This is a genomic window from Kitasatospora sp. NPDC001309 (assembly GCF_042896295.1).
Classification (GTDB): domain Bacteria; phylum Actinomycetota; class Actinomycetes; order Streptomycetales; family Streptomycetaceae; genus Kitasatospora.
Map to the genome: position 1 here is coordinate 1 of NZ_JBIAXC010000060.1, position 55,173 is coordinate 55,173.

The window sequence follows — 55,173 nt, forward strand, 5'->3', positions numbered from 1 at the left end:
CGATGGTACTGCAGGGGGGACCCTGTGGGAGAGTAGGACGCCGCCGAACAATCATTCAGAAAAGGCCCACCCGGGTGACCGGGTGGGCCTTTTCGTATTTCCGGGGAAGATGTCAGAGCTGCCGCTTGAATCCGAGGTGCGAGGCCGTGAAGCCGAGTCGCTCGTAGAACCGGTGCGCGTCCGTGCGGGTCGCGTCCGAGGTGAGTTGGACGAGGTCGGCGCCGAGTTCGCGGGAGCGCTCGACGGCCCACTCGATCAACTCGGTGCCGAGTCCGCTGCCGCGTTCGTCGGCGTGGATGCGGACGCCCTCGATGATCGTGCGGGTGGTGCCGGCCCGGGAGAGGCCCGGGATCACCGTGAGCTGGAGGGTGCCGACGACGCGGCCGGCGCGTTCGGCGACGACCAGGTGCTGGTGCGGGTCGCGGTCGATGCGGGTGTAGGCGGTGCGGTAGGGGGTGAGGTCGTCGGGGCTCTCGCGGGTGGCGCCCAGCGGGTCGTCCGCGAGCATGGCCACGATCGCCGGCAGATCGCCTTCGCCGGCCCGTCGGATCGTCAGAACAGCCGTTTCAGTCATGATCAGAGGATAAGGAGGGCCGAGGGGGTCGGCGGACTCTGTCTACGCCCGTAGCGTGCCTCCAGGGCCCGCTGTGGCCCACCACGGTCCGATGCCGGGTCACTCCCCGGGCCCGGCGCTGGTGATGACGGCGAAGACGGCTCCGTGCCGGTCCAGCAGCTGGGCGAGCCGGCCGACCCCGTGGAGGTCCGTCGCCGGGATCCGGACCTTCGCGCCGAGCCGGTCGGCGATGGCGAGGCAGGCGTCCACGTTGGGGACCTCGAAGTAGGGGAGCCAGTGCGAGCGGGTGCCGCGGGCGGTGTGCTCGGGGCTGAGCTGGAGGATGCCGCCGTGGGCGTCGTCGGTGCCGCCGCCGGACGGGGTGAGCACGGTGTAGAACGCCTCGCCGAGCGGGACGTCCTGTTCCTGCCAGTCGAAGACCGTGCGGTAGAAGGCCTTGGCCCGTTCCGCGTCGACGCTGTAGCACTCGGCCCAGCAGAGGCTGACCTGGTCGTTGACGACGTCCAGGCCGCGGGTGTCGTGCGGCTGCCAGACCGCGAAGTCGGCGCCGGTCGGGTCGGTGTAGCCGGCCATCCGGCCCGCGGTGAAGACGTCGAAGGGGGTGAACCGGATGCGGCCGCCCGCCTGTTCGACCAGGTCGGTGGTGCGGTCGGCGTCCTCGGTGGTGAAGTAGAGGGTCCAGCCGGGGAGCGCGCCCTCCTCGGCGAGCGGGCCGAGGGCGGCGACGGTGCGGCCGTCGAGCTGGAAGAAGCCGTAGCCGCCGGCTTCGGGGCCGGCCGAGTCGAAGGTCCAGCCGAACAGCGCGGAGTAGAAGTCGACGGAGGCCCGGGTGTCGGGGCTGCTCAGGTCGAGCCAGTTCGGGGAGCCGGGGCGGAAGTCGGTGTTGAGCATGGCGGCACTGCTCCTCGGACGGGTCCCGTGCGGGCGCGGGCGCGGTCGACGACCCCCTGGACCCTTTCAGCCTGGCACCTCGGTCGGGGCGGTGCACGGCAGGCCCGGCGGGCGGTCCGGCGGGCGGTCCGGACCTGTCCGCGCCGGGCGGTACGGTGCGTAACGGAATGGTCCACCCGTACCGGTCGAAGGGGGCTCCGGTGGGCAAGCAGGTGCAGTCGGGGCAGGAGGTGCCCCGCCAGCTCGCGCAGGTCGAGGGCGTGCTGGAGCGGATCACCTACGCCAATGAGGAGACCGGCTACACGGTGGCCCGGGTGGACACCGGCCGGGGCGGGAACGACCTGCTGACGGTGGTGGGCGCGCTGCTGGGGGCGCAGGTCGGGGAGTCGTTGCGGCTGCACGGGCGGTGGGGCTCGCACCCGCAGTACGGGCGGCAGTTCACGGTGGAGAACTACACCACGGTGCTGCCCGCGACCGTCCAGGGCATCCAGCGGTACCTGGGCTCGGGGCTGATCAAGGGGATCGGGCCGCGGTTCGCCGAGCGGATCGTCGAGCGCTTCGGGGTGGAGACCCTGGAGGTGATCGAGAACGAGCCGGGCCGGCTGATCGAGGTGCCGGGGCTGGGGCCCAAGCGCACCAAGAAGATCGCCGCGGCCTGGGAGGAGCAGAAGGCCATCAAGGAGGTGATGGTCTTCCTCCAGGGGGTCGGGGTGTCGACCTCGCTGGCGGTGCGGATCTACAAGCAGTACGGGGACGCCTCGATCGGGGTGGTGCGCAACGAGCCGTACAAGCTGGCCTCGGACGTCTGGGGCATCGGCTTCCTGACGGCGGACCGGATCGCCCAGGCGGTGGGCATTCCGCACGACAGTCCGGAGCGGGTGAAGGCGGGCCTGCAGTACGCGCTGTCGCAGAGCACCGACCAGGGGCACTGCTACCTGCCGGAGGAGCGGCTGATCGCGGACGGCGTGAAGCTGTTGCAGGTGGACGTGGGGCTGGTGATCGACTGCCTGGCGGAGCTGGTCGCGGCGGAGGGGGTGGTGCGCGAGGCGGTGCCGGGGGAGGCGGGCGAGCCGATCACCGCGGTGTACCTGGTGCCGTTCCACCGGGCGGAGATCTCGCTGGCCAACCAGCTGCTGCGGCTGCTGCGTTCGGACTCCGACCGGATGCCGTGGTCGGCGGAGGTGGACTGGCCGGTGGCGCTGGAGTGGCTGGCCCGGCGGACCGGGGCGGCGCTGGCGCCGGAGCAGGAGCAGTCGGTGCGGCTGGCGCTGACCGAGAAGGTCGCGGTGCTGACGGGTGGTCCGGGCTGCGGCAAGTCGTTCACGGTGAAGTCGATCGTGACGATGGCGCTGGCCAAGCGGGCGAAGGTGGTGCTGGCGGCGCCGACCGGGCGGGCGGCCAAGCGGCTGGCGGAGCTGACCGGGGCGGAGGCCTCGACGGTGCACCGGCTGCTGGAGCTCAAGCCGGGCGGTGACGCCGCGTACGACCGGGACCGGCCGCTGGACGCCGACCTGGTGGTGGTGGACGAGGCCTCGATGCTGGACCTGATCCTGGCGAACAAGCTGGTCAAGGCGGTGCCGCCGGGCGCCCACCTGCTGTTCGTGGGGGACGTGGACCAGCTGCCCTCGGTGGGGGCCGGTGAGGTGCTGCGGGATCTGCTGGCCGAGGACGGGCCGATCCCCTCGGTGCGGCTGACCCGGATCTTCCGGCAGGCGCAGCAGTCGGGCGTGGTGACCAACGCGCACCGGATCAACGAGGGGAAGCCGCCGTTGACGGAGGGTCTGGCGGACTTCTTCCTGTTCGTGGAGGACGACACCGAGCGGGCGGCCGGTCTGACGGTGGACGTGGTGGCCCGCCGGATCCCGCAGAAGTTCGGCTACGACCCGCGCCGGGACGTCCAGGTGCTGGCGCCGATGCACCGGGGCCCGGCGGGGGCGGGGAACCTGAACACCCTGTTGCAGGGGGCGGTGACGCCGGCCCGGGAGGGTCTGGCGGAGCGGCGTTTCGGCGGGCGGACCTTCCGGGTGGGGGACAAGGTCACCCAGATCCGCAACAACTACGACAAGGGGCGGAACGGGGTCTTCAACGGCACAGTGGGAGTGGTGACCGCCCTCAGCGTGGACGACCAGCGGTTGACGGTGCTCACCGACGAGGACGAGGAGGTGCCGTACGACTTCGACGAGCTGGACGAGCTGGCCCACGCCTACGCGGTGACGATCCACCGCTCGCAGGGAAGTGAATACCCGGTGGTGGTGATTCCGGTCACCATGTCCGCTTGGACGATGCTCCAGCGAAACCTGCTCTACACGGCTGTGACCAGGGCGAGGAAACTCGTCGTGCTGGTCGGGTCACGGAAGGCGATCGCGCAGGCTGTGAGGGCCGTCAGTGCAGGTCGGCGGCACGCCGCGCTGGATCATCGACTTGCTTCTGGATGATTATCCAACAGGATGGTTGCCTCTAATGTTCTCTTGACGTGAAGAGATTTACGGCAGAGCCTAGGGTGGTGCCGATCTTGTCCGGTTCGTACCGGCAGGGGCAGCAGGTTTTGTAGGGGCGGGCCCTTCCGGGCCACCCCGGGTGCGCGACTGTCCTCCGGATGGGGGATCGTGGAGTCAGTCAGGGCACCTTGGAAGAGGATTCATTTCGTCGGTGAGGAAGACGTGAGCGACAACTCGGTAGTACTGCGGTACCAGGACGGCGAGTACGAGTACCCCGTCGTCGAGAGCACTGCGGGCAACTCCGGCTTCGACATCTCGAAGCTGCTCCCGCAGACCGGCCTGGTCACCCTGGACAACGGCTTCGGTAACACCGCCGCGTACAAGTCCGCGATCACCTTCGTGGACGGCGACAACGGCATCCTGCGGTACCGCGGCTACCCGATCGAGCAGCTCGCCTCGCAGGGCGGCTTCATCGAGACCGCGTACCTCCTGATCAACGGTGAGCTGCCCAACGCGGCCCAGCTGGCGGAGTTCAACCGCGAGATCACCCAGCACACGCTGCTGCACGAGGACGTCAAGCGCTTCTTCCAGGGCTTCCCGCGGGACGCCCACCCGATGGCCATGCTGTCCTCGGTGGTCGGCGCGCTCTCCACGTTCTACCCGGAGAGCCACAACCCGTTCGACGCGGCCCAGCGCCACCTGTCGACCGTCCGCCTGCTGGCCAAGCTGCCGACGATCGCCGCGTACGCGTACAAGAAGGCGATGGGCCAGCCCTTCGTCTACCCGCGCAACGACCTGAGCTACGTCGAGAACCTCCTGCGGATGACCTTCGCCGTCCCCGCCGAGGACTACGAGCTCAACCCGGTCATCGTCAACGCCCTGGACAAGCTGCTCATCCTGCACGCGGACCACGAGCAGAACTGCTCCACCTCCACCGTGCGCCTGGTCGGCTCCAGTCACGCCAACCTGTTCGCCTCGATCTCGGCGGGCATCTCGGCGCTGTGGGGCCCGCTGCACGGCGGTGCCAACCAGGCCGTCCTGGAGATGCTGGAGAGCATCCAGAAGGACGGCGGCGACGTCGACGCGTTCATCACGAAGGTGAAGAACAAGGAAGCCGGCGTCAAGCTGATGGGCTTCGGCCACCGCGTCTACAAGGCCTTCGACCCGCGCGCCGCGCAGGTCAAGCTGCTGGCGCACGAGGTCCTCGGCCAGCTCGGCAAGAGCGACGAGCTGCTGGAGATCGCGCTCAAGCTGGAGGAGCACGCCCTCAAGGACGACTTCTTCATCTCGCGCAAGCTGTACCCGAACGTGGACTTCTACACGGGTCTGATCTACCGCGCCATGGGCTTCCCGACCAGCATGTTCACCGTGCTGTTCGCCCTCGGCCGGCTGCCGGGCTGGATCGCCCACTGGCACGAGATGATCAACGACCCGACCAGCCGGATCGGCCGCCCGCGCCAGATCTACACCGGCACCGCGATCCGCGACTACGTCGAGCTCGAACAGCGCTGACGTCGCACCGCACCGAAAGGGGCCCGGCCGCTGCTGAGCGGCCGGGCCCCTTCGCGTCCCCGCCCGCGGACCCGGAAGGCCCGCGGACGGGGACGGAACCGTACGGCGCACGACTCCGGGGCCGGCCGCGACCGGGGACGGCCGCTCAAAGCGTCCCTGGCCCGCCACAACCCCGGCGCCGTGCGCGAAGGCCGTCGAGGATTCGACGACCGTTCCCGGGGCCCGCCGGAGCCCCGTCGGCGACAGCCCGCCGGAAGTGCGGGGACACATTGCCGTTGATCGTGCCCCGCCCAGCGGAAAAACTGCCGCACTACCAACCTAAGACGTATCAGGGTGCGAGAAGTTACGCCCGGGGGGTGTGAGCTGCCTCTCGCCACGCTCCGTAGGCACCTCGTACCGCGCCCATATCACACCTTCCCTCGCGCACGACGTCACCCTCCCCGCAGTCACGGCAACCGAGCGTGATAGGAATCGTGGCATTCCGGTACGGACCGTCGCGCCCCCTCGTCGCGCGACGGCGGAACTGGGGAGGGAGTGCGCAGATGGCCAGGAACGTCGTCGTCACCGGCGGTGGCACGGGAATCGGGTACGAAGTCGCGCGGCGGTTCGCCGAGGCGGGTGAGCACGTGGTGATCGTCGGTCGGCGCCGGGCCGTCCTGGAGAAGGCCGCGATCGACCTCGGGCCGAACGTCACCCCGCTGGTGTGCGACCTCGCCGACCCGGACGCCGTGGAGGCCGCGCTGGCGGAACTGCCCGAGCGGATCGACGTGCTGGTGAACAACGCCGGCAGCCGGGAGACCGTGGTCGGCGGCGGGCCGCACGCCCTGCTGGCCCGCTGGCGCGGCGACTTCGAGCGCAACGTGCTGACCGTGGTGCTGCTCACCGAGTCGATCCGGGACCGGCTCACCCCGGGCTCCGGCCGGGTCGTCACCATCAGCTCCATCGCCGCCCTGCGCGGGGCCGGCTCCTACGGTGCGGCGAAGGCCTCCCTGCACGCCTGGAACCACTTCCTGGCCGCGCAGTTGGGCACCTCGGGGATCACCGCCAACATCGTCGCGCCGGGCACGGTGGCCGGCACCGAGTTCTTCGGGCCGCGGCTGGATGAGCCCGAGGTGGCCCGCCGGGCGGCGCGCACGCTGCTCGGCCGGATCGGCGAGACCGGGGAGGTCGCGGCGGCGGTCACCTTCCTCGCCTCGCCCGAGGCCGGGTTCATCACCGGCGAGATCCTGCACTGCAACGGCGGGGAACTGCTGGGGCGTTGAGGCGTCGAGGCGCTGCGGCGTCGGTGCGTGACGAGGGGCCCGGACCGGGGACGGTCCGGGCCCCTCGGGCCGTCCGGCCGGGCTCAGGCGGCCCGGAAGCGGCGCAGCCGGAGGCTGTTGCCGACCACGAAGAGCGAGGAGAAGGCCATCGCGGCCCCGGCGATCATCGGGTTCAGCAGTCCGGCGGCGGCCAGCGGGATCGCCGCGACGTTGTAGCCGAAGGCCCAGCAGAGGTTTCCCCGGATGGTGGCGAGGGTCCGGCGGCCGAGCCGGACGGCGTCGGCGGCGGCGCGCAGGTCGCCGCCGACCAGGGTGAGGTCGCCGGCCTCGATCGCGGCGTCGGTGCCGGTGCCCATCGCCAGGCCCAGGTCGGCCTGGGCGAGCGCGGCCGCGTCGTTGACGCCGTCGCCGACCATCGCCACGACCCGGCCCTCGGCCTGGAGGCGGCGGACCGTCGCCACCTTGTCCTCGGGCAGCACCTCGGCGATGACGTCCCGCGGTGCGACGCCGAGCTCGGCGGCCACCGCCTCGGCCACCGTGCGGTTGTCGCCGGTCAGCAGCACCGGGGTCAGGCCCAGGGCGCGCAGCCGGGCGACGGCCTCGACACTGGTCGGCCGGAGCGCGTCCGCCACCTCCAGGACGGCCCGGGCCCCGCCGTCCCAGCCGACCGCGACCGCGGTGCGGCCGGCCGCCTCGGCGGCGGTCACGGCGCGGGCCAGGACGGGCGGCAGGGGCTGGGCGTGGTCGGCCAGCAGGGCCGCCCGCCCGGCCGTGACCGTACGGCCGTCCACGACGCCCTGCACGCCCCGGCCGGGCAGGTTGCGGAAGTCCCGGACCGGCGGCAGTGCGCCGAGGCGGTCGGCGGCGGTGGTGGCGATGGCCCGGGCGATCGGGTGCTCGGAGGCGTGCTCCAGGGCGCCGGCCAGGCGCAGCGCCTCGGCCTCGGTGACCTCCTCGGCGGTGTGCACGGCGAGCAGGGTCATCCGGCCGGTGGTGACGGTGCCGGTCTTGTCCAGGACGACGGTGTCGACCCTGCGGGTGGTCTCCAGTACCTCGGGGCCCTTGATCAGGATGCCGAGCTGGGCGCCGCGGCCGGTGCCGACCAGCAGGGCGGTCGGGGTGGCCAGGCCCAGGGCGCACGGGCAGGCGATGATCAGCACGGCCACCGCGGAGGTGAACGCCGCGGTGGGGCTGTCGGTGGCCAGCAGCCGGCCGACCAGGGTGGCAAGGGCGATCAGGATGACCACCGGGACGAAGACCGCGGAGATCCGGTCGGCCAGGCGCTGGGCGGCGGCCTTGCCGTTCTGGGCCTCCTCGACCAGCTTGGCCATCCGGGCCAGCCGGGTGTCCGCGCCGACCCTGGTGGCCTCGACCACCAGCCGGCCGCCCGCGTTGACGGTGGCGCCCGTCACGGTGTCCCCGACGGCGACCTCGACCGGGACGGACTCGCCGGTCAGCATCGAGGCGTCCACCGCGGAACTGCCCTCGACCACCGTGCCGTCGGTGGCGACCTTCTCGCCGGGGCGGACCACGAAGCGGGTGCCGACGGTCAGCCGGTCCACCGGTAGCCGGACCTCGCGCCCGCCCCGGAGCACGGTCACGTCCTGGGCGCCGAGGTCCAGCAGGGCGTGCAGGGCCGCGCCGGCCCGGCGCTTGGCGCGGGCCTCCAGGTGGCGGCCCAGCAGGATCAGCACGGTGACGGCGGCCGCGGTCTCCAGGTAGAGGCTGGCGGCGGGGTCGGTGTCGCCGACCGTGAGCGAGAACTCGTGGTGCATGCCGGGCAGGCCGGCGTGACCCAGGAAGAGGGACCAGCAGGACCAGCCGAAGGCGGCCAGGGTGCCGAGCGAGACCAGGGTGTCCATGGTCGCGGCGCCGTGCTTGAGGTTGGTCCAGGCGGCGCGGTGGAAGGGCAGGCCGCCGTAGAGGACGACCGGGCCGGTCAGGGCGAAGGCCAGCCACTGCCAGTCGGTGAACTGCAGGGCGGGGACCATCGAGAGCAGCACCACGGGGACGCCGAGCAGGGCGCTGATCAGCAGGCGCTCGCGCAGCGGGTCGGTGGCGGGGCGCCCGGCCGGGCCGGGGCGGCCGCCGTGCGCCGGGTGCTCGCCGTGCCCGGGGTGGTCGCCGAGCGCGGGGTCGGAGCCGGGCTCGGGGTCGGAGCCGGGCTCGGGAGCGGCGGGGGCCGGGGGCGGGGGGAGTTCGGCGGTGTAGCCGGTCCGCTCGACGGTCCCGATCAGCTCCTCGACCGTGACGCCGGGGCCGAAGTCGACCCGGGCCTTCTCGGTGGCGTAGTTGACCGTGGCCTCGACGCCGTCCATCCGGTTGAGCTTCTTCTCGATCCGGGCGGCGCACGAGGCGCAGGTCATCCCGCCGATCGACAGCTCGACCCGGTCCCGTGCCCCGACGCCGGGGGCGGAGGTGGTCATGCGGAGGGCTCCTAGGGAGTGGTGGCGGGGGCCCGGGCGGGCCCCCGCCGTACCGGGGTGGCTCAGACCGCGGGGCCGACCAGCTCGTAGCCGGCCTCGTCGATCGCGGTGCGGACCTGCTCCTCCGCCAGCGGGGCGGTGGAGGAGACCGTCACGGTACCGGCCTGGGCGTCGGCGGCGACCTCGGTGACACCGGCCAGCGCGGACAGCTCCTCGCTGATCGCCTTCTCGCAGTGGCCGCAGCTCATGCCGGACACGGTGTAGGTGATGGTGCTGGACATCGGGGCCTCCTGGAGGTCGGTGCTGGTGCTGGATCTCCTGCTTCTCCAGCTCTTCGAACACCATACCCCTCTGGGGTATTTCTCGGAGGGGCGGGCGACGGTCAGGCCGGTACGGAGGGCTGCTGTGCCGGGATCGGCGCGGTGGGCTCGCTGCGCACCAGCAGCCTCAGCCAGAGCAGCCCTCCCAAGGAGACCACGAGCAGTCCCGCCGTGTCGTACACGGTGTACAGGTGGACCTGCTCGCTCGACGGGTTCGGCATGTAGCCCAGGTCGAACAGGGCGCGCTGGAAGTCGCTCGTGGTGGTCCGGGCGACCAGCCAGACGGCGATGCCGCTCGTGCTGTCCCACAGCGCGTGCAGCAGTGAGACGCCCAGGTAGGTGAGCAGCAGCGGGGTGGTGAGGCGGAAGCGCCCGCCGCGCCGCTCCCGGAACAGCACCCCGCCGATGATCGCCGTCCACAGGATGTGGCCGACCGGGGCGAGCACCCCGCGCAGGATCTCCGTCTCCACCAGGTCGTCCAGCGACAGCCCCTGGATGCTCAGCACCGCGTTGAACGCGTACCCGGCGCTCTCGAACGCGGCGAACCCGGCGCCGACGGTCGCGCCCAGCACCAGCCCGTGGCGCAGCCCGCTGACCCGCAGCCGGCGGCTGACCAGCACCAGCGCGGCCAGCTTGACCGCCTCCTCGATCAGGCCGACTCCCGCGTACATCCACACCGAGGGGGAGAGCAGGTACGTCTCCAGGACCGAGGCGCCCAGGACGCCGATCACCCCGCCGATGCCGAAGCAGGTGAAGATCCGGTCCGGGCCGAGGTCGGCCGCGTAGCGCTCGTACGCCCAGATCACCACCGTGGCCGGGACGAGGAAGCTGCCCAGCAGCACGATGGTCGGGACCAGGTTGCTGTTGTCGGTGAAGAAGGTGACCAGGACGGTGCAGGCCCAGAGCAGCAGGCCGGTCAGGAAGAACTTGAGCCAGTGGTGCGGCCGGGTGGCCGTCCGGGCGGGGGGTGCGGTGATGCGCGGCGTGGGTCGGTATCCGGACACCGGGCAGGGCCTCCTCTGAGTAGCCGCTTCGGTCGAACTTTATGACAAATCGGGCAATAGGGACTTATGGGGGTGGGGCGAGCGAGGTGGGCGGGGTAGGCGGGGCGAGCGAGGTGGGCGGGGTAGGCGGGGCGAGCGAGGTGGGCGGGGTAGGCGGGGCGAGCGAGGTGGGCGGGGCGGGCAGGGTGGGTGGGGTGGTTCGGGGTCGTGATCGTCCCTTATGTTCGGTATGTGTTCCCGATCCGCCGTGCCCAGTCGCCCTCGGCCCCCACCGCCGCCGGGCTGCCACCGGACCGGCGGCGCGGCGCCCTGAGGGTCGTCGACCTCCAGGACGTGCCGCTCCGGTGGCGGGCCGCCCCGGCGCTGCTCGCCGTCCTGCTGGTCGCACTCGCGGACCTCCTCTCCGGCAAGGACCGGTACCTCGCACCGCTGATGACCGTCGTCCCGGCCGTCGCCGCGCTCACCCTCAAGCCCGGCGAACTGCTCGCCGTCTGCGCGGTCGGGCTGGTCGCCGTCTTCGGACTCAGCCACTACGACCAGGTCGACAACATCAACGACGCCCGCTTCCTCTACGGTGCGATGGTCAGCTATCTGGTTCTGACGCTGTTCTCGGCCTGGGTCGCCAAGATCCGGATGCGGCGGGCGGCCGCCTTCGCGGCGGTCAGCTCCGTCGCCGAGGCCGCCCAGCGGGCCCTGCTGCGGCTGCCCGGGCCGGCCGTGGGGCCGCTGCGGCTCGCCGTGCGGTACGTGTCCGCGGCGGACGCCTCACGGATCGGCGGGGACCTCTACTCGGTGCTGGAGACGCCGCACGGCACCCGGGTCGCGGTCGGGGACGTCCGGGGCAAGGGGCTGGCGGCCGTCCAGACCGCGGCGGTGGTGCTCGGCGCGTTCCGCGAAGCCGCGTACGACGAAGCCGGACTACGGGGCGTCGCCTCGCGGATCGAGGCCAGCGTCGAGCGGCACGTGCCGGACGGGGAGTTCACCACGGCGCTGTTCGCCGAGTTCCGCCGGCCCGGCGAGATGGAACTGCTCCAGTACGGGCACGTCGCGCCGATCCGGGTGGACGGTGAAGGGCGGGCCCACGTACTGGACGCGCCCGACCCGTGGGTGCCGCTCGGCCTCGGGCGGCTCGCGACCGGCGAACCGGCCACCTGGGGGCAGCCGTTCGGGACGGAGGACGTCCTGGTGCTGTACACGGACGGGGTGATCGAGGCGCGGCACCGCAGGAGCGGGGAGTTCTATCCGTTGGCGGAGCGGGTCGGGCCGCTGGTGCGGGGAGCTGCGCGCTCGGCGGGGGAGTTGGAGGCGGCGGTGGGGCGGGTGTATGCGGATCTGCTGGCGCACACGGGTGGGGCGTTGCGGGATGACGCGTTGTTGTTGCTGATTACGCGGACGGACTGAGGGGGGCGCTGCGCGGGGCTTGGGTGTGGGGGTGGGCTTTCGGGAGGGTGGGTGACGCCGGGGGCGGTTCCGGGGGTGGGTGCTCCGGCGGCTGGGTGATTTTCCGACTGCCGACTCTGTGGGTGGGGTGTGCAGACCGTTGGCAGTCTGAAAATCACCCGTTACGCCGCTCTCCGCACCCACCCCCTCCACCGCCCCCTCCCGCAGCGCGTCCCTCTCGCCTTGGGCGGGTGGGGGAGGTGGGGGGTGAGGGGGTGGGAGGGGGTGATGGGGAGGCGGGTGGGGAGGCGGGTGGGGGTGGTGCGGGTCAGGACTGGGTGGGGGTGGGGAGGGGGGTGGGGATGCCGGGGAAGGGGGTGTCGGGGGCGCCCCAGCGGTGGGCGCGGAGGGTGCAGTCGCGGAGGGCGGTGGCTGCGGTGGGGCGGTGGGGGGCGGGGAGGTCGGCGACCAGGTCGGCGTAGACGGTGGTGAGGCTGGTTTCCAGGTGGGCGGCGAGGTTGGTGGCGGTGGTGGGGTCGGTGACGGGGAAGGGGAGGCGGTAGCCGGCGGCGGCGGGGGTGGGGGTGGCGCCGAGGGTGGTGACGAGGCGTTGCCAGGCGTCGCGCTGGGACTGGTGGGCGGCGTAGGCGGTGCGGGCGTCGGTGCGTTGCTGGTCGTCGGGGAGGTGGGCGCCGACGACTCCGTAGCCGTAGACGGCGGCGTGTTCGGCGCTCAGGGCCTTCTGGAGGGCGGGGAGGGGCGTTCCGGGGGTGGTTGTTCCGGGGGTGGGGCTCGGGGTGGGTTGTTCGACGGGGGCGCCCAGGGCTGTGGCGTGCAGGGTGTTGGCGGCGGACACCGAGGCGAGCAGGCGGGCGAGGGGCGGGCGGGCGGCGGAGAGGTCGGCGAGGTGGGACTGGGCGGTTCGGTGTTCCAGGGCGGCCAGGGTGGCCGGGGTGGTGGTGCTGCTGGGGGTGGGGGTGGGCGGGGGTGTGGAGGTGGTCGGCAGGCCTTGGGCGAGGGCGGCGCGGTGTTGGACGGTCTCGGCGCGGAGGGTCTGCAGCAGGGGGGTGCGGTCGCCGGGGGTGGTGAGGAGGGTGTCGTAGGCGGCCAGCAGGGTGTCGGTGGCGGCGACGGCGCGGAGGCGGACGGGGTGGTCGGTGTCCGGGCCGGAGGCCTTGGGGTCGGGGGGTGTGGCTCCGTCGGTGCCGGTGGTGCAGGCGGCGGTCAGGGTGATCAGTCCGAGGGCCAGGAAGGTCCGTCGGCTGGGCGGCTGCATCGGGGTCACTCCGGAGCGGGTACGGGAGGGCGGCCTCCCCTGCCTGCCCTCGTTGGGCTGAATCTTCGCAGAACCCCCACGATTGCGGGTGGTGTCGGGGGGTTCGGTGCGGTGGGCGGGGTGGTGTGAGCTTGCTCGCAGTGGGTGGCGTGCGACCGGTCGGGGAGGTCCGGAATCGGTGGTTCGCGGCTTCACCGGCTAGGCTTTGGGCCGAGCTGCCGTGACCCGGTGCGCGTCCCGCGGGGCGCGGAGGGCACGGGGCGACCTCTGACAACAGCAGACGCGGCCGAGGAGTCCACCCGGATGAGCACCACCCACACCGACCGGCTGCGCGCGTTGCTGGAGCCGCTGGCCGTCCAGGCCGGACTGGACCTGGAGGACGTCAAGGTCACCAAGGCGGGCAGCCGTCGGCAGGTGCAGATCGACGTCGACACCGACGGCGGCGTGGACATGGACGCGATCGCCGAGTTCAGCCGGGTGGTCGGCGAGGCCCTGGACGCCTCGGACGTCATAGGGGACGAGCCCTACCTGCTGGAGGTCGGTTCGCCGGGCGCGGAGCGCCCGCTCGAACTGCCCCGGCACTGGCAGCGTGCGGAGGGGCGGCTCGCCAAGGTCCACCTGGTCGACGGCGGGGAACTGGTCGCCCGGGTGCTGGAGGCGGACGAGGACGGCGCGCTGGTGGAGGTGCAGCCGGTGAAGGGGCGCGGCCGTCCGAAGGAGCGCCGGCTGGAGTACGTCGAGGTGGCGCGGGCCCGGGTCCAGGTCGAGTTCAACCGCAAGGACGACGAGCAGCTCCTGGACGAGGCCGCCGACTTCGACGAGGGGGACGACGGCGCCGAGTGATCCGGCCGCCGTACGACCATCATGAACGTGACGAAAGACGAGGAGGCGTAGCCGTGGACATCGACATGAGTGCCCTGCGCACGCTGGTCAACGAGAAGAACATCCCCTTCGACCTGCTGGTCGAGTCCATCGAGTCAGCCCTCCTCACCGCGTACCACCGCACCGAGGGCTCGCGCCGTCGCGCCCGGGTGAACCTGGACCGCAAGAGCGGCCACGTCACCGTGTGGGCCATGGAGGACCCGGCGGAGCTGGACGAGGGCGTCGAGCCGAAGGAGTTCGACGACACCCCGAACGGCTTCGGCCGGATCGCGTCCAGCATCGGCATCCAGGTGATGATGCAGCGCCTGCGCGACGCCGCCGACGACCAGACCTTCGGTGAGTACGCGGGCAAGGAGGGCGACATCGTCACCGGTGTCGTCCAGCAGGGCAACGACCCGAAGAGCGTGCTGGTCGACATCGGCAAGCTGGAGGCCATCCTGCCGCCGCAGGAGCAGGTCCCGGGCGAGGACTACCGGCACGGCACCCGGCTCAAGTGCTACGTCGTCGCGGTGCGCCGCGGTGTCCGCGGGCCGTCGGTGACGCTGTCGCGCACCCACCCCAGCCTGGTGAAGAAGCTGTTCGCGCTGGAGGTCCCGGAGATCGCGGACGGCAGCGTGGAGATCGCGGCGATCGCCCGTGAGGCCGGCCACCGCACCAAGATCGCGGTCTGGTCGCGCCGGGCCGGGCTGAACGCCAAGGGCGCCTGCATCGGTCCGATGGGCTCCCGGGTGCGCGCCGTGATGGGCGAGCTGCACGGCGAGAAGATCGACATCGTCGACTGGTCCGAGGACCCGCGCGAGATGGTCGCCTCCGCGCTGTCCCCCGCACGGGTGACCAGTGTGGAGATCGTGGACCTCGCCCAGCGCTCCGCCCGGGTGGTCGTGCCGGACTACCAGCTGTCCCTGGCGATCGGCAAGGAGGGGCAGAACGCCCGTCTGGCCGCCCGTCTCACGGGCTGGCGGATCGACATCCGGCCGGACACCGAGGGCCAGGCCGAGGAATCGGCGGACCGGTAGTCAGCGTTGTCCCCGGCGTCCCCGCCGGTCCTCCGGGATCTATGGGGCGGCGCCATGTCGCTTCGGAGGGGTAGACTTGCCTTCGTCTGGCCGGACGCACGTCCGAGCACGCCCGGAACGCACCTGCGTGGGCTGCCGCAAGCGAGCGGCCAAGCACCAGCTGTTGCGTGTCACGGCGGTCGAGGGCGTCTGCGTCCCTGACCCCCGTGGCGCACTGCCGGGCCGGGGCGCTCACCTGCACCTCGATCCGGCCTGCCTCGACCTCGCGGTCCGCCGTCGGGCGTTCCCCCGGGCCTTCCGCCTCCAGGGAACGCTCGACACGGAGCGGCTCCGCGGGTTCATCGAGGAGCGGGCGGGCGGAGCCTCCTGAGGCGGGCCGCCCCCCGTGACGACCGCCGCTCATCGCGGCGGAGAACCACCGCAACAAGCACAGCGCTCGGGCAGCCGCGCGCTGTGCCACCAGTCAGGTACCTCGCGATGTGGAAGTAGGTCGAGATTGCGATGAGCACTCGATGAGTACGCGATGAGTACGCGATGGGTACGCCCATGAAGTAGCGACAGTCCGGCGGACGAGACCCCCGGACTCATAGACAGGAGTGAAGTGGCTAAGGTCCGGGTTTATGAACTCGCCAAGGAGCTTGGCTTGGAGAGCAAGGCCGTCATGGCCAAGCTCACCGAGCTCGGTGAGTTCGTCCGTTCGGCGTCCTCGACGATCGAGGCGCCGGTCGTGCGCAAGCTGACTGACGCGCTTGGTGTGGCCCCCACTGGTGGTGGCGCTGCCAAGCCTGGCCCGCGGAAGCCCGCGGCGCCCCAGCCCGCGGCAGGTGCCGCGGGTGCACCCAAGCCGGGTGCCCCGACCCCGGGTCCGCGGCCTGCCGCGACCCCTGGTCCCCGTCCGACCCCGGCCGCTGCGGCTCCCGCCGCGCCGGCCGCCCCCGCGGCTCCGGCCGCCCCGGCCGCCTCGCGTCCGGGTGCGCCGACTCCGGGCCCGCGCCCGGCCGCGCGTCCCGCCGCTCCGGCGGCCCCGGCCGCGCCCGCGGCCGAGTTCTCCTCGCCGGCTCCGGCCGGTGCCGACGCCCCGCGTCCGGCCACCCAGGCCCCGCGGCCGAGCGGCCAGGGCCAGGCCTCCGGCGGTGCCCGTCCGGGCCCGCGTCCGGCCGGCCCGCGTCCGGGCAACAACCCGTTCACCTCGGGCAGCGCGACCGGCATGGCGCGCCCCGGCGACCGCCGTCCGGGCGCGCCGGGTGCCCGTCCGGGTGCTCCGGGTGCGCAGGGCGGCGACCGTCCGCGTCCCGGTGGCGACCGTCCGCGTCCGGCCGGTGCTCCCGGTGCCGACCGTGGCGCCCCGCGTCCCGGTGGCGACCGTCCGCGTCCGGCCGGTGCTCCCGGTGCCGACCGTGGCGCCCCGCGTCCCGGTGGCGACCGTCCGCGTCCCGCCGGTGCCCCGGGTGCCGGTGCGCCGCGTCCCGGTGGCGCTCCGCGCCCCGACGGCATGCCGCGTCCGGCCGGTCCGCGCCCCGGCGCCCCGTCCCCGTCCGGCATGCCGCGTCCGAACCCGGGCATGATGCCGCAGCGTCCGGCTCCGGGCCCGCGTCCGGGCCCCGGCGGCCGTGGCCCCGGTGGCCCCGGCGGCCGTCCGGGTGGTCCGGGTGGCGCCGGTGGCGCCCGTCCGGGCTTCCAGGGTCGTCCGGCCGGTCCGGGCTCGCGTCCGGCCGGTGGCGGCGGCTTCGGCGGTCCGCGTCCGGGTGGCGGCGCCCCCGGTGGTGGCGGCGGCTTCGGCCCCCGTCCCGGCGGCTTCGGCGGTCGTCCCGGTGGCCCGGGTGCCCGTGGTGGCACGCAGGGTGCCTTCGGTCGTGGCCCGGGCGGTCGCCCGGCTCGCGGTCGCAAGTCGAAGCGGGCGAAGCGCCAGGAGTACGAGGCCATGCAGGCCCCGTCCGTCGGCGGTGTGATGCTGCCTCGCGGCAACGGCCAGACCGTTCGCCTGTCGAGCGGCGCCTCGCTGATGGACTTCGCGGAGAAGATCAACGCCAACCCGGCCGCGCTCGTCTCCGTCATGTTCAACCTCGGTGAGATGGTCACCGCGACCCAGTCGGTCTCCGACGCGACCCTCGAGCTGCTGGCCGGCGAGATGGGCTTCCAGCTGGAGATCGTCAGCCGGGACGACGAGGACCGCGAGCTGCTGGAGTCGTTCGACATCGACTTCGGTGCGAACGAGGGCGACGAGGACCAGCTGGCCCCGCGCCCGCCGGTCGTCACCGTCATGGGTCACGTCGACCACGGTAAGACCCGACTGCTGGACGCGATCCGCAAGTCCAACGTGGTGGCCGGCGAGGCCGGTGGCATCACCCAGCACATCGGTGCCTACCAGGTGGCGACGATCGTGAACGGCGAAGAGCGCCCGATCACCTTCCTCGACACCCCGGGTCACGAGGCGTTCTCCGCCATGCGTGCCCGTGGTGCCAAGTCCACCGACATCGCGATCCTGGTGGTCGCGGCCAACGACGGTGTCATGCCGCAGACGGTCGAGGCGCTCAACCACGCCAAGGCCGCCGGTGTGCCGATCGTGGTCGCGGTCAACAAGATCGACGTCGAGGGCGCCGACCCGACCAAGGTCCGCGGCCAGCTGACCGAGTTCGGTCTGGTGGCGGAGGAGTACGGCGGCGACACCATGTTCGTCGACATCTCCGCGCGCCAGGGTCTGAACATCGACCAGCTGCTGGAGGCCGTGGTCCTGACCGCGGACGCCTCGCTCGACCTGCGGGCCAACCCGGAGCAGGACGCGCAGGGTATTGCGATCGAAGCCCACCTGGACAAGGGCCGCGGCGCCATGGCGACCGTCCTGGTCCAGCGCGGTACCCTCCGCGTCGGTGACTCGATCGTCGTGGGCGACGCCTACGGCCGCGTCCGCGCCATGCTGGACGAGAACGGCAACAACCTCGCCGAGGCCGGCCCGTCCCGCCCGGTGCTGCTGCTCGGTCTGACCTCGGTGCCCCGCGCCGGCGACAGCTTCATCGTCGTCGACGAGGACCGCACCGCCCGCCAGATCGCCGAGAAGCGCTCGGCCCGCGACCGCAACGCCGCCTTCGCGCAGCGTCGGGTCCGGGTGTCCCTGGAGGACCTGGACAAGGCCATCGCCGCCGGCTCCATCGAGCAGCTCAACCTCATCATCAAGGGTGACGTCTCCGGTTCGGTCGAGGCCCTCGAGGACGCCCTCGTCAAGCTGGACGTGGGCGAGGAGGTCGAGCTCCGGGTGCTGCACCGCGGCGTCGGTGCGATCACCGAGTCCGACGTCGACCTGGCGATGGGCTCGGACGCCATCATCATCGGCTTCAACGTGCGCGCCGAAGGCCGTGCGCGCACCGCAGCCGACAAGGAAGGCGTGGACGTCCGGTACTACTCGGTCATCTACCAGGCGATCGAGGAGATCGAGAACGCCCTCAAGGGCAAGCTCAAGCCGGAGTACGAGGAGGTGCGCCTCGGCGCCGCGGAGATCCGCGAGGTCTTCCGCTCCTCCAAGTTCGGCAACATCGCCGGTGTCCTGGTCCGCGACGGCATCATCCGCCGCAACACCAAGGCCCGCCTGCTGCGCGACGGCAAGGTCGTGGCGGAGAGCCTCACCATCGAGGGTCTGCGCCGCTTCAAGGACGACGCGACCGAGGTCCGCGAGGGCTTCGAGGCCGGTGTCACCCTGGGGTCGTTCAACGACATCAAGGTCGACGACATCATCGAGACCTACGAGATGCGCGAGAAGCCGCGCGGCTAGTCGGTGTCAACCGGGGTCGGTCGACGGGTGGTATTTCCGTCGACCGGCCCCGGTCTCGCTGTGTAGGGTCCTGGGGTGTCGGCCGGTTCCGCGCCGACATCCCGAGGCCTTCCAGGTCGGCGAGACCTGTCATACATGTTCGTGGGAACACTCACCTTCGACCTGCTGCTGGGCGACGTCCACTCGCTCAAGGAGAAGCGTTCGATCGTGCGGCCGATCGTGGCCGAACTGCAGCGCAAGTACAGCGTGTGCGCTGCCGAGACCGGGAACCAGGACCTGCACCGCCGGGCCGAGATCGGCCTCGCGGTGGTCGCCGGCGAAGCCGGGTACGTCACCGAGGTCCTGGACAGCTGTGAGCGGTTGGTCGCCGGCCGCCCCGAGGTGCAGCTCCTCTCCGCGAGGAGGCGCTACCACAACGACGACGACGAATGAGGACCGTGGAGCCGGTCGGCGGAAGTCGCCGTTCTCACACGGATCAGGACCGAGAGCGCCCGCAAGGCCGGGCGCGGGCCGGTACTTTGGGGCGTGGGCCCCGACGGGTGCGCAGTTCTCCCGGGTACCGGGCCCATTGCACGAGGAGGCAACGTGACCGACACCGCTAGGGCGCGCAAGCTCGCCGACCGCATCCAGGTGGTCGTCGCCCAGACCCTGGAGCGGCGGGTCAAGGACCCGCGACTGGGGTTCGTGACCATCACCGACACCCGGGTGACCGGCGACCTGCGCGAGGCCACCGTCTTCTACACCGTCTTCGGTGACGACGCCGACCGCGAGGCCACCGCGGCCGCGCTGGAGAGCGCCAAGGGCGTGATCCGCTCCGAGGTCGGCAAGATCGGGGTGCGCTTCACCCCGACGCTGACCTTCGTCGCGGACGCGCTGCCGGAGAACGCCCGGAACATCGACGACCTGCTCGACCGGGCCAAGGCCATCGACGCGGCGGTGCGCACCACCGCCGCGGGCGCGACCTACGCCGGCGACGCGGACCCGTACAAGGTCCCGGCGGCCGAGCGTGACGACGAGGACGAGTAGACATGGCGGGTGAGCCGGCGCAGGCCGCCTCGCGAGCCGGATCGACCACGGGGGCGTCCTCCACCAGCACGGTGGAGGGTGCCCTCGCGGCGCTCCCCGGCCCGCGTGCCGAGGAGAGCGGCTTCGAGCTGGTCTGGCAGCAGGTGGTGGCGGAGATCGGGCGGGCCCGCTCGATCGACCTGATCTGCCACATCTGCCCGGACGGCGACGCGCTGGGCTCCTCGCTGGCGGCGGCCCTGGCGCTGCGCGCGCTCGGCAAGCGGGTGCGGGTCTCCTTCGGCGACGACCCGCAGGTCGTGCCCGAGTCGCTGGCCTTCCTGCCCGGCCAGGAGCTGATCGTGCCGGCCTCCGAGGTGCCGGACGTGCCCGAGCTGGTGCTCTGCTTCGACGTCGCCGCGCAGAGCCGGCTGGGGCTGCTGCACGACAAGGCCTTCGCCGCGCCCGTCCTGGTGGTGTTCGACCACCACGCCTCCAACCCGGGCTTCGGCACCCACCAGCTGATCGACCCGACCGCGCCGGCCACCGCCGTCCTGGTGGACGAACTGCTGCGCCGGCTCGGTGTCGAGCTCGACCAGGAGCTGGCCACCTGCCTGTACACCGGGGTCGCCACCGACACCGGCTCCTTCAAGTACCGGGCGACCACGCCCGCGACCCACGAACTCGCCGGGCGGCTGCTGGCCACCGGCATCCGGCACGACCTGATCTCCCGGCAGCTGTGGGACACCTCCTCCTTCGGCTACCTCAAGGTGCTCGCGGCCGCCCTGGACCGGGCCGTCTTCGAGCCGGAGGCGGCCGACGGGCTGGGCCTGGTGTGGACCTGGGTGCCCTACCAGGACCTGGCGCTGTTCAGCGTCACCGTCGAGGAGATCGAGGGGCTGATCGACATCCTGCGGCGGCCGGCCGAGGCCGAGGTGGCGCTGGTGCTCAAGCAGGACCCGGACGGTACGCTGCGTGGCTCCTCCCGCTCCAAGGGCGCGGTGGACGTCGCCGCGGCCTGTGGTGAACTGGGCGGGGGCGGGCACGTCTTCGCGGCCGGGTTCGCCGCCCGGGAGGACGTCGCCGCGGTGGTCGAGCGGTTCCGGGGCGCGCTGCGGCCGCTCCACTGACCTTCCCGTAGAGCAACTCCCGCACGTACCGGAGAAAGAACCCGATGAAGCGCAAAGGCACCGGCCCGGACGGCCTGGTGATCGTCGACAAGCCCGAGGGCATCACCTCCCACGGGGTCGTCGCCAAGCTGCGGTGGCTGGCCGGGACCAGGAAGGTCGGGCACGCCGGCACGCTGGACCCGATGGCCACCGGCGTGCTGGTGATCGGCGTCGAGCGGGCCACCCGGCTGCTCGGCCACCTGATGCTGACCGCCAAGACCTACGAGGCGACCGTCCGGCTCGGCCAGACCACCGTGACCGACGACCGCGAGGGCGAGGTCACCGCCTCGGCCCCGGCGGACGGCGTCACCCGGGAGGCGATCGACGCCGGGATCGCGGCGCTCACCGGCGAGATCATGCAGGTGCCGTCCAAGGTCAGCGCGATCAAGATCGACGGCAAGCGGTCGTACGCGCGGGTGCGCGAGGGCGAGGACTTCGAGCTCGCCGCCCGGCCCACCACCATCCACTCCTTCACCGTGCACGCGCAGCGCGCGGCGGTCGCCGAGGACGGCACGCCGGTGATCGACCTGGACGTGACCGTGGAGTGCTCCTCCGGCACCTACATCCGGGCGCTGGCCCGCGACCTGGGCGCCGGGCTCGGCGTCGGCGGGCACCTGACGGCGCTGCGCCGCACCAAGGTCGGGCCGTACGGGGTGGAGTCGGCGCGCACCCTGGAGCAGCTGGAGGAGTCGGTCACCGGCGACTCCGCCAGCGGGCTGGAGGTGCTGCCGATCGGGGCGGCCGCGGCGGCCGCGTTCCCGCGCTGGGACCTGGACGAGGCCTCCGCGGAGAAGCTGTCGCACGGCTCCCGGCTCAAGGCGCCCGGGCTGGGCGTGGACGGGCCGATCGCGGTGTTCGGGCCGGACGGGCGCTTCCTCGCGCTGGTCGAGGAGCAGGGCGGCCAGGCGAAGCCGGTCGCGGTGTTCGTCGGCTGAGCCGGCCCGTCCGTCGTACCGCAGACCCCCGTCGGGAGCCCTCCCGGCGGGGGTTCCGCGTCCGGTCCCGGGTTCCCCCGGTGGGGTCCTTCACCCGAACGGTGGGCTTCACCCGCACGGGGGAGCGCGCGAGGTGAACCGCCGTGGTGAACGGCGCGGGCGCGGTCGGGGCGCCCCTGCGGGGGGCAGGCTCCCGGCGGCGAGCGGGCGACGGGCCCGCTCGACGGGTGAGGGGGCTCCATGCCGGGGTTTGCGGAGGGCGATCCGGGGCGGTACCTGCTGCGGATCCGCGACCTCAACGGGCGGCTGCACGGCTTAGGGTTCGCCGCCGACCCGCAGGGCTGGGTGCTCACCGCGCACGAGGCCGTGGCCGGCCTGGACCGGCTGGTGCTGCACACCCCCGGCGGACAGACCAGGGTGCTCGGCGCCGACGCGGTGCTGCCGCTGCCCGAGCACGGGCTCGCGCTGCTGCGCACCGACGCGGTCGGCGGGCTGCCCGTCCCGCCGTTGCCGGTGGCCGCGGTGGGCGCCGGGCACGAGGTGCTGCTGCCCGCCCTGACCGGCGAGGACGGCCGGGCGGTGGTGCTGCGCTGCGGACTGCTGGGCGTCGGCGGCGCCGCGTACGGTGGCCACCTGCTGGCCGGGGTGCCGGTGCTGGACGTGCCCGCGGTGGCCGGGGTCGTGGTGCCGGCCGGCTCACCGGTGCTGGACGCCCGCAGCGGCGCGGTGGTGGCACTGGCCGCGCCGGCCCTGCGCGGACCGCAGTACGGGGGAGCGCCGTACGGCGGGGCGGCCGGTTCCGGGCCGTACGGCGGGGCGCTGTGGGCGGTGCCCGCGGGGGGCGGCGCGGTGGTCGCGCCGGCGCTGGCCGAACTGCTGGAGCGCAACGCGGCGACGGTGCCCGGGTACGGCCCGGCGCTGAACCTGGCCGGGGTGCTGCGGCTGACCGCCGCCCAGCTGGCCGCCGCCGGGGCCGGGCCCGGCCGGGTGGCCGGGCTGGCCGCCGACCGGGTGGACCGGCCGGACGGCCTGGCCGGGGACGAGCCGGAGGCGACCGTCACCGCCCTGGTCGGCGCCCCCGGCAGCGGCCGCTCCACCGAACTGGCCGCCCTGGCCGCCCGCCGCTGCGACGGCGCCCGGCCGCTGCCCACCCTCTGGCTGCGCGGCGCCGACCTGCGCGCCGAGGACCGCTCGCTCGCCGAGGCGGTGGAACGGGCGCTCGCCGCCGCCGCGGCCGAGCTCGGCACCCCGGCGCCCGCGCCGGAGCCGGTGGCGGCGCTGTGCGCGGCGGCCGGACGCCCGCTGCTGGTCGTCCTGGACGGTCCCGAGGAGGCCCCGGCCGAACCGGACCCGCGCTGGCTGCGCGGCGCCGGGCAGTGGCTCACCGGCTGCGGCGCACGACTGCTCACCGCCTGCGGCGAGGAGCTCTGGGAACGGCTGGCGGCCGAGCCCTGGGGCAGCGGCGCCGCCGGCGTCCCCCGCCCGGCGGAACCGGGCCCGGACGGCGACCTGGCCAGCGCCCCCACCGTCCGGATGGACGGCGGCGGGCCCGGCACCCCGACCCTGGCCGGGCACCGGCTGGGCCCGCTGCCCGCCGAGGCGGCCGAGCGGGTGCGCCGCCGCTACGGGCTGCCGCCCGGCCGCCCGGCCGCCGCTGAGGACGCCCGGCACCCGCTGGCCGTCCGGCTGGCCGGCGAGCTGTGGGCGCAGGGCCTGCACGACGGGCCGGCGCTGCGCAGCGAGCTGTTCGGCGCCTTCCTGGACCTGCGCTGCCTGCGGGTGGCCCAGCGGCTGGCCGAGGACGGCCGCCCGCGCCGCCCGGGCGCCCACCGCCGGGGCGCCGCCCGGCCCGCCGGGCCGCGCCGGGGCCGGGTGCGCCGGCTGGCGGCGGCGGTGGCCGGGCGGGTGCACGAGGCGGCCCGGCGGATGCTCGGGGAGGAGCCGGGCGCGCTCGGCCGGGAGGCCTTCCAGGAGCTGTTCCCGGTCGACGGCGGCTGGGCCACGGCGGTGCTCGCCGAGGGGCTGTTCGTCCCCGCCGGGCCCGGCTTCCGCTTCGCCCACGGGGAGTTCGCCGACTGGCTGCAGGGCCGGCACCTGGACCTGGACGCGGCGCTGCGGATGCTGCTCGGCGAGGCCGAGGACACCCCGCCCGGGCCGGAGGGGCCCGGGCCGGGCGTTCCCCGGCACCGGATCGGGCCGGTGACCGCCGCGCTGCGCCGGGTCGCCGAGACCTGGGGCGCGACCGCCCTGGACCCGTGGCTGCACCGGATCTGGCGCGCGCTGGACCTGCGCCCGCCCGGCAGCGAACCCGCCTGGTGGGCGGCCCGGTTGCTCACCGCCGGACTCGCCGCCAGCCCCGACCCGACCGAACACCTCGCGCTGCTCGACCAGTTGGCCCGCCGGACGGCCGAACGGGCGGCCACCGCGGGCGGCTGGCAGGCGGTCGACGGGCTGAACCGCTTCGACCCCGCGTTCTGGACCGGTCTCGGCCTGCCCGTCGAGGCCGAACTCGCCCTGCTGCGCCGCCTGGTGGCCGCCGACGGCCCCGGGCAGCAGTTCCTCGCGGCTGCGGCCGGGCGGCTGCGCGCCGACCCGGCCGCGGTGTTCCCGCTGCTCTGCGCCTGGTTCGACGACCCGGCCGGTCTGCCGGGCCGCCCGGGCCGTACGGTGGCGGACCTCGCCCACGACCTGCTGCACGCCCACCGCCGGTCCGCCCTGGACGAGTTGGCGGACGCACTGGCCGACGCCGCGCACCCGCGGGCGGACGCGCTGCTCACCGTGCTCGCCGCCGAGGAGCCGTCCGCGCTCTGCCGCGCGGTGGACCGCTGGAGCCACGACCGCCGGCCCGAACGGCACGTCGCTGCCGCCGTCCACGCGCTGCGGACCGCCCCGTACGCGAGCGGGGCCGGCACCGAACTGCTGCGCTTCGCCGCGCTGACCCTGCTCGCCCGCGAGGACGAACCGGCCCTGCACGGCGCCGCGCTGGCCCTGCTGGTCGCCGACCCGGTGACCAGGGCCGGGCACCTGGACGCCGCACTCGCCCTGCACCGCGCGGGCGGCGACGCCTTCCTGACCCCGCGCGCCCTCGCCCCGGCCCTGGAGAGCGACCCGGAGCCCGTGCTGGCCGCACTCGCCGACGCCCTGGCGGCGCCCGGCGCGGCCCCCGCCGAGACCCTGCGGGTGCTGGCCGACGCCCGCGCCCCGGTGGCCGCCCGGCGCAGCGCCGACCTGGCCGCCCGGCTGCTGCGCCGCCACCCGGCGCTGGCCGGGCCGGTCGCCGTCGACTACCTCGGCCGTCGGCTGGGGCGGGCCGCGATCGACGGGCCGGCCGCCCGGCTGGAGCTGCGGGTGCTGCTCGGCGGCGTCCTGGCCGCCCCCGCGGCGGCGGTCCGCACGCCCTTCGCCGAGGCGCTGTCCGTCCCGGTGGCCGACCCGGCGGCGGACGCGCTGCGCTGCGAGCTGCTGGACACCCTGCTCGCCACCGAGGCCGACCGGGCGGTGCTCACCACGGCCGTGGAGCGCCTCGCCGAGCACTGCGCGGCCGAGAACCCGGCCCGGGCGCGCGCCGTGCTGGCCCGGGCGGTGCCGGGGCTGGCGGGCGCGGACGAGCTGCTGGTGCGGTGCGCGGGGCGGTCGGCGGCGTTCGCCCGGCTGCTCGCCAGGTGGCCGTCCGACGCCGCCCCGACCGCCCCGGACGGGCCCCGGCTGGCCCGGATGCGGGCCCTGGTGGCGGCCGGCCGGGACGCCCAGTACGCGGCCGCCGAGGCGGAGCGGACCGCGGCCGTGCGGGCCGTCCGTGCGCCGGTGCGCCCAACCCCCCTTCCGGTGCCTGAGCCGGGGCAGGCGCATGGCACGCTATAGGGGTTCGGTTGTGAGCGTTTGAGCGTGCCGAGGGCACGCACCGTACGGAACAAGGAGCAGTCGGGTGCAGCGCTGGCGTGGCCTGGAGGAGATCCCCGGTGACTGGGGACGCAGCGTCGTCACCATCGGCTCGTTCGACGGGGTGCACCGCGGGCATCAGCTGATCATCGGGCGGGCCGTCGAGCGGGCCCGTGAACTGGGCCTGCCCTCGGTCGTGGTGACCTTCGACCCGCACCCGCGCGAGGTGATCCGCCCGGGCAGCCACCCGCCGCTGCTCGCGCCGCACCCGCGCCGGGCCGAGCTGATCGCCGAACTCGGTGTGGACGCGGTGCTGGTGCTGCCGTTCACCACCGAGTTCTCCCAGGAGTCCCCGGAGACCTTCGTCCGGCAGGTGCTGGTGGACGCGCTGCACGCCCGGGTGGTGATCGAGGGCCCCAACTTCCGCTTCGGGCACCGGGCCGCGGGGAACGTCGCGCTGCTCGCCGAGCTGGGCGGGGCGGACGACTTCCAGGTCGAGGTGGTGGACCTCCAGGTGTGCGGCACCGCCGGGGACGGCGAGCCGTTCTCCTCCAGCCTGACCCGCCGCCTGGTCGAGACCGGGGACATGGCCGGCGCGGGCGAGGTGCTCGGCCGCCCGCACCGGGTCGAGGGCGTGGTGGTGCGCGGCGCGCAGCGCGGCCGCGAGCTCGGCTACCCGACCGCCAACGTGGAGACCGTGCCGCACAGCGCCGTCCCGGCCGACGGCGTGTACGCGGGCTGGCTGACCGCCGCGGGCGAGCGGATGCCGGCGGCGATCTCGGTCGGCACCAACCCGACCTTCGACGGCACCGCCCGTACCGTCGAGGCGTACGCCATCGACCGGGTCGGGCTGGACCTGTACGGGCTGCACGTGGCCGTGGACTTCCTGGCCTACCTGCGCGGGATGGAGAAGTTCGACTCCATCGAGGCGCTGCTGGACCGGATGGCCGACGACGTCAAGCGCGCCCGGGAGCTGACCGAGGCCTGAGCCCGGTCCGGCCGCCGCTGCCGGGGAACGCCGAAGGGCCCGCCGACTCCTCCGGGTCGGCGGGCCCTTCCGTACGTCACTGCGGGGGCGCCTGCGGCGGGTAGCCGTAGCCGGGGCCCGGCTGCGGGGCACCGGGCTGCTGCGGCCACGGGGCTCCGGGGGCGGGCTGCTGCGGGTAGCCGTACCCGGGCGGGGGCGGCGGGGCCTGGCCGGGCTGCGGCGCCCACGGCGCCCCCGGGGCGGGCTGGCCCGGGTAGCCCTGCTGCTGGGGATCGGCGTACGGCTGGGGCAGGCCCGGCTGCGGGTAGCCCGCCTGCGCCTGCTGCTGCCAGCCGGCCTGCTGGGCGGCCGCCTGCTGGGCCCGGGCGATGTCCTCGCCGACCAGGGTGGCCAGCTCGAAGTAGGCCTCGCGGACCTTGGGCCGCATCATGTCGAGGTTGACCTCGGCACCGGCCGCCAGGCTCTCGTCGAAGGGCACCACGATGACGCCGCGGCAGCGGGTCTGGAAGTGCGCGACGATGTCCTCGACCTTGATCATCTTGCTGGTCTCGCGCACCCCGGAGACCACCGTGATGCTGCGCTGCACGAGGTCCGCGTAGCCGTGCGCGGAGAGCCAGTCCAGCGTGGTGGAGGCGCTGGAGGCGCCGTCCACGCTCGGGGTGGAGACGATGATCAGCTGGTCGGCGAGGTCCAGCACCCCGCGCATCGCGCTGTACAGCAGGCCGGTGCCGGAGTCGGTCAGGATGATCGGGTACTGGCGGCCCAGCACCTCGATGACCTGGCGGTAGTCCGAGTCGTTGAAGGTCGTCGACACGGCCGGGTCGACGTCGTTCGCCAGGATCTCCAGGCCCGAGTTGAGGTCCTGCGAGGTGAACTGACGGATGTCCATGTAGCTGCGCAGGTGCGGGATGGCCGTCACCAGGTCGCGGATGGTCGCGCCGGTCTGGCGCTTGACCCGGCGGCCCAGGGTGCCGGCGTCCGGGTTGGCGTCGATCGCGATCACCTTGTCCTGGCGCTCGCTGGCCAGCGTGGCGCCGAGCGCGGTGGTGGTCGTGGTCTTGCCGACGCCGCCCTTGAGGCTGATCACGGCGATCCGGTAGCAGCTCAGCACCGGGGTGCGGATGATCTCCAGCTTGCGGGCCTTCTCGGCCGCCGCGGCCTTGCCACCGAACTGGAACCGCGGCTGCTGGCGCTGCTGCTTGGGCTGGCTGCGCAGCAGCCGGTCCGAGGACAGCTCGACGGCGGCGGTGTAGCCCAGCGGCGCGCCGTGGGCGGTCTGCTGCGGGGCGGCGGCCTGCTGGAACGCGGCGGGCGGCGGCGTGGCCGCGCCGCCCTGCGGCGGCCAGGGCTGGGCGGGGGCGGGCGGCTGCGGCTGGCCGGGCTGCCCGGGCTGCCCGGGGTAGGGGTGGCCGGGCTGGGGTTGGGGCTGGGTGGCGGGCGGCTGCTGGTAGGCGCCGGGCTGCGGCCAGCCGCCCTGGCGCGGATCCACCGGGGCGGGCGGCGCGGGCTGCGGCTGGACCGGCTGCGGCTGTGCGTGCTGCGGCGGTGCGAGCTGCTCAGGGTAGGGCTGGCCGAGGTGGGGCTGGGGCTGGGCGGCGGCCGACTGCTGGGCGGCCCAGCCGGCCTGCGGGTCCCAGCCCATCTGCGGGTCCGGCGGAGCCGCCGGAGCCGTCGGGCCCTGGGGCGGTCCGGGCTGGGCCGGCGGCTGCTGGGCGAACTGCTGAGGGGGTACCGGCGGCACCGGCGGACCGGGCTGGGCGGGCGGGGCGGGCGGTCCGGCCTGCGGCACCGGCGCGGCCGCCGGGTACGGCTGCGGCGCGCTCGGCTGGGCCGGTGCCTCCGCCGCCTGCGGCCACGGCTGGGCGGCGAGCGGCGCCTGCGGCTGCTCCGGCGTCACCGCCGGGGCCGCCACCGGGAAGGGGACGTGCTGCGCCTCGGCCTGCACGGGCGCGACCGGCGGCACCGGGGCGGGGAGGGGCGCCGGCTCGGCCGCCGGGGCGGGCGCGGGAGCCGGGGGCGCCAGCGTTTCCGGTGCGGGAGCGGCCGACTCCGGCGTCGGAACCCCGGCCGTCGGAGCCCCGGCCGCCGCGGCGTCAGCCCCCGGGGCCGGCGCGGCGGGCGCCGCCGCCGGGCCCGACTGCACGTACCAGGACGGGGGAGTGTAATCGGGCGCGTCGGACCAGTCGTCGTCGTCCTCCGCCGCGTTGTCGCCGACGTAGACGCCGTCCCGATCGCTGCTCACTAGGGCTCCCTCGTGTTCGCCGCCGCTTGTTCAGCGGTGCCGTTGCCGCAACAAAGACTAGGCCGTTCGGCTGCCCCTGTTGAAGGCGGCTTCGGTTCCGGACCGGGAACGACCGGCCCGGACACGCCCCTCAGTCCATCCGGCGCGGGCCGCCGAGCACCTGCTGTTCGGCCTGGCCGGCCACCGTCCGGACGTACTGGCGCCGCATCCGGGTGGCCCACAGGGTGAGGTCGTCGCCGAGGCCGGGCAGCGCGGCCACGTCCTCCGGCGGCAGCGACAGCACCCGGCCGACCACCTCCGCCTCCTGGGGCATGATCCGCTGCACCCCGACCAGGTCGGCCGCGTTGAGCACCCGGGAGGCGTTCGGGCCGAGGTAGGGCAGCAGGGTCAGCGTGGTCTGCCAGGGCGCGGCGGAGAGCCGGGTGCGCGGCGGGCGGGCGCCGAGGTCGCGCACCACCAGGACGGGCGAGGCCACCGAGGCGCCCTGCGGGCCGAGCCGTCCGACCTGGTGCACCGTCACGCACGGCTGGCCGCCGCCGGCGGCCTGCGCCATCGGGCCCCAGAGCTGGGCGCGGGCGGTCTCCACCGCGACCCGGGCGCCGATCGCGGCCGCGCGCAGCGCGATCACCTGTGCCGTCCACACGCCGCCGACCAGCACCAGGTCGTACGCGCTGGGGCGGAACAGGCCGAGCACCGCGGGCAGGCCCTGCGGGTCGACGCCGATCACCACGCCGTCGTCGCCGACCGGGAAGGCCAGCGCCGCCAGGTCGGCGGCCTCCAGCACGTGCTTCTCCCGGCACGGTCCGCGCAGCCCGAAGCCGGGCAGGATCCGCGGTCGCGGCCGGCGCTGCTCGGTGCCGGGGGTCGGACCGGGGGCGGGGTAGGTCTGGTACGCCATCAGGACGTCCCTCCCAGCGGCAGGGTGGCGAGCATGCCGGGGGCCTGTTCGAGGTCGAGCCGGACCAGGCCGAGGCCGGCGCTCTGGGCCCGCGCCTCCAGCTGGCGGCCGATGTCGCCGACCTCGTCCTCGTTGCGCCCGGTCACCCGCAGGTGGCCGCTGACGGTGACCGAGCCGCCGGTGCCGTGCCCGGCGGTGAGGCTGAACGTGCTGGCCAGTGCGGGGGAGCCGGTGATCAGGTTGACCAGGTCCGGGGCGCCGATCCGGCCGGCCGCGCCGCCGGGGCGGGTCAGCTGCGGCCAGCGGGAGATCCAGTAGGTGCTGTGCCAGCGGTCGTCGATCCGCCAGAAGCGGTTGCCCTCCTGGGTGCGGCGGGTGGTGCCGCCGCCGCTGCCGGTGCCCTGGCGTCCGGCCACCGCGATCGGGTTGGCACAGGTGGCGATGGCGAGGGCGGAGATCAGTTCGCGCTCGTCCAGCACGGTGGCGTTGAACCCGGCGCTGTTGAGCCGTCCGGCCAACTGGTCGGTGACCCGCTGGAGGGCCTTGCGGGCGCCCTCTTCGCCGCCGCCGCGGGCCCGGACGGCGGTGGCCGCGCGCTCCGGGTCGAGCTTGAGGGCGACCCAGGTCAGTCGCAGGCCGGGGGTGGCGGTGCCGTCGGGCAGTTCGCGGTAGCCGCGGGCGGCCAGCGACTGCTCCGGCACGTGCTGGGCCGGGGCGGGCTGGGTGTGCTGGACCAGCTGCACCGACTCCAGGGCGATGTCGTCCACGGTGAGCGCCGAGCAGATCACGTCCAGCGGCAGCGGCAGCGCGGTGCGCACCGGGCGCAGCGGCTGGTCCTTGGCCTGGACGAGCAGCACCGAGCTGAGGAAGGTGCCGTCGCCGACCATGCCGGTCTCCCGGCGCACGGGGCGGCCGCCGAAGTCGGCCTCGGTGGCGTGGGTGCAGGTGCGCAGCGCCGGCTCCAGCTCCAGCGCGGGCGCCAGCGCCGGGTCGGTGCCGGGCGGCGGCAGCAGCGACTTCGCCTGCCTGCGGCGGGACTTGAGGGCCGAGCGGACCCGCAGCAGCTCCGGGACGGTGCGGCCGCGCAGCGGGACGAGCGCCACCACCAGCAGGACCAGCGAGACCGCGCCGAAGCCGGCCGCGACCGGGCGGCTGATCGTCCAGCCGACCGCGACCAGGGCGACCGCGACCTCGACCAGGACCAGCTGCTGGAGCTTCAACCGGCCGCCGAGCAGCCCGGGTCGGGGGTTGACGCGCACCTGGACGGGGCCGCCCCCGCCGCCCGTCGGCGGCCGTTCGGCCGCGGCCCCGGTGGGCGCGGCGCCGCGACGGGCGCGCCCGGACCGGTGCGACCTTCCGCCGCCCGCGTCGGCGCCGCGTTCTGGAGCGGTCTGGCTTGGCATCCCCCGATGGCCCTCTCTGATCCGTTGTCGCGGCCCGGCTGGCTGGTTCGCGGACCGTACCCGTACCGTACTCACCGTCTGCTGCCGCATCGTAGAGGGTTCGGGCCGGATCCCGCCCGGCGGGTGCGGGCCACGGGCAGGTCGGGCCGACGGGAGGCCGGGCACCGCCGGCACGGCGCCGGCACACGTCTGACAGAGGGGGACGACGAGGATGGCATCGCGCCGGGACGAGCTCAACGCGTACACCTTCGCCCGCAAACGCACGGTGGGGGCGTTCCTGCTGCCCTCCGGCGGCGGCAGTGACGAGGACGCGCCGCGCCCGGTGAAGGCGGTGCTGCCGAGCGTGCTGGTGGGGGCCGTGGTGGTGGCCGGGTTCGGGCTCTGGGGGGTGTTCAAGCCCGCCGCCCCGGTGCAGTGGGACAGCGGCAAGAACATCATCCAGGGCAAGCAGTCGACCACCCGCTACGTAGTGCTGACCGACCCGGACGGCAGGACCAAGCGGTTGCACCAGGTGCTCAACATGTCCTCGGCGCGGCTGGTGCTGCCGGTCGACGCCAAGGTCGTGGTGGTGGACGACGGGGTGCTGGACCGCTACCCCAACCACGGCCCGACCATCGGGATCCCGTACGCCCCGGACAAGTTGCCGGGCAAGGACAACGCCAACCAGCCGATGAAGTGGGCGGTCTGCGACCGTCCGGGGTCGGACGACAAGCGGGAGACCGTCAACCAGGCCGTGTTCGTGGCGGCCGGGGCGGACGCGGCGGCGCTGTCCGCGAAGGACCGGATGCTCGGCCCGGACCAGCTGATGCTGGTGCAGCAGGCCGACGACCAGCAGGTGTCGACCACCTCGGCGGCGGGCCAGGCGGTGGCGAGCCTGTTCCTGGTCGACGCGCAGGGCCGCAAGCACGCGATCGGACCGAAGTCCGACGACAAGGAGCGCAAGGCGCTGGTCACCGCGGTCTTCGGGCCCAACGCGGTGCCGCAGCGGGTGAAGCGGGAGTGGCTGGACACCCTGGTGCCCGCGAGCCCGATCGTCTTCCCCGACGTCAAGGAGACGGCGGACAGCCAGGGCCCCAACTCGAACGTGGCCCTGGGCAACGCGGCGGACCGCCGGATCGGCCGGCTGGTGCACTACCAGGACCGCAACTACGTGGTCGGCAAGGACGGCCTGTTCCTGATCACCCCGTTCCAGGCGGAGCTGATCCGGCAGAACCCGGCCTACCAGATGCTCTACAAGTACGACCAGGACAAGCGGCCGCGCAGCGACGAGATGACCCCGGACGACCAGTCCAGGTTCAACACGGACGTCCGGCTGCCGAACACCCCGGACGACTGGCCGTTGAAGTCCGGTGCGCCGGTGAACAACTGGACGAACCGGCAGGACCCCCGCCAGGTGGTGTGCAGCACCTTCGACGGCATGGCCGAGGACGGCCGCACGCCCAGGCGCAGCGTCTGGGCGGGGACGGCCTACCCGGCGGCGTACAACAACGGCGCGGGCGCGGCGTTCGTGACGCCCGGCCACGGCCTGTTCTACCGGGCGGTGGACAACGCGGCCGGCGGTGGCGCCGCGGGTGCCGGGGCCACTCCGACGGCGGCGGCCAACGCCAGCGCCGATGCCAGTGCGGCCGCCAACGCCGGTGCGGCCGACGGCTCCGGCACCGACTTCCTGATCACCGAGACCGGCCTGCGCTACTCCGTCCCGGCCAACGGCGACGGCGGCCACGGCCCGTCGGCGACGGCGAGCGGTGCGCCGAAGGCGGCGACCCCGGCGCCGGGCGCCCAGAACCCCGGGGCGGGGGGCCAGCCCACCCAGAACCCGGACGACCAACCCGGCGGCAACCAGGCGCGGTTGGGCTACCAGAACGTCCAGCCGCTGCCGGTGCCCAAGGAGTGGTCGAACCTGGTCCCGGCCGGCCCGCCGCTGACCGCGAAGAGCGCCGCGCAGCCGCAGAACGCCTGATCGGCCAAGCCCGGCAACGGAATTGGCCCCAGTGTCATGGTCTGGTAACTAGTGGACGCTCGATGTTGGGCGAGTTGCGTGTGCCGACTACAGTGCTGCTGGACATCACACGGGTGATGCGACGACGGGGCCCCGGGGGCCCTCCGTACACACAATGTTTGTCTCATGGGGGATGGTGGAGCATGAGTGACGGCCAGTTCACGGTGACCGCTCAGGAGATGATGGACTTCGCCGGGAAGATCGAGACGGCCATCGGCCAGATCGAGACGGAGCGCAAGGCGCTCCAGACCACGGTCGAGAACATCACCAGTGGCTGGAAGGGCCAGGCGGCGGACGCCTACAAGGTCCTCCAGGGCAAGGTCAACACGGACGTCGACGACCTGCGCAAGTCGCTGACCGCGATCAAGCACGCCATCGAGCTCACCACCAAGCACTACGCGAGCGCGGAAGAGGAGCAGAAGGCGCTGTTCGGCCCGCAGGGCTGAACGCCGCAGAGCTGACCAGCACTCTGTTCCGACCGTCCGTTCGACGGGGCGCCCGCGGCTGAGCGCCGGGTGCTCCGCATCCTCGTCAAGGGAGACATTGTGACCGACCACATCCTCGTCAACTTCCAGACCCTCCACCAGGCGTCGCAGGACGTGCAGAACTCGGCGAACAAGATCGAGGGCATGCTGTCCGACCTGCGCAAGGAGGTCACCAAGATCTCCCAGGGCTGGCAGGGCCAGGCCCAGCAGGGCTACAACGCCCAGCAGGCCAAGTGGGACTCCGCCGCCCAGGACCTCAAGGAGACCTGCGCCAAGATCTCCGGTTCGCTGGAGAGCGCCGCGCAGAGCTACAACGCGACCGAGAAGAAGAACGCCGGTCTCTGGCAGCAGTAGTCGACCGACCGTTCCCGGACGGGAACGACAGGGGCGGGCGCCCGGATCCCGGGCGCCCGCCCTTCGGCGCGCGGAGCGGCACGGGGGCGAACATGAGGGGTGGCAGGGTGTCCGGACGCGGGTTCCGCAGGACGGCCGCGGCGCTGGCCGCGTTCACGGTGCTGGGCGCTCCGGCGGCCGCCCCCGCGTACGCGGACGGCGGGCCCGGGCTGGCCGCCGCCGGTGACTGCCCCCGGCCCGCGCCCGACGTGCCGACCGTGCCGTGGTCGCTGCAGCGGATACTGCTCGACCAGCTCTGGCAGGGCGGGGCGACCACCGGCAACGGCGTGACGGTCGCCGTCATCGACACCGGGGTCGACGACAGCAACCAGCAACTGCACGGCAGGGTGGACGTGGGCCCCACCCTGCTGATCGACAAGCAGAGCAACAAGGCCGTCGACGGCAACTCCCTGACGGACACGGTCGGCCACGGCACCAAGGTGGCCGGCATCATCGCCGCGGGCCGCAGCGACCGGACCGGCTTCGTCGGGCTCGCCCCCGACGCCAGGATCTACGCGATCCGGCAGAACGACAGTGCGGGCAACGGCGACGTCTCCACCCTGACCGCGGCCATCAACGACGCGGTCGACAAGCACGTCGGGGTCATCAACATCTCCCAGGACGTGCGCGGCGCGGGCGATGCCCGGTTCGGCGGCTACCAGGAGTTGAAGGCCGCGATCGAGCGGGCCGAGCAGAACAAGGTCGTGGTGGTCGCCTCCAGCGGCAACGACGGCAACGAGGGCGACACCTACCCGGGCGCCTTCCCGACCGTGCTGTCCGTGGGCGCCTCCGACCGCAACAACGAGCGCGCCCCGTTCTCCCAGTACGGCTCCTTCGTGAAGGTCGCCGCGCCCGGTGTCGAGATGCTCTCCACGGTGCCCGGCGGCGGCCAGTGCGTGGACAACGGCACCAGCTTCGCCGCCCCGTACGTCTCCGGGCTCGCCGCACTGCTGGTCGGCGCGCACCCGAAGTGGACGCCGGCCCAGGTGCGGGCCTGGATCGAGCAGACCGCCCAGCGCACCGAGCGCGGCCCGAACCGGTTCATCGGCTGGGGCGTGGTGGACCCGGTGAAGGCCGTCACCACGGCGCCCGAGAACCCGCCGTCCGAGCCCGCCCAGGACGCTCCCGTGCAGCTGGCCGCGGCCCCGATCGTGCCGGCCCCGGTCGGCCTCGGCGAGACCCAGGCCGACCGCGACGGCCGTACCGCCACCTACGTGGTCGGCGTCGGCGCGCTGCTGGTCGCCCTGCTGATCGGCGGCGGCGTCGTGCTGCGCGACCGGCGCCGCGGCTCCGCCGACTGACCCGCCGCCCGCACGCCCGCGCGGCGGTCACGGGAAACGTCGTGGAACGCCTGTAACACCGGCGGCGGTCCACCGCATCCATCAAGTGTCGGCGGGGCACACGGACGCGGGGGAGCGACGGGCACATGGGATGGATCAGGGGTGGCCGGGAGGCCAAGGACGCGGAGTTCCTGGAACTCGTCTCCAGCCGCACCGGGCACCTCTACCGCTCGGCCTGTCTGCTCACCAGCGGCGACACCCACTACGCCGAGGACCTCGTGCAGGAGGCCCTCAGCCGGATGTACGTGCTGTGGCGGCGCAGCGCCTTCACCGGCGGCCGCCACCGGATCGACAACCCGGCGGCCTACACCCACACGGTGATGGTGCGCACCTTCCTCGCCCAGCAGCGCCGCCGCTCCAGCGGCGAGCGCCCGACCGAGGCGCTGCCGGAGGCGGCCGGGCAGGACACGGACAGCAGTCTGCGGCTGACCCTGCTGGACGCGCTGGGGCGGATGTCCGCCGCGGACCGGGCCGTGCTGGTGCTGCGCTACTGGGAGGACCGCAGTGTCGAGCAGACCGCCGAGGTGCTGCGGCTCTCCTCCGGCGCGGTCCGCACCAGGACCACCCGGGCGCTGGCCCGGCTGCGCACCCTGCTCGGCGACTCGCTGGCCGAGCTCTCGGCCCGCTGAAACGTCCCGCCCGTCGGCACACCCCGCCCACCGGCACCGGCACACCGGCACCGGCACACCGGCACCGGCACACCGGTACGCCCCGCCCACCCCGCATTTCCCCGCTACTTCCGCGACGCAAGGAGACGGTGATCCGCCATGCCCGAGCAGGACAAGTTCGAAGACGACCTCCTCTACGCCCTCACCCGCACCGGTGAGGGATTCCGCCCCGAGCAGGCCGACCAGGCCGGGATGGTCGCGGGCGGCTACCAGCGGGGCCGCCGCCGCTGGCGCAGCCGTTCGACCGCCGCGGTGGTGGGCGGCGCCGCCGCGCTGGCCCTGGTGGGCACCGGAGCGGTGTACCTGACCGGGTCCGGCTCGCCGTCCGGTACGACCACGGTGGCGGCCGCCTCCACCGGGGCGGCGTCGGGGAGCACGGGCACGAGCGCCGCGCTGACCCCGGCTTCGACCGGTACGCCGACCCCGAAGGAGGTCAGCGGCGACGAGGTGCTGGCCGCCTTCCAGGCGCTGCTGCCCAAGGGCCAGGTCACCGACGGCAAGGGCACCGGCACCGGGTCGCCGTCCGGCAAGCCGGGCGGCTCCGTCAACGCGGGCGCCACCCTGCTCTTCGACGACGGCCAGGGCAAGGCCGCGATGGGCATCTCGCTCACCCGGCTGGCGTCGAACGACCCCAACCGGGCGCAGAACGCCTGCCCGGACAAGAAGCTGGTCCAGTACGACGCCTGCTCCAGCACGAGTGTGCCGGGCGGCGGTTCGCTGACCGTCCTCCAGGGCTACGAGTACCCGGACAAGCGGGCCACCACCAAGTGGTGGAACGCCAGGCTGATCGGCCAGGACGGCCGGCAGGTCGAGCTGTCGGAGTGGAACTCCCCGGCCGAGAAGGGCGCGCCGGACAGCCGGCCGGCCCCGCCGCTGTCGCCCGAGCAGCTCAGGGCGATCGTCACCGACAAGGCCTGGGACCCGGTGGTCGCCGCGATCCCGGAGCCGAAGCCGGTTCCGGTGCGCGACACTTCCAAGGAGTACAGCGCGAAGGAGATCCTGACGACCGTCGCCGGACTGCTGCCGAGCGGACTGACCGAGACGGAGCCCGGCGGCGACGGCCCCGGCTACGCCAACTTCGTGCTGAACGACGGCAAGGGCAAGTCCATGGTGCAGCTCAACGTGCAGGACTGGAGCGGTGACCGGGGCAACTCGTTGTTCGGCGACGCCAGCACGCTGCCGGACGGCACCAAGGTGGTCGTCCGCAAGGGGAGCGACAAGCCGGGCGTGGGCATGTGGACCGTCGACACCCTGCACCCGGACGGCCTGCGGGTGGTGATCAGCTCGTTCAACAGCGGCACCCAGACGAGCCCGGCGACCCGCAAGACCCCGGTGCTGACCGACGACCAGATGCAGACGATCGCCGCCGCCCCGGTCTGGAAGCTGAGGAAGTAGCGCGGCGGTGCGGACGCGGCGGTGCCCCGGGCCTGGGGGAGGTCCGGGGCACCGCCGCGTGGGGGAGGGGTGGGGGATCGGGGGTCAGCCCTGCTGGTCCTCGGGGAGGCTGATCACCCAGCGGGTGTCCTGCCGGGGGCGCAGGTAGAACAGCCAATAGAGGGTGGCGGCGGCGGTGATGCCGCCGGTCCACAGCAGGGGTTCGGCGTCCAGCTGGGTCATCACGTACACCAGGACGACGATCAGCAGCGCCGGGACGGCGGGCCACAGCGGCATCCGCCAGGCGGCGGCGTGCTTGTGGTGGCCGCGGCGGGAGAGCAGCGAGGCGATGGCGACCAGCAGGTACATCGCGGTGACGGCGACGCCGGTGATGTTGCTGAGGAGTTCGCCCTTGACGAAGCAGAGCGCGGCGCCGGGCAGGCCGACCGCGAGGGTGGCGATCCAGGGGGAGCCGAAGCGGCCGAGGGTGCCGAAGGCCTTGTTGACGGGCTCGGGCCAGGCCTTGTCGCGGGCGGAGGCGAACAGCACCCGGGAGTTCTGGATGACCATGACGATGCCGGCGTTGATGATCGCCAGCGCGATGCAGAGGCTGATGAAGGTGCCGACGGCGGAGTTGCTCCAGGCGGTGACCATGCCGGAGATGTCGCCGGAGGTCAGGGTCTGCAGGTCGGGGGCGCCCAGGGTGATGGCGGCGACCGGGATCAGGATGATGGCGCTGGAGAGGCCGAGGGTCCACAGCACGGTGCGGGAGACCGTGCGGCGGGGGTTCTCCAGCTCCTCGGAGAGGTAGACGGCGGTGGAGAAGCCCTGGGTGGCGAACAGCGCGATGCCGAGGGCGCCGATGATGGCGCCGATGCCGACGGGGCTGGCGGCGCCGCCGTCGGTGGAGACCAGGCCGTGCAGCAGGCTGGGGTGGGCCGCGTTGGCGTGGGAGAAGCCGAGCACCGAGACCACGCCGGCCGCGATGACCTCCAGGACCAGGAAGATGCCGGTGATCCAGGCGTTGGCGCGCAGGTCGAGCAGGCCGGCCAGGGTGGCGGCGAGCATCACGGCGGCGCCGGCGATCGGCTTGTCGACGTGCAGGACGGGCGCCAGGTAGTCGGCGGTGCCGAGGGCGATGACCGAGGGGACGATCATCACCACGATGAGCGACTGGATGAAGACCAGCCAGCCCGCGAGCCGCCCGGCCAGGGTGCCGACCATCGCGTACTCGCCGCCGGCGCTGGGGATCAGGGTGCCGAGTTCGGAGTAGCAGAACGCGACCGCGACGCAGAGGACGGAGCCGATGGCGATCGCCAGCGCGGTGGCGCTGCCGATGCTGGAGAACAGTTCCGGCACGATCACGAAGAGCGTCGACGCGGGGGTGACGCAGGACAGCGTGAGCAGGGTGCCGCCCACGACGCCGATCGAGCGCTTGAGCTGCTGGGGTGCGGCCGCGCCGTCCGCCGTGGCGGCTACGTTCTGTGGCGGGCGAAGCGTGTCGGTCATGTGGATTCCGATCGGCTCTGTTCGGTCCTGGGACGGGAGCGGTATCGCCTCCGCTGGCTCGTTGCTCGGGTCTGGTCCGGTCGCTCCCGGGCCGCCATGGAACCTTGGGCGTATTGATTGCGTCAACGCCGGAACTGCTTCGGAATCCGTTGCGGTGAACGGCATAAGCATGCGATCCGATGATCACTTAGGGTCATGGCGCTGTTTGTCCGACTTGTTACTTTGGCAACATCAGGCATGAATCAAAGGTGAACGGTGTGTTGCGGGCCACCATTCAAAGGCCGCGACTCGGTCGTACGGCGACACGCCAGGTGTGACCCCGCCGTTCGGCAACTGCCCAGGTGGGTACGGGAACCGCAGCCCCGGCCCGGAAAGATCTAGGTAACGTTTCAGCACCTGGGACGCGGAAGGGGTCGGACTCCGCAGAGTCCGACCCCTTCACTCACTGTCCGTAGCGGGCGGCCCGTGGCCGCGCCCGGTCACTGCACCGGCAGCCAGCCCGTCTGGACCATCTGCCCGTTGGTCGCACGGCGTGACACGAACACCCCGCGGCCCGGCGGCAGCGCCTGCGGCTTGACCGTCCCCAGCAGCGCGCCCTCGTCCCGGTTGCCGGACAGGATGACGCCCTGCCCGCCCAGCTCGCGCATCCGCTGCATCACCGGCTCGTACAGCGAGCGCCCGGCGCCGCCCGCGCTGCGGGCCACGATCACCCGCAGGCCGATGTCCCGGGCGAACGGCAGGAACTCGGCCAGCGGTGCCAGCGGGTTGCCCGAGCCGGTGGCGACCAGCTCGTAGTCGTCGACGATCACGAACATGTCCTTGCCGGTGTACCAGCTGCGGTTGCGCAGCTGTTCGGCGGTCACGTCCGGGCCGGGCAGGCGGCGGGCGCAGGCCCCGCGCAGCATGTCCACGATGGCGGTCATGGCCGGCTGCGCGGCCGCGTACTCCACCAGGAACTCCGGCGGGACGGTGCCCAGCAGGGCGCGCCGGTAGTCGCCGACCACGATGCCCGCCTGGTCCGGGGTGTAGCGCTCGGTGATCTGCTTGATCAGCATCCGCAGCAGCGCGGACTTCCCGGACTCGGTGTCGCCGAACACGATGAACAGCGGGTCGGTCTCGAAGTTGACGAACACCGGCGCCAGCTCGGCCTCGTCCACGCCGAAGCAGACGCCGCGCTCCGGGTGCTCGAAGCCCTTCGGCAGCGAGGTCCCGTCCAGGACGGCCGGCAGCATCCGCACCTGCGGGGCGCGCGGGCCGGTCCAGGCCCCGTCGACCGCGGCGACCAGCCCGGCCACGCCGTCCTGGAGGTCGTCCACCGAGGGGGAGCCGTCCAGTCGCGGCAGGCCGCTCAGGAAGTGCAGCCGCTCCGCGGTGATCCCGCGCCCGGCCAGCGGCGGGACGTTCTGCGCCACCCGGCGGTCGACCTCGGACTCCATCGCGTCGCCGAGCCTGAGCTCGATGCGGTTCTGCAGCAGGTCCTTGAGCGCGGGGCGGACCTCCGCGTACCGGGCGGCGCTGATCACCAGGTGGACGCCGTAGCCGAGGCCGCGCTGGGCGATGTCGCCGATCACCGGCTCCAGCCCCTCGAACTCCTGCTTGAAGGTGTTCCAGCCGTCGATCACCAGGAAGACGTCGCCGAAGGCCTCGTCGGGCAGCTGCCCGGCGGCCCGGCGGGCCCGGTAGGTCGCGATGGTGTCGATCCCGGTCGCCCGGAACAGCTCCTCGCGCCGGTTCAGCACCGCGTGCACCTCGGAGACCATCCGGCGGACCTTGTCCACGTCCAGCCGGCCCGCCACCCCGCCGACGTGCGGCAGCCCGAGCAGCGACTGGAAGCTGCCCGCGCCGAAGTCCAGCAGGTAGAACTGCACCTCGCGCGGGGTGTGGGTGAGGCCGAAGGCCGCCGTCATGCCGCGCAGCACGGTCGACTTGCCCGAGCGCGGGCCGCCGACCACCAGGCCGTGGCCGGCCGCCCCGGAGAAGTCGACCTCCAGGATGTCGGTCTTCTGCTCGCGCGGCTTGTCCACGATGCCGATCGGCGCGCGCAGCCGCCCGCCCGGGTAGCCGGGCGCGGTGAGTCCGCGGTCGGGGACGACCTGCAGCGGCGGCAGCAGGTGGTCCAGGCTCGGCGCCTCGTCCAGCGGCGGCAGCCACACCTGGTGGGCGGCCGGGCCCTGGCCGGACATCCGCTGGACGAAGACGTCCAGCACGGTGTCCACCAGCGCGTCGTCCTGCTCCTGGACCTGCGGCGCCTCCTCCTCCACGGGGGCCGGCGGCAGGTCCACGAAGGCCGAGGTGAACTCCACCGGCCGGGTGTTCACCCGCCGGCCGCCGGTCGACCGCTGCTGCCCCGGCGCCCGGTAGGGCCCCGAGACGTACGCGGCCTTGAACCGGTCCATCACGTCCTCGCCGAACTTGAGGTAGCCGACGCCCGGCACCGGCGGCAGGTGGTACGCGTCCGGTACGCCGATCGCCGCCCGCGACTCGGCCGCCGAGAAGGTGCGCAGGCCGATCCGGTAGGAGAGGTAGGTGTCCAGGCCGCGCAGCTTGCCCTCCTCCAGGCGCTGCGAGGCCAGCAGCAGGTGCACGCCCAGGGAGCGGCCGATCCGGCCGATCTGGATGAACATCTCGATGAAGTCGGGCTTGGCGGTGAGGAGTTCGGAGAACTCGTCGATGATCAGCACCAGCGAGGGCAGCGGGTCCAGCGCCGCGCCGGCCGCCCGGGCCCGCTCGTACTCGTGGATGTTGGCGTAGTTGCCGGAGCGGTGCAGCAGCTCCTGGCGGCGGTGCAGCTCGCCCTCGATCGCGTCGCGCATGCGGTCGACCAGGGTGAGCTCGCCCTCCAGGTTGGTGATCACCGCGGAGGTGTGCGGCATGTCCGCCATGCCCAGGAAGGTCGCGCCGCCCTTGAAGTCGGCGAGCACGAAGTTGAGCGTCTCCGAGGAGTGGGTCATCGCCAGCGCCAGCACCAGGGTGCGCAGCAGCTCCGACTTGCCGGAACCGGTCGCGCCCACGCACAGGCCGTGCGGGCCCATGCCCTCCAGCGCGGCCTCCTTGATGTCCAGGTAGACGTGCTCGCCGCCCGCGCCGACGCCGATCGGCACCCGCATCCGCTCGTGCTGGGCGCGCGGGCGCCAGCTGCGGGCCACGTCGAAGGAGCCCGGGTCGCCCGAGCCCATCATGTCGGTGAAGTCCAGGTTGGACAGCAGCGGCTCGTCGTCCCCGCCGGCCGAGGCCCGGTACGGCGCCAACTGCCGCGCCAGCGCCTCGGACTGCCACAGCGAGAGCAGGTCAGGCTTGCCGCTGTACGTCGCCCCGGAGGCCGAACGCAGCACCAGCTCCTGCGGGGTGACCGTCACCATCAGGTGCCCGCTCGGCTCGTCCACCTCACCCGGGACGACCTCGATGACGGTCACCCCCTGCACGCCCTCGGGGCCGGCCAGCACCGAGTCGTGCGGCACCCCGGCGCCGTCCATGATCACCACCAGGTGCGGCTGGTCCGCGGCGGGCGCCGCGTCCCGGACGAAGCGCTGGCGGCCGGCCAGCTCGTCCTGCAGCAGGTACTCCAGCTCGCCCAGGTCGGCGGCGCTCAGCCGGCGCGAGCCCGCGCCGTCGCTCTCCTTGCGGTGCTGGTTGTGCGGGAGCCACTTGGTCCAGTCCCACTCCTCGGCCGCGCCGGGGGCCGCGGCGACCGCGATCAGCAGGTCGTCCGGCGAGTGCAGGGTGGTCAGTTGGGCGATCATCGCGCGCACGTTCCCGTACACCGAGTCCGGGTCCCCGCACACCGTGATGTGGTAGAAGGCCCGCAGCGAGACCGCCAGCGGCAGGTCCTGGAGGGTGCCGTGCGCCTTGAGGAACGAGTGCATCGCGGCCGCCGACAGCGGCTCCAGCTCGTCCATCGGCGCGGTCTGCGGCGCCACCAGCGGGGTGGACAGCTGCACCGGCCCGAGGCCGACCCGGATCTGCGCGAAGTCGCCGTCCGCCGTCCGCCGCTCCCACAGCCGGCGGCCGTCCTCGACGATCGACCAGAGCTGCTCCGGCGCCGGGTTCAGGAACAGCAGCGCGCCGCGCTGGCTCTCCGCCGTGCGGCGCACCTGGCGGCGGGTCTGCTGGAGGTACTTGAGGTAGTCGCGCCGCTCGTCCGCCATCACGGTCGAGCCGCCCCGGCGGGCCCGCACGATCTGGGCCAGCACCATGCCGACCGTCGAGACGATCATCAGACCGCCCATGATCTTCATCGGCGCGGCCGCACCCGGCGAGAAGAAGAACACCGCCGAACCGCCCATGCCGAGCATCGGCAGGATGCTCATCAGCCAGTCCTCGCCGCCCTGCCGGGGCAGCTCCGGTGGACTGACCAGCTCCACCGGCTCGTCCGGCACCGTCGGCGGGTAGGCCCTGGCCGGTCGCTTGACCATGATCACACCCATGCGTCACCCACCCCGCGGCGTCGATCGATCACTTCGGCATCAGCCCTCACGCGACTGCGCTCGGCCCGGTACGGGATTCCCGTGGCTGAGGACGCCCCACACAGCGCAGCCCCCGTACCACCTCGCGCAGGCGCCGATCCTACATAGCGGCGCACAGCGGGGCGTGCCCGCACCGACGGGGGCCGCACCCCGCACCGGCACCGGGCACGAACCGAGCGGGTAGGGTAACGCCGCGCCAACTCGCGGCCCGGCCGGGCCGGTTCCACAGCCACCCCGCGCGCCACCGTGCCGCGGCACCGTCCACACAGGGGGAGCGTCCAGTGCGTCGAAGGATCGAGGTGCCGTCGTGAGCGCGACAGCCGCCACGGGCTACTGCCGGGTGACCGTCGTCGCCCCGGACCGCCGGATCGACGTCGCCCTGCCCGAGGACGTCGCCCTCGCCGACGTCTACCCCGAGGTGCTGCGGCTGGCCAACCAGAGCCAGCCCGACGGCACCCCCACCGGCTTCCACCTGGTCCGCCGCGACGGCACCGTCCTCGACAGCAGCCTGTCCCTGGCCGCCCAACACGTCCGCGACGGCGACCTGCTGGCGCTGCGCCCCTTCGCCGAGTCGCTGCCGCCCGCCGTCTACGACGACGTCGCCGACGCCATCGCCAGCGCCGTCGAGGCCGACCGCCGGTTCTGGACCGTCGACCTCATGCGCGGCTTCGGCCTGATCGGCGCCGGGGTGCTGCTCACCCTGCTCGGCTTCGCGCTCTGGTTCTCCGACCTGCGCCACGACATGCACAGCCTGCCCGGCGTGCTGGCCGGCGTCGCCGCCGTGGTGCTCACCGCGCTCGCCGGGGTCCGCGCCCGGGTCTACCAGGACGCCCACGCCGCCGTCGCGCTCGGCCTCGGCGCCCTGCCGCACGCCATGATCGCCGGCAGCGGCGTCATCGCCGTCGCCCACCCGTGGGACGGCCCCGGCCGGCTCCAGTTCCTCACCGGCTGCGTCACCGTCCTGGTGATCTCCGTGCTGCTCGCCGGACTGCTCCCGGACAAGGACGCGGTGTTCGTCGCCGCCGCCTTCGTCGCCACCGCCGGCGCGCTCGCCACCTTCGCCGCCGTGCTGATGCCCGACACCCCGGCCGGGAACATCGCCGCCGTCACCGGCGTCGCCGCCGTCGCCGCGATCGGCTTCCTGCCCAGCCTCTCCGCCCGCTTCGCCCGGCTGCCGGTCGGATTCAGCGCCCCCGGCCAGACCCGCACCCGCAGCCGCGACTACGACGAGGAGGCCGAGCGCGCCGAGGCCGTCCAGTACGAGCGGATCGCCCACCAGGCCCGCCGCGGCCACGAGGTGCTGGTCGGCCTGGTCGGCGGCTGCGCCGCGGTCGTGGTCGGCGCCTGCGCCGTCCTCTCCTTCACCGACCGGACCTTCCCCGAACTGCTCGCGCTCGCCCTCGGCATCGCCGCCATGCTGCGCGCCCGGCTGTTCCGCTACACCGCGCAGGTCCTCAGCCTCACCGTCGCCGGCCTGCTCGGCCTGTGCCTGCTGATCGTCGGGCTCTCCCTGCACACCCCGCAGTTCGTCCTGCGCGCGGCCGGCTCCAGCACCGAGCTCGACCTGCGCACCATCTGGCTGGCCGCCTCCGTCGCCTTCGGGGCCGCGCTGCTCACCGCGATCGCCCTGGTGGTGCCCCGGCTGGGCGTCTCCCCGTTCTGGGGCCGCATCCTGGACCTGGTGGACAGCCTCACCCTGATCTCGCTGGTCCCGCTGGCGCTCGCCGTGCTGAACGTCTACCGGCTGGTCCGCGGCGCCACCGGCTGACCGCGCACCCCCCGCCGCCGGGCGCCCGCCACCCGCCGCCCACCCGCCGACCGGCCGGGTGGGCGGCACTGGTACCCTTGGCCTTCGAGCGCAGCCGTGTGTCCACCCCTTCGTGGGCCGTCGACCGCGGACAGCGCTCGCGACACCGAGTTCTCGCAGAGTCCTGTGCTGTCGACCAGGACCGCTCGGTAGACCTTGAAGGAGTTGCAGTGGCACTCGCCTCTGACGTCAAGAAGCAGATCTTCGCCGAGTTCGGCCAGAAGGAGGGCGACACCGGTTCCCCCGAGGTCCAGGTGGCCATGCTCTCCCGCCGCATCTCGGACCTGACCGAGCACCTCAAGTTCCACAAGCACGACCACCACTCGCGTCGTGGCCTGCTGATCCTGGTCGGCCAGCGCCGCCGCCTCCTGCAGTACCTGGCCAAGAAGGACATCGAGCGTTTCCGTACGCTCGTCGACCGCCTGGGCATCCGTCGCGGTGCCGCCGGCGGCGCCCGCTAAGACCGCCGCAGGGGGCGGCTCCCCACACCGGGGAGCCGCCCCTCGCGCGTATGCCGCGGCGGGTTCGAACGCGGCACCCTGACATAACAACTCGCGCGCACCTCCCCAGGTGGCCGAGGATTGCACCGTAGGGTTGTGGGCATGCCGGGTGATGGCGCAGGAGCGCCACCCGGGCAGCAGACCCAAACCCCCCGCGGGACGAAGGCTTCAAACGGAAGCCGCCCGCATCCGAGAGAGCGTCCAGACGCGGACCGCCCGTCCCGGCCCGGCAGCCGTGAGGCGCCGGTCCTCGGTAGTGGCCCCCGGAACCCCCGCCGACGAGCGGGGCACCCCGGAGGCTTCGATCGAAGACCGGCCCGACTGCCGCCCTCCCTGGCAGGAGGGCCCCAGGGCCAGCCCGAGGCAGTGCGCGGGGACGCTCTCCCGGAGAACGTACGAAAGAGGAGATCTTCCAGGTGGAAGAGAACGTGTTCTACGCCGAGGCCGTGATCGACAACGGTTCCTTCGGCACCCGTACCATCCGCTTCGAGACCGGCCGTCTGGCCCGTCAGGCCGCCGGCTCCGCCGTGGCCTACCTCGACGACGACACCATGGTGCTGTCGGCCACCAGCGCGTCCAAGCAGCCGAAGGAGCACTTCGACTTCTTCCCGCTGACCGTGGACGTCGAGGAGCGGATGTACGCCGCCGGCCGCATCCCCGGCTCGTTCTTCCGTCGCGAGGGCCGGCCCTCCGAGGACGCGATCCTCACCTGCCGCCTGATCGACCGCCCGCTGCGCCCGTCCTTCGTCAAGGGCCTGCGCAACGAGGTCCAGGTCGTCTGCACGATCATGGCGCTCAACCCCGACCACCTGTACGACGTGGTCGCCATCAACGCCGCCTCCGCCTCCACCCAGCTGGCGGGCCTGCCGTTCTCCGGCCCGATCGGTGGCGTCCGCGTCGCGCTGATCAAGGGCCAGTGGGTCGCCTTCCCGACCCACAGCGAGCTGGAGTCGGCCGTCTTCGACATGGTCGTCGCCGGTCGCGTCCTGCCGGACGGCGACGTCGCGATCATGATGGTCGAGGCCGAGGCCACCGACAAGACCATCAAGCTGGTCGAGGGCGGCGCCGAGGCGCCGACCGAGGACGTCGTCGCCGCCGGTCTGGACGCCGCGAAGCCGTTCATCAAGGTGCTGTGCGCCGCCCAGTCGCAGCTCGCCGCCCAGGCCGCCAAGCCGACCGCCGACTTCCCGGTCTTCCTGGACTACCAGGACGACGTCCTGGCCGCGCTGACCGCCGCCGTCAAGGACGAGCTGGCCAAGGCCCTCACCATCCCGGGCAAGCAGGAGCGCAACGCCGAGCTGGACCGCGTCAAGGCGGTCGCCGCCGAGAAGCTGCTCCCCGAGTTCGAGGGTCGCGAGAAGGAGATCAGCGCCGCCTACAACGCGCTGACCAAGAAGGTCGTCCGCGAGCGCGTCATCAAGGACAAGGTCCGCATCGACGGCCGCGGTGTCACCGACATCCGCACCCTGGCCGCCGAGGTCGAGGCCATCCCGCGCGTCCACGGCTCGGCCCTGTTCGAGCGCGGCGAGACCCAGATCCTGGGCGTCACCACGCTGAACATGCTCCGGATGGAGCAGCAGCTCGACACGCTCTCCCCGGAGACGCGTCGCCGCTACATGCACAACTACAACTTCCCGCCGTACTCGGTCGGCGAGACCGGCCGCGTGGGCTCGCCCAAGCGTCGCGAGATCGGCCACGGCGCCCTCGCCGAGCGCGCCATCCTCCCGGTCCTGCCGACCCGCGAGGAGTTCCCCTACGCGATCCGCCAGGTCTCCGAGGCGCTGAGCTCCAACGGCTCCACCTCGATGGGCTCGGTCTGCGCCTCGACCATGTCGCTGCTGAACGCCGGTGTGCCGCTCAAGGCCGCCGTCGCCGGCATCGCCATGGGCCTGATCTCCCAGGAGATCGACGGCGAGACCCACTACGTCGCGCTGACCGACATCCTCGGTGCCGAGGACGCGTACGGCGACATGGACTTCAAGGTCGCCGGTACCCGCAACTTCATCACCGCGCTGCAGCTCGACACCAAGCTGAACGGCATCCCGGCCTCCGTGCTGGCCGCCGCGCTCAAGCAGGCCAAGGACGCCCGCCTGCACATCCTCGACGTGATGAACGAGGCCATCGACTCGCCCGACGAGATGTCCCCGAACGCGCCGCGGATCATCACCATCAAGATCCCGGTGGACAAGATCGGTGAGGTCATCGGCCCCAAGGGCAAGATGATCAACCAGATCCAGGAGGACACCGGCGCCGAGATCACGATCGAGGACGACGGCACCATCTACATCGGTGCCGCCGACGGCCCGGCCGCCGAGGCCGCCCGCACCACGATCAACCAGATCGCCAACCCGACCATGCCGGAGGTCGGCGAGCGCTACCTGGGCACCGTGGTCAAGACCACGACGTTCGGCGCGTTCGTGTCGCTCATGCCGGGCAAGGACGGCCTGCTGCACATCTCGCAGATCCGCAAGCTGGCCGGCGGCAAGCGCGTCGAGAACGTCGAGGACGTCCTCGGCGTCGGCGCCAAGGTGCAGGTCGAGATCGCCGAGATCGACCCGCGCGGCAAGCTCTCCCTGATCCCGGTCGTCGAGGGCGAGGAAGGCGGCGAGGCCGCTTCCGAGTGAAGCGCCGCTAGCTGACCCTTGCGGCCCGTACGCCTCCCGGCGTGCGGGCCGCACCCTGTTGTCCACGCGTTCGTCCGTACGTGCCATTCCACGTGCGTTTCCTCTGGAGGTACCCCCCGTGGCCCAGGCCCCGGCGGTAAAGCAGCGTCCCGGCTCCACCCGGACCCTGCTCAAGGGCGTCGACGGCGCCGGCACGGTGCGCCGCACCGTCCTCCCCGGCGGCCTGCGGGTCGTCACCGAGACCCTGCCGACAGTGCGCTCCGCGACCTTCGGCATCTGGGTCGGCGTCGGCTCCCGGGACGAGACCCCGCAGCTCAACGGCGCCACCCACTACCTGGAGCACCTGCTCTTCAAGGGCACCGAGCGGCGCAGCGCGCTGGACATCTCGGCGGCCCTGGACGCGGTCGGCGGCGAGATGAACGCCTTCACCGCGAAGGAGAACACCTGCTACTACGCCCGGGTCCTGGACACCGACCTGCCGCTGGCCATCGACGTGGTCTGCGACATGCTCACCGGCTCGCTGATCCGCGCCGAGGACGTCGACGCCGAACGCGGCGTCATCCTCGAGGAGATGGCGATGGCTGAGGACGACCCGGGTGACGTCGTCCACGACCTGTTCGCCAAGGTGATCTTCGGCAGCGGCCCGCTCGGCCGCCCGATCCTCGGCACCCAGGAGACCATCAAGGCCCTCACCCGGGACCAGGTCGCCGGCTTCTACCACCGCCGCTACCGCCCGGAGAACCTGGTCGTCGCGGCGGCCGGCAACCTCGACCACCGCAAGGTCGTCAAGCAGGTCCAGGAGGCCTTCGCGCCGGTGCTGGCCCGCTCCACCGCGGCGCCCGCCGAGGCCCGCCGCGGCGTCAAGGCGCTGCGCACGGCCGGCCGGGTCGAGGTGCTCAACCGCTCCACCGAGCAGGCCCACCTGGTGCTGGGCGTGCCCGGCGTGCCCCGGCACGACGAGCGCCGCTGGGCGATGGGCGTGCTCAACGCGGCCCTGGGCGGCGGGATGAGCTCCCGGCTGTTCCAGGAGGTCCGGGAGAAGCGCGGCCTGGCCTACTCCGTCTACTCGTACTCCTCCTCCTACGCGGACAGCGGCCTGTTCGGCATCTACGCCGGCTGCCAGCCCAAGCGCGTCGAGGAGGTGCTGCGGATCTGCCGCGAGGAGCTCGCCAAGGTGGTCGCCGACGGCATCACCGAGGAGGAGCTGCAGCGCGCGATCGGCCAGATCTCCGGCTCCACCGTGCTCGGCATGGAGGACACCGGCTCGCTGATGAACCGGATCGGCAAGGCCGAACTCAGCTACGGGCACCACCTGTCGGTGGACGACATGCTGGCGCGGATCGCCGCGGTGACCCTGGAGGACGTCCACGCGGTGGCCCGTGATGTGCTGGGCGCGTACCGGCCGTCGCTGGCGCTGATCGGGCCGGTCAACGACAAGCGGGCCGCCCGGCTCGCCGATCTGCTGGTCTGAGGATTGTCCCCCCGGAGAGGAACGTCGCTATGACGCTGCGTGTCGCCGTGATCGGTGCCAACGGACGGATCGGCTCGGAGGCGGTCAAGGCCGTCGAGGCCGCGCCGGACCTGGAGCTGGTGGCCACCCTCGGCCGCGGCTCCAGGCTGGAGGAGCTGACCGAGGCCGGTGCCCAGGTCGCCGTCGAACTCACCCACCCGGACTCGGTGATGGGCAACCTCGACTACTGCCTGCGCCACGGCATCCACGTGGTCACCGGCACCACCGGCTGGACCGACGAGCGACTGGCCACCGTCGAGGGCCTGTTGGCGCAGGCCCCCGACCTCGGCCTGCTGATCGCGCCCAACTTCTCCATCGGCGCGATCCTCGGCATGAAGTTCTCCCAGCTGGCGGCGAGGTACTTCGAGTCGGTCGAGGTGGTCGAACTCCACCACGACCGCAAGGCCGACGCCCCCAGCGGCACCGCCACCCGCACCGCCCAGCTGATCGCCGCGGCCCGCGCCGAGGCCGGCCGGCCGAAGCAGCAGGACCCGACCACCCACAGCCTGCCCGGCGCGCGCGGCGCCGACGTGGACGGGGTGCCGGTGCACGCCGTACGGCTGCGCGGCCTGCTCGCCCACCAGCAGGTGATGTTCGGCGACACCGGCGAGACGCTCACCATCCGGCACGACTCACTGCACCACAGCAGCTTCATGCCGGGCATCCTGCTGGGCGTGCGCAAGGTCGTCGAGACCCCGGGGCTGACCTTCGGCCTCGAACACTTCCTGGACGTGTGACCGTGGTGAACCCCAGGAGCGCGACATGACCTCCCGTACCGGTTTCTTCGTCCTGTCCGGCGTACTGCTGCTGGTCGCCCTCCTCTGCGTGGGGGAGGGCGTCCAGCTGGTCGCCACCGGAAAGCCGCTCGGCATCGGCATCGGCCTCTGCGCCTTCGTGATCCCGGTGATCGGCATCTGGTTCCTGCGCCAGACCGTCCGCTTCGGCCGGGCCAGCGAGCAGCTCGCCCGGGAGCTGGAGGCCGAGGGCGGCCTGCCGGTGGACGAGCTCCGGCGCACCGGCGGCGGACGGATCGACCGGGCCTCGGCCGACGCGGTGTTCACCCGCCGCCAGGCCGAGGCGGAGGCCGCGCCGGGCGACTGGCGGGTCTGGTTCCGCCTCGCCGTGGCCTACGCCGACGCCGGCGACACCCCGCGCGCCCGCAAGACCATGCAGCACGCCATCAAGCTGCACAGCACCGAACCCGCAAGGAGTAACGCGTGAGCGACGAACCGACGGCCCCCAGCTTCCGGAGCGACGTGACGGTGGAGCTGGTCCGCAGCGCCGCCGCCGATTCGGACGTCATCTGGTCGGCCCGGGTGTCGACCGCGGGGGAGCAGTCCCTGGAGGCGCTCCAGCAGGACCCGGAGAAGTCCAAGGGCCTGATCAACTTCCTGATGCGCGACCGGCACGGCACGCCGTTCGAGCACAACTCGATGACCTTCTTCATCAGCGCGCCGATCTTCGTGTTCCGCGAGTTCCACCGGCACCGCAGCGGCTGGTCGTACAACGAGGAGTCCGGCCGCTACCGCGAGCTGGAGCCGGTCTTCTACGTCCCGGGCACCGACCGCAAGCTGGTCCAGCAGGGCCGTCCGGGCAAGTACGAGTTCCACGAGGGCACCCCGGAACAGCACGGGACCACCACCGGGGCGATGGAGGCCGCGTACCGCGAGTCCTACGCCCGCTACCAGGAGATGCTGGCGGCCGGCGTGGCCCGCGAGGTGGCCCGGGCGGTGCTGCCGGTCGGCCTGTTCTCCTCGATGTACGCGACCTGCAACGCGCGCTCGCTGATGCACTTCCTCTCGCTGCGCACCCGGCGGGAGAACTCGGCGGTGCCGTCCTTCCCGCAGCGCGAGATCGAGATGGTCGCGGAGCGGATGGAGGAGCAGTGGGCCCAGCTCATGCCGCTCACCCATGCGGCCTTCGAGAAGCACGGCCGGGTCGCCCCCTGACCTGGGACGACAGGCATATGGGCAGAGTGTCGGGCATGTCTGGATTGCGGCTTTTCTAGCCGCTCCCTACATTCGTGACCACGGATCCCGGTGCTGCCCGAACCCCCGAGCGGGCAGCACCGGGATCCCATTCCCCGCCCCTGGCCTGCTCACCTGTCCGAACCATGGACCGGCATGGGTACCGCCCCACCGCCTACGAGTAGCTTTGGACGCATGGCTCCGACCTCCACCCCCCAGACGCCGTTCGGCCGGGTACTGACCGCGATGGTCACCCCGTTCACCGCCGACGGCGCGCTCGACCTCGACGGCGCCCAGCGCCTCGCCACGCACCTCGTCGACTCCGGGAACGACGGCCTCGTCGTCAACGGCACCACCGGTGAGTCCCCGACCACCAGCGACGCCGAGAAGGCCCAGCTCGTCCGCGCCGTGGTGGAGGCGGTCGGGGACCGTGCCCACGTGGTGGCCGGGGTCGGCACCAACGACACCCACCACAGCGTCGAACTGGCCCGCCAGGCGGAGGCGGCCGGGGCGCACGGCCTGCTGGTCGTCACGCCGTACTACAACAAGCCCCCGCAGGAGGGCCTGTACCGGCACTTCACGCAGGTCGCCGACGCCACCGGCCTGCCGGTCATGGCGTACGACATCCCGGGCCGCAGCGGGGTCGCGCTGAGCCACGAGACCCTGGTCCGGCTCGGCGAGCACCCGCGGATCGTCGCCAACAAGGACGCCAAGGGCGACCTCGGCGCGGCGGCCTGGGCGATCGCCCGCTCCGACCTCGCCTGGTACTCCGGCGACGACATCCTGAACCTGCCGCTGCTGTCCGTCGGGGCCGCCGGCGTGGTCAGCGTCGTCGGGCACGTGGTCGCCGGTGAGTTGAAGGCCATGATCGAGGCCTACCTGGCCGGCGATGTGGCCAAGGCCACCGCCGTCCACCAGGGCCTGCTGCCGGTGTTCACCGGTATGTTCCGCACCCAGGGCGTGATCCTCACCAAGGCCGCGCTGGACCTCCAGGGCCTGCCCGCCGGGCCGCTGCGCCTGCCCCTGGTCGGCGCGACGTCCGAGGAGATCGACCGATTGAAGCAGGATCTCGCCTCCGGCGGGGTACACCTGTAGCAGACACAGACGTGCGCGCCCCGGCTCGCCGGACCCGACCGGGTCCGCCGCTGGACCGGACCGAAGGCGCGAGAGCACAGACCCAGTAGGAAGAACGACACTGAGTACGCACGCCATATGTCTCCAGGGGGAGGACCCCGGGCATATGGCGTGCGTCGTGAGGAGAGTCTTTTGAGCCACCCGCACCCCGAACTCGGCGCGCCCCCGGCCCTCAAGGAGGGCGCCCTCCGCATCACTCCGCTCGGCGGCCTCGGCGAGATCGGCCGCAACATGACGGTCCTCGAGTACGGCGACCGCATCCTGATCATCGACTGCGGCGTCCTCTTCCCCGAGGACGAGCAGCCCGGCGTGGACCTGATCCTCCCGGACTTCAGCTACATCCGGGACCGCCTCGACAAGGTCGACGGCATCGTCCTCACCCACGGCCACGAGGACCACATCGGCGCCGTCCCGTTCCTCCTGCGGGAGAACCCGGACATCCCGCTGATCGGCTCCAAGCTGACCCTCGCCCTGATCGAGGCCAAGCTCGCCGAGCACCGCATCCGGCCGTACGTGCTGGAGGTCAAGGAGGGCGAGCGCGAGCGCATCGGCCCCTTCGACTGCGAGTTCATCGCGGTCAACCACTCCATCCCGGACGCCCTCGCCGTGGCGGTCCGCACCCCCGCCGGCATGGTCGTGGCCACCGGTGACTTCAAGATGGACCAGCTGCCGCTGGACGGCCGCCTCACCGACCTGCCGACCTTCGCCAAGCTGGCGGAGGAGGGCATGGACCTGCTGCTGGTGGACTCCACCAACGCCGAGGTCCCCGGCTTCATCCCGCACGAGCGCGACATCTCGGCCGCGCTGCGAAACGTTTTCGCGAACGCCGACAAGCGCATCATCGTCGCGTCCTTCGCCAGCCACGTGCACCGCATCCAGCAGGTGCTGGACGCCGCGCACGAGTACAAGCGCAAGGTCGCCTTCGTCGGCCGCTCGATGGTCCGCAACATGGGCATCGCCCGTGACCTCGGGTACCTCAAGGTCCCCGGCAACATGGTCGTCGACGTCAAGCAGCTCGACGACCTGCCGGACAAGGAGGTCGTGCTGATCTGCACCGGCTCCCAGGGCGAGCCGATGGCGGCGCTGTCCCGGATGGCCAACCGCGACCACCAGATCCGCATCGTGGAGGGCGACACCGTCGTCCTGGCGTCCTCGCTCATCCCGGGCAACGAGAACGCCGTCTACCGCGTGATCAACGGCCTGACCCGCTGGGGCGCCAAGGTCGTGCACAAGGGCAACGCCAAGGTGCACGTCTCCGGCCACGCCTCGGCCGGCGAGCTGCTGTACTTCTTCAACATCTGCAAGCCGCGCAACCTGATGCCGGTCCACGGCGAGTGGCGCCACCTGCGGGCCGCCGCCGAGCTCGGCATCGCCACCGGCGTGCCGCGCAACCGCGTGGTCATCGCCGAGGACGGCGTCTGCGTCGACCTGGAGAAGGGCGTCGCCCGGATCGTCGGCAAGGTCCGGGCCGGCTACGTCTACGTCGACGGCGCCTCGGTCGGCGACATCACCGAGGCCTCGCTCAAGGACCGCAGGATCCTCGGCGAGGAGGGCTTCATCTCGGTCTTCGTCGCGGTCGACACGACCAACGGCAAGCTGGTCGGCAGCCCGACCATCCAGGCCCGCGGCTCCGGCATCGACGACAACGCCTTCGTGCCGGTCGTCGCCAAGCTCCAGGAGGCCCTGGACCGCTCGGCGAGCGACGGCGTGCTGGAGCCCCGCCAGGTGCAGCAGCTCGTCCGCCGGACCATCGGCAAGTGGGTCGCGGACAACTACCGCCGCCGGCCGATGATCCTGCCGGTCGTCGTCGAGGTCTGAGCCCCGCTCCAGACCCTCGTCCGGCCCCGCTGAGGCTGGTTTGACGTGGGGCGACCCGGTGCGTAATGTTCTCCGGGTTGCCCCACGGGACGAGCCCCAAGGAAGTCCTCGAATACGAATGCGAATTCGAGAACTACCGGGAAAACGAACCGAGAAACTCTGGTAGAGTTCGGGAGCGCCGAAAGGCAAAAGCCAAATCGGATGAATGAAACTCCGAAAAACGGAGCGGAAAACATCTGATAAGCTTGAAACACGAAAGAACGAAGCGCCCGGAGGGCCCGCTGGAAGGCGGTCCGAAGGAAGCGTCCGTTCCTTGAGAACT

At 73.1% G+C, this 55,173-nt stretch carries 40 protein-coding genes; 29 read left to right on the forward strand and 11 right to left on the reverse strand.

What is annotated here, in order from left to right:
* Positions 1-112: 112 nt before the first annotated feature.
* Positions 113-574: a GNAT family N-acetyltransferase gene (locus ACFY2K_RS38430; protein ID WP_380532709.1), complete on the reverse strand. Its 462-nt coding sequence runs from the start codon at positions 572-574 to the stop codon at positions 113-115.
* A gap of 99 nt (positions 575-673) precedes the next feature.
* Positions 674-1,465, reverse strand: a complete 792-nt coding sequence (locus tag ACFY2K_RS38435) for a VOC family protein (RefSeq protein WP_375896981.1) — start codon at positions 1,463-1,465, stop codon at positions 674-676.
* A gap of 200 nt (positions 1,466-1,665) precedes the next feature.
* Here ACFY2K_RS38435 and ACFY2K_RS38440 point away from each other — a divergent pair, with 200 nt between their 5' ends.
* The 3 genes from ACFY2K_RS38440 to ACFY2K_RS38450 all read left to right on the forward strand — a co-directional run bounded on the left by ACFY2K_RS38440 (position 1,666) and on the right by ACFY2K_RS38450 (position 6,677).
* Positions 1,666-3,900 (forward strand): ATP-dependent RecD-like DNA helicase, encoded by a 2,235-nt coding sequence (locus ACFY2K_RS38440; RefSeq protein ID WP_387717293.1) that lies wholly within the window; start codon positions 1,666-1,668, stop codon positions 3,898-3,900.
* A 225-nt stretch (positions 3,901-4,125) separates the two neighbouring features.
* Entirely contained in the window at positions 4,126-5,415 is a 1,290-nt protein-coding gene (locus ACFY2K_RS38445; protein WP_375896975.1) for a citrate synthase, read from the forward strand.
* A gap of 542 nt (positions 5,416-5,957) precedes the next feature.
* Positions 5,958-6,677, forward strand: coding sequence for an SDR family NAD(P)-dependent oxidoreductase (locus tag ACFY2K_RS38450; RefSeq protein WP_375896972.1), 720 nt, complete (start codon positions 5,958-5,960; stop codon positions 6,675-6,677).
* An 83-nt stretch (positions 6,678-6,760) separates the two neighbouring features.
* Here ACFY2K_RS38450 and ACFY2K_RS38455 read toward each other — a convergent pair whose 3' ends face one another.
* The 3 genes from ACFY2K_RS38455 to ACFY2K_RS38465 all read right to left on the reverse strand — a co-directional run bounded on the left by ACFY2K_RS38455 (position 6,761) and on the right by ACFY2K_RS38465 (position 10,427).
* Entirely contained in the window at positions 6,761-9,103 is a 2,343-nt protein-coding gene (locus ACFY2K_RS38455) for a heavy metal translocating P-type ATPase (RefSeq protein WP_387717295.1), read from the reverse strand.
* Positions 9,104-9,165: 62 nt separating this feature from the next.
* Positions 9,166-9,384 carry a heavy-metal-associated domain-containing protein gene (locus ACFY2K_RS38460; RefSeq protein ID WP_375896966.1) on the reverse strand — a complete coding sequence of 73 codons (219 nt, stop codon included), beginning with the start codon at positions 9,382-9,384 and terminating at the stop codon, positions 9,166-9,168.
* A gap of 101 nt (positions 9,385-9,485) precedes the next feature.
* On the reverse strand, positions 9,486-10,427 hold the full coding sequence (locus tag ACFY2K_RS38465; protein ID WP_375896963.1) for a PrsW family intramembrane metalloprotease: 942 nt from the start codon (positions 10,425-10,427) through the stop codon (positions 9,486-9,488).
* A gap of 231 nt (positions 10,428-10,658) precedes the next feature.
* Here ACFY2K_RS38465 and ACFY2K_RS38470 point away from each other — a divergent pair, with 231 nt between their 5' ends.
* Positions 10,659-11,828 carry a PP2C family protein-serine/threonine phosphatase gene (locus tag ACFY2K_RS38470; RefSeq protein ID WP_375896961.1) on the forward strand — a complete coding sequence of 390 codons (1,170 nt, stop codon included), beginning with the start codon at positions 10,659-10,661 and terminating at the stop codon, positions 11,826-11,828.
* 307 nt (positions 11,829-12,135) lie between these two features.
* Here the strand turns inward: ACFY2K_RS38470 and ACFY2K_RS38475 are convergent, their stop codons facing one another.
* Positions 12,136-13,083: a ferritin-like domain-containing protein gene (locus ACFY2K_RS38475; RefSeq protein WP_380593536.1), complete on the reverse strand. Its 948-nt coding sequence runs from the start codon at positions 13,081-13,083 to the stop codon at positions 12,136-12,138.
* 303 nt (positions 13,084-13,386) lie between these two features.
* On the opposite strand from ACFY2K_RS38475, the gene rimP reads away from it, so the two are divergent.
* From rimP to ACFY2K_RS38525, 10 genes are all read left to right on the forward strand, one after another.
* Complete coding sequence (gene rimP / locus ACFY2K_RS38480; RefSeq protein ID WP_387717299.1) at positions 13,387-13,926, forward strand: ribosome maturation factor RimP; 540 nt, start codon at positions 13,387-13,389, stop codon at positions 13,924-13,926.
* A gap of 53 nt (positions 13,927-13,979) precedes the next feature.
* A complete protein-coding gene (gene nusA / locus ACFY2K_RS38485; protein WP_375896999.1) occupies positions 13,980-14,981 on the forward strand; it encodes a transcription termination factor NusA in 1,002 nt (333 codons plus the stop codon).
* A 76-nt stretch (positions 14,982-15,057) separates the two neighbouring features.
* Positions 15,058-15,351 (forward strand): YlxR family protein, encoded by a 294-nt coding sequence (locus ACFY2K_RS38490; protein WP_188306572.1) that lies wholly within the window; start codon positions 15,058-15,060, stop codon positions 15,349-15,351.
* Between the two features lie 231 nt (positions 15,352-15,582).
* On the forward strand, positions 15,583-18,744 hold the full coding sequence (infB, locus tag ACFY2K_RS38495; RefSeq protein ID WP_375896996.1) for a translation initiation factor IF-2: 3,162 nt from the start codon (positions 15,583-15,585) through the stop codon (positions 18,742-18,744).
* A gap of 135 nt (positions 18,745-18,879) precedes the next feature.
* Complete coding sequence (locus ACFY2K_RS38500) at positions 18,880-19,176, forward strand: DUF503 domain-containing protein (protein ID WP_030311386.1); 297 nt, start codon at positions 18,880-18,882, stop codon at positions 19,174-19,176.
* A gap of 153 nt (positions 19,177-19,329) precedes the next feature.
* Positions 19,330-19,770 (forward strand): 30S ribosome-binding factor RbfA, encoded by a 441-nt coding sequence (gene rbfA / locus ACFY2K_RS38505; RefSeq protein ID WP_375896992.1) that lies wholly within the window; start codon positions 19,330-19,332, stop codon positions 19,768-19,770.
* A gap of 2 nt (positions 19,771-19,772) precedes the next feature.
* Positions 19,773-20,876: a bifunctional oligoribonuclease/PAP phosphatase NrnA gene (locus tag ACFY2K_RS38510; protein WP_387717302.1), complete on the forward strand. Its 1,104-nt coding sequence runs from the start codon at positions 19,773-19,775 to the stop codon at positions 20,874-20,876.
* 44 nt (positions 20,877-20,920) lie between these two features.
* On the forward strand, positions 20,921-21,850 hold the full coding sequence (truB, locus tag ACFY2K_RS38515) for a tRNA pseudouridine(55) synthase TruB (protein WP_380526642.1): 930 nt from the start codon (positions 20,921-20,923) through the stop codon (positions 21,848-21,850).
* Positions 21,851-22,090: 240 nt separating this feature from the next.
* Positions 22,091-25,711: a serine protease gene (locus tag ACFY2K_RS38520; RefSeq protein ID WP_387717304.1), complete on the forward strand. Its 3,621-nt coding sequence runs from the start codon at positions 22,091-22,093 to the stop codon at positions 25,709-25,711.
* Positions 25,712-25,775: 64 nt separating this feature from the next.
* Positions 25,776-26,717, forward strand: a complete 942-nt coding sequence (locus ACFY2K_RS38525) for a bifunctional riboflavin kinase/FAD synthetase (RefSeq protein ID WP_380533059.1) — start codon at positions 25,776-25,778, stop codon at positions 26,715-26,717.
* 76 nt (positions 26,718-26,793) lie between these two features.
* Here ACFY2K_RS38525 and ACFY2K_RS38530 read toward each other — a convergent pair whose 3' ends face one another.
* From ACFY2K_RS38530 to eccE, 3 genes are all read right to left on the reverse strand, one after another.
* On the reverse strand, positions 26,794-28,959 hold the full coding sequence (locus ACFY2K_RS38530; RefSeq protein ID WP_387717306.1) for a MinD/ParA family protein: 2,166 nt from the start codon (positions 28,957-28,959) through the stop codon (positions 26,794-26,796).
* A gap of 130 nt (positions 28,960-29,089) precedes the next feature.
* Positions 29,090-29,857: a hypothetical protein gene (locus tag ACFY2K_RS38535; RefSeq protein WP_380529307.1), complete on the reverse strand. Its 768-nt coding sequence runs from the start codon at positions 29,855-29,857 to the stop codon at positions 29,090-29,092.
* Positions 29,857-31,260 carry a type VII secretion protein EccE gene (gene eccE, locus ACFY2K_RS38540; protein WP_380529305.1) on the reverse strand — a complete coding sequence of 468 codons (1,404 nt, stop codon included), beginning with the start codon at positions 31,258-31,260 and terminating at the stop codon, positions 29,857-29,859. Before eccE ends, ACFY2K_RS38535 begins: the two co-directional genes overlap by 1 nt.
* Before the next feature lie 211 nt (positions 31,261-31,471).
* Between eccE and ACFY2K_RS38545 the strand changes: the two genes are divergently transcribed.
* From ACFY2K_RS38545 to ACFY2K_RS38570, 6 genes are all read left to right on the forward strand, one after another.
* On the forward strand, positions 31,472-33,220 hold the full coding sequence (locus tag ACFY2K_RS38545; protein WP_387717309.1) for a type VII secretion protein EccB: 1,749 nt from the start codon (positions 31,472-31,474) through the stop codon (positions 33,218-33,220).
* 182 nt (positions 33,221-33,402) lie between these two features.
* Entirely contained in the window at positions 33,403-33,705 is a 303-nt protein-coding gene (locus tag ACFY2K_RS38550; protein WP_375896056.1) for a WXG100 family type VII secretion target, read from the forward strand.
* A 99-nt stretch (positions 33,706-33,804) separates the two neighbouring features.
* Entirely contained in the window at positions 33,805-34,098 is a 294-nt protein-coding gene (locus tag ACFY2K_RS38555; RefSeq protein ID WP_375896059.1) for a WXG100 family type VII secretion target, read from the forward strand.
* A 107-nt stretch (positions 34,099-34,205) separates the two neighbouring features.
* Complete coding sequence (gene mycP, locus ACFY2K_RS38560) at positions 34,206-35,438, forward strand: type VII secretion-associated serine protease mycosin (RefSeq protein WP_375896062.1); 1,233 nt, start codon at positions 34,206-34,208, stop codon at positions 35,436-35,438.
* A 125-nt stretch (positions 35,439-35,563) separates the two neighbouring features.
* A complete protein-coding gene (locus ACFY2K_RS38565; RefSeq protein ID WP_375896065.1) occupies positions 35,564-36,106 on the forward strand; it encodes a SigE family RNA polymerase sigma factor in 543 nt (180 codons plus the stop codon).
* 138 nt (positions 36,107-36,244) lie between these two features.
* Complete coding sequence (locus ACFY2K_RS38570) at positions 36,245-37,540, forward strand: hypothetical protein (protein WP_387717312.1); 1,296 nt, start codon at positions 36,245-36,247, stop codon at positions 37,538-37,540.
* 84 nt (positions 37,541-37,624) lie between these two features.
* On the opposite strand, the gene ACFY2K_RS38575 is transcribed toward ACFY2K_RS38570, so the two are convergent.
* Both ACFY2K_RS38575 and eccCa read right to left on the reverse strand, forming a co-directional pair.
* The gene (locus ACFY2K_RS38575) at positions 37,625-39,028 is read right to left on the reverse strand and encodes an APC family permease (RefSeq protein WP_375896071.1); all 1,404 of its coding nucleotides are present in this window, start codon (positions 39,026-39,028) and stop codon (positions 37,625-37,627) included.
* 479 nt (positions 39,029-39,507) lie between these two features.
* A complete protein-coding gene (gene eccCa / locus ACFY2K_RS38580; protein WP_387717314.1) occupies positions 39,508-43,452 on the reverse strand; it encodes a type VII secretion protein EccCa in 3,945 nt (1,314 codons plus the stop codon).
* Between the two features lie 346 nt (positions 43,453-43,798).
* Here eccCa and eccD point away from each other — a divergent pair, with 346 nt between their 5' ends.
* From eccD to ACFY2K_RS38625, 9 genes are all read left to right on the forward strand, one after another.
* Positions 43,799-45,259, forward strand: a complete 1,461-nt coding sequence (gene eccD, locus ACFY2K_RS38585) for a type VII secretion integral membrane protein EccD (protein ID WP_375896075.1) — start codon at positions 43,799-43,801, stop codon at positions 45,257-45,259.
* A 209-nt stretch (positions 45,260-45,468) separates the two neighbouring features.
* Positions 45,469-45,759, forward strand: a complete 291-nt coding sequence (gene rpsO, locus ACFY2K_RS38590; protein ID WP_188302791.1) for a 30S ribosomal protein S15 — start codon at positions 45,469-45,471, stop codon at positions 45,757-45,759.
* A gap of 455 nt (positions 45,760-46,214) precedes the next feature.
* Positions 46,215-48,422 (forward strand): polyribonucleotide nucleotidyltransferase, encoded by a 2,208-nt coding sequence (locus ACFY2K_RS38595; protein WP_375896078.1) that lies wholly within the window; start codon positions 46,215-46,217, stop codon positions 48,420-48,422.
* A 118-nt stretch (positions 48,423-48,540) separates the two neighbouring features.
* Complete coding sequence (locus ACFY2K_RS38600; protein WP_375896080.1) at positions 48,541-49,893, forward strand: M16 family metallopeptidase; 1,353 nt, start codon at positions 48,541-48,543, stop codon at positions 49,891-49,893.
* Positions 49,894-49,922: 29 nt separating this feature from the next.
* The gene (gene dapB / locus ACFY2K_RS38605) at positions 49,923-50,669 is read left to right on the forward strand and encodes a 4-hydroxy-tetrahydrodipicolinate reductase (RefSeq protein WP_380529296.1); all 747 of its coding nucleotides are present in this window, start codon (positions 49,923-49,925) and stop codon (positions 50,667-50,669) included.
* Positions 50,670-50,694: 25 nt separating this feature from the next.
* Positions 50,695-51,153 carry a hypothetical protein gene (locus ACFY2K_RS38610; protein ID WP_375896085.1) on the forward strand — a complete coding sequence of 153 codons (459 nt, stop codon included), beginning with the start codon at positions 50,695-50,697 and terminating at the stop codon, positions 51,151-51,153.
* Complete coding sequence (gene thyX, locus ACFY2K_RS38615; protein ID WP_375896087.1) at positions 51,150-51,881, forward strand: FAD-dependent thymidylate synthase; 732 nt, start codon at positions 51,150-51,152, stop codon at positions 51,879-51,881. The genes ACFY2K_RS38610 and thyX overlap by 4 nt, the downstream gene beginning before the upstream one ends.
* Before the next feature lie 213 nt (positions 51,882-52,094).
* Positions 52,095-52,994 (forward strand): 4-hydroxy-tetrahydrodipicolinate synthase, encoded by a 900-nt coding sequence (gene dapA / locus ACFY2K_RS38620; RefSeq protein WP_380529294.1) that lies wholly within the window; start codon positions 52,095-52,097, stop codon positions 52,992-52,994.
* A gap of 171 nt (positions 52,995-53,165) precedes the next feature.
* Entirely contained in the window at positions 53,166-54,851 is a 1,686-nt protein-coding gene (locus ACFY2K_RS38625; RefSeq protein WP_375896092.1) for a ribonuclease J, read from the forward strand.
* Positions 54,852-55,173 lie beyond the last annotated feature (322 nt).

Coding starts and splice junctions, on each gene's coding strand:
- ACFY2K_RS38460 (WP_375896966.1), bottom strand. CDS start 9,384: ATGTCCAGCACCATCACCTACACCGTGTCCGGCATGAGCTGCGGCCAC.
- ACFY2K_RS38565 (WP_375896065.1), top strand. CDS start 35,564: ATGGGATGGATCAGGGGTGGCCGGGAGGCCAAGGACGCGGAGTTCCTG.
- eccCa (WP_387717314.1), bottom strand. CDS start 43,452: ATGGGTGTGATCATGGTCAAGCGACCGGCCAGGGCCTACCCGCCGACG.
- eccE (WP_380529305.1), bottom strand. CDS start 31,260: ATGCCAAGCCAGACCGCTCCAGAACGCGGCGCCGACGCGGGCGGCGGA.
- dapA (WP_380529294.1), top strand. CDS start 52,095: ATGGCTCCGACCTCCACCCCCCAGACGCCGTTCGGCCGGGTACTGACC.
- ACFY2K_RS38500 (WP_030311386.1), top strand. CDS start 18,880: ATGTTCGTGGGAACACTCACCTTCGACCTGCTGCTGGGCGACGTCCAC.
- ACFY2K_RS38520 (WP_387717304.1), top strand. CDS start 22,091: ATGCCGGGGTTTGCGGAGGGCGATCCGGGGCGGTACCTGCTGCGGATC.
- ACFY2K_RS38575 (WP_375896071.1), bottom strand. CDS start 39,028: ATGACCGACACGCTTCGCCCGCCACAGAACGTAGCCGCCACGGCGGAC.
- ACFY2K_RS38535 (WP_380529307.1), bottom strand. CDS start 29,857: ATGGCGTACCAGACCTACCCCGCCCCCGGTCCGACCCCCGGCACCGAG.
- rimP (WP_387717299.1), top strand. CDS start 13,387: ATGAGCACCACCCACACCGACCGGCTGCGCGCGTTGCTGGAGCCGCTG.
- dapB (WP_380529296.1), top strand. CDS start 49,923: ATGACGCTGCGTGTCGCCGTGATCGGTGCCAACGGACGGATCGGCTCG.
- ACFY2K_RS38430 (WP_380532709.1), bottom strand. CDS start 574: ATGACTGAAACGGCTGTTCTGACGATCCGACGGGCCGGCGAAGGCGAT.
- ACFY2K_RS38510 (WP_387717302.1), top strand. CDS start 19,773: ATGGCGGGTGAGCCGGCGCAGGCCGCCTCGCGAGCCGGATCGACCACG.
- ACFY2K_RS38550 (WP_375896056.1), top strand. CDS start 33,403: ATGAGTGACGGCCAGTTCACGGTGACCGCTCAGGAGATGATGGACTTC.
- ACFY2K_RS38610 (WP_375896085.1), top strand. CDS start 50,695: ATGACCTCCCGTACCGGTTTCTTCGTCCTGTCCGGCGTACTGCTGCTG.
- ACFY2K_RS38455 (WP_387717295.1), bottom strand. CDS start 9,103: ATGACCACCTCCGCCCCCGGCGTCGGGGCACGGGACCGGGTCGAGCTG.
- ACFY2K_RS38450 (WP_375896972.1), top strand. CDS start 5,958: ATGGCCAGGAACGTCGTCGTCACCGGCGGTGGCACGGGAATCGGGTAC.
- ACFY2K_RS38570 (WP_387717312.1), top strand. CDS start 36,245: ATGCCCGAGCAGGACAAGTTCGAAGACGACCTCCTCTACGCCCTCACC.
- truB (WP_380526642.1), top strand. CDS start 20,921: ATGAAGCGCAAAGGCACCGGCCCGGACGGCCTGGTGATCGTCGACAAG.
- ACFY2K_RS38475 (WP_380593536.1), bottom strand. CDS start 13,083: ATGCAGCCGCCCAGCCGACGGACCTTCCTGGCCCTCGGACTGATCACC.
- ACFY2K_RS38545 (WP_387717309.1), top strand. CDS start 31,472: ATGGCATCGCGCCGGGACGAGCTCAACGCGTACACCTTCGCCCGCAAA.
- ACFY2K_RS38435 (WP_375896981.1), bottom strand. CDS start 1,465: ATGCTCAACACCGACTTCCGCCCCGGCTCCCCGAACTGGCTCGACCTG.